Origin of the sequence: Sphingobium sp. DC-2, from assembly GCF_000722555.1 — a bacterium.
Lineage (GTDB): Bacteria > Pseudomonadota > Alphaproteobacteria > Sphingomonadales > Sphingomonadaceae > Sphingobium > Sphingobium quisquiliarum.
This window is the reverse complement of the sequence record NZ_JNAC01000009.1, coordinates 1-52,439: the sequence shown is the minus strand read 5'-3', so window position 1 is coordinate 52,439 and position 52,439 is coordinate 1. Positions and strand designations below refer to the sequence as shown.

General features: G+C 61.3%; 73 protein-coding genes (1 of these 73 running past the window's edge). 31 read left to right on the top strand and 42 right to left on the bottom strand.

Annotation, left to right across the window (positions count from 1 at the left end):
* Both ET21_RS0102055 and ET21_RS0102050 read left to right on the top strand, forming a co-directional pair.
* A protein-coding gene (locus ET21_RS0102055; RefSeq protein ID WP_030538392.1) for a DEAD/DEAH box helicase crosses the window boundary here: on the top strand, positions 1–748 show its 3' portion. Its footprint begins 626 nt before the window's first position; only the last 748 of its 1,374 coding nucleotides appear in the window; its start codon lies beyond the left edge, outside the window; the stop codon is at positions 746–748.
* A gap of 91 nt (positions 749–839) precedes the next feature.
* Positions 840–3,737, top strand: coding sequence for a pitrilysin family protein (locus ET21_RS0102050; RefSeq protein ID WP_030538391.1), 2,898 nt, complete (start codon positions 840–842; stop codon positions 3,735–3,737).
* A 42-nt stretch (positions 3,738–3,779) separates the two neighbouring features.
* On the opposite strand, the gene ET21_RS0102045 is transcribed toward ET21_RS0102050, so the two are convergent.
* A complete protein-coding gene (locus ET21_RS0102045) occupies positions 3,780–4,367 on the bottom strand; it encodes a TetR/AcrR family transcriptional regulator (protein WP_030538390.1) in 588 nt (195 codons plus the stop codon).
* A gap of 113 nt (positions 4,368–4,480) precedes the next feature.
* Here ET21_RS0102045 and ET21_RS0102040 point away from each other — a divergent pair, with 113 nt between their 5' ends.
* The 4 genes from ET21_RS0102040 to ET21_RS0102025 all read left to right on the top strand — a co-directional run bounded on the left by ET21_RS0102040 (position 4,481) and on the right by ET21_RS0102025 (position 10,821).
* Positions 4,481–5,629, top strand: a complete 1,149-nt coding sequence (locus ET21_RS0102040) for an efflux RND transporter periplasmic adaptor subunit (protein ID WP_030538389.1) — start codon at positions 4,481–4,483, stop codon at positions 5,627–5,629.
* Positions 5,630–5,632: 3 nt separating this feature from the next.
* The gene (locus ET21_RS0102035) at positions 5,633–8,788 is read left to right on the top strand and encodes an efflux RND transporter permease subunit (RefSeq protein WP_030538388.1); all 3,156 of its coding nucleotides are present in this window, start codon (positions 5,633–5,635) and stop codon (positions 8,786–8,788) included.
* A 5-nt stretch (positions 8,789–8,793) separates the two neighbouring features.
* Positions 8,794–10,230 carry an efflux transporter outer membrane subunit gene (locus tag ET21_RS0102030; RefSeq protein ID WP_030538387.1) on the top strand — a complete coding sequence of 479 codons (1,437 nt, stop codon included), beginning with the start codon at positions 8,794–8,796 and terminating at the stop codon, positions 10,228–10,230.
* Between the two features lie 87 nt (positions 10,231–10,317).
* The gene (locus ET21_RS0102025; protein ID WP_030538386.1) at positions 10,318–10,821 is read left to right on the top strand and encodes a methylated-DNA--[protein]-cysteine S-methyltransferase; all 504 of its coding nucleotides are present in this window, start codon (positions 10,318–10,320) and stop codon (positions 10,819–10,821) included.
* On the opposite strand, the gene ET21_RS0102020 is transcribed toward ET21_RS0102025, so the two are convergent.
* A complete protein-coding gene (locus ET21_RS0102020) occupies positions 10,818–11,747 on the bottom strand; it encodes an AraC family transcriptional regulator (RefSeq protein WP_030538385.1) in 930 nt (309 codons plus the stop codon). The genes ET21_RS0102025 and ET21_RS0102020 overlap by 4 nt on opposite strands.
* A 110-nt stretch (positions 11,748–11,857) precedes the next feature.
* Here ET21_RS0102020 and ET21_RS0102015 point away from each other — a divergent pair, with 110 nt between their 5' ends.
* From ET21_RS0102015 to ET21_RS0101985, 6 genes are all read left to right on the top strand, one after another.
* Positions 11,858–12,931, top strand: coding sequence for an aromatic ring-hydroxylating dioxygenase subunit alpha (locus tag ET21_RS0102015; protein WP_030538384.1), 1,074 nt, complete (start codon positions 11,858–11,860; stop codon positions 12,929–12,931).
* 50 nt (positions 12,932–12,981) lie between these two features.
* On the top strand, positions 12,982–13,128 hold the full coding sequence (locus tag ET21_RS27540) for a hypothetical protein (RefSeq protein ID WP_156028994.1): 147 nt from the start codon (positions 12,982–12,984) through the stop codon (positions 13,126–13,128).
* A 151-nt stretch (positions 13,129–13,279) separates the two neighbouring features.
* Positions 13,280–13,732 (top strand): hypothetical protein, encoded by a 453-nt coding sequence (locus ET21_RS27535; protein WP_156028993.1) that lies wholly within the window; start codon positions 13,280–13,282, stop codon positions 13,730–13,732.
* A gap of 5 nt (positions 13,733–13,737) precedes the next feature.
* Positions 13,738–14,508, top strand: a complete 771-nt coding sequence (locus tag ET21_RS0101995; RefSeq protein WP_030538382.1) for a DUF5131 family protein — start codon at positions 13,738–13,740, stop codon at positions 14,506–14,508.
* Positions 14,501–14,710: a hypothetical protein gene (locus ET21_RS0101990; RefSeq protein WP_030538381.1), complete on the top strand. Its 210-nt coding sequence runs from the start codon at positions 14,501–14,503 to the stop codon at positions 14,708–14,710. Before ET21_RS0101995 ends, ET21_RS0101990 begins: the two co-directional genes overlap by 8 nt.
* A 150-nt stretch (positions 14,711–14,860) precedes the next feature.
* A complete protein-coding gene (locus ET21_RS0101985; protein ID WP_030538380.1) occupies positions 14,861–15,049 on the top strand; it encodes a hypothetical protein in 189 nt (62 codons plus the stop codon).
* Positions 15,050–15,218: 169 nt separating this feature from the next.
* On the opposite strand, the gene ET21_RS0101975 is transcribed toward ET21_RS0101985, so the two are convergent.
* The 8 genes from ET21_RS0101975 to ET21_RS0101940 form a co-directional block, all read right to left on the bottom strand.
* Positions 15,219–15,728, bottom strand: coding sequence for a hypothetical protein (locus ET21_RS0101975; RefSeq protein WP_030538379.1), 510 nt, complete (start codon positions 15,726–15,728; stop codon positions 15,219–15,221).
* Between the two features lie 52 nt (positions 15,729–15,780).
* Entirely contained in the window at positions 15,781–16,038 is a 258-nt protein-coding gene (locus ET21_RS0101970) for a hypothetical protein (protein ID WP_030538378.1), read from the bottom strand.
* Positions 16,035–16,598, bottom strand: coding sequence for a glycoside hydrolase family 19 protein (locus tag ET21_RS0101965; RefSeq protein ID WP_237751468.1), 564 nt, complete (start codon positions 16,596–16,598; stop codon positions 16,035–16,037). Before ET21_RS0101965 ends, ET21_RS0101970 begins: the two co-directional genes overlap by 4 nt.
* 14 nt (positions 16,599–16,612) lie before the next feature.
* Positions 16,613–16,930 (bottom strand): hypothetical protein, encoded by a 318-nt coding sequence (locus tag ET21_RS0101960; RefSeq protein ID WP_156028992.1) that lies wholly within the window; start codon positions 16,928–16,930, stop codon positions 16,613–16,615.
* Between the two features lie 80 nt (positions 16,931–17,010).
* Positions 17,011–17,172: a hypothetical protein gene (locus tag ET21_RS27530; RefSeq protein ID WP_156028991.1), complete on the bottom strand. Its 162-nt coding sequence runs from the start codon at positions 17,170–17,172 to the stop codon at positions 17,011–17,013.
* Entirely contained in the window at positions 17,156–17,374 is a 219-nt protein-coding gene (locus ET21_RS0101950) for a hypothetical protein (RefSeq protein ID WP_030538375.1), read from the bottom strand. Before ET21_RS0101950 ends, ET21_RS27530 begins: the two co-directional genes overlap by 17 nt.
* A complete protein-coding gene (locus ET21_RS26370; RefSeq protein WP_156028990.1) occupies positions 17,374–19,281 on the bottom strand; it encodes a hypothetical protein in 1,908 nt (635 codons plus the stop codon). The genes ET21_RS0101950 and ET21_RS26370 overlap by 1 nt, the downstream gene beginning before the upstream one ends.
* The gene (locus ET21_RS0101940) at positions 19,281–20,027 is read right to left on the bottom strand and encodes a phage tail protein (RefSeq protein WP_081856566.1); all 747 of its coding nucleotides are present in this window, start codon (positions 20,025–20,027) and stop codon (positions 19,281–19,283) included. Before ET21_RS0101940 ends, ET21_RS26370 begins: the two co-directional genes overlap by 1 nt.
* 237 nt (positions 20,028–20,264) lie before the next feature.
* Between ET21_RS0101940 and ET21_RS0101935 the strand changes: the two genes are divergently transcribed.
* Positions 20,265–20,474 (top strand): hypothetical protein, encoded by a 210-nt coding sequence (locus ET21_RS0101935; RefSeq protein ID WP_156028989.1) that lies wholly within the window; start codon positions 20,265–20,267, stop codon positions 20,472–20,474.
* Between the two features lie 461 nt (positions 20,475–20,935).
* Here the strand turns inward: ET21_RS0101935 and ET21_RS0101930 are convergent, their stop codons facing one another.
* From ET21_RS0101930 to ET21_RS0101765, 32 genes are all read right to left on the bottom strand, one after another.
* Complete coding sequence (locus ET21_RS0101930) at positions 20,936–23,446, bottom strand: hypothetical protein (protein ID WP_030538371.1); 2,511 nt, start codon at positions 23,444–23,446, stop codon at positions 20,936–20,938.
* A complete protein-coding gene (locus tag ET21_RS0101925) occupies positions 23,446–24,309 on the bottom strand; it encodes a hypothetical protein (protein ID WP_156028988.1) in 864 nt (287 codons plus the stop codon). The genes ET21_RS0101930 and ET21_RS0101925 overlap by 1 nt, the downstream gene beginning before the upstream one ends.
* Positions 24,309–25,118, bottom strand: a complete 810-nt coding sequence (locus ET21_RS25495) for a hypothetical protein (protein WP_051767915.1) — start codon at positions 25,116–25,118, stop codon at positions 24,309–24,311. Before ET21_RS25495 ends, ET21_RS0101925 begins: the two co-directional genes overlap by 1 nt.
* Before the next feature lies 1 nt (position 25,119).
* Complete coding sequence (locus ET21_RS0101915) at positions 25,120–25,578, bottom strand: hypothetical protein (RefSeq protein WP_030538368.1); 459 nt, start codon at positions 25,576–25,578, stop codon at positions 25,120–25,122.
* A 75-nt stretch (positions 25,579–25,653) separates the two neighbouring features.
* Complete coding sequence (locus ET21_RS0101910; RefSeq protein WP_030538367.1) at positions 25,654–27,570, bottom strand: hypothetical protein; 1,917 nt, start codon at positions 27,568–27,570, stop codon at positions 25,654–25,656.
* A complete protein-coding gene (locus tag ET21_RS0101905) occupies positions 27,567–28,259 on the bottom strand; it encodes a hypothetical protein (RefSeq protein WP_030538366.1) in 693 nt (230 codons plus the stop codon). Before ET21_RS0101905 ends, ET21_RS0101910 begins: the two co-directional genes overlap by 4 nt.
* Positions 28,260–28,994 carry a hypothetical protein gene (locus ET21_RS0101900; RefSeq protein WP_081856565.1) on the bottom strand — a complete coding sequence of 245 codons (735 nt, stop codon included), beginning with the start codon at positions 28,992–28,994 and terminating at the stop codon, positions 28,260–28,262.
* Positions 28,995–29,050: 56 nt separating this feature from the next.
* Entirely contained in the window at positions 29,051–29,380 is a 330-nt protein-coding gene (locus tag ET21_RS0101895) for a hypothetical protein (protein ID WP_030538364.1), read from the bottom strand.
* 12 nt (positions 29,381–29,392) lie between these two features.
* Positions 29,393–30,406, bottom strand: a complete 1,014-nt coding sequence (locus ET21_RS0101890) for a phage major capsid protein (RefSeq protein WP_030538363.1) — start codon at positions 30,404–30,406, stop codon at positions 29,393–29,395.
* Between the two features lie 17 nt (positions 30,407–30,423).
* Positions 30,424–31,644, bottom strand: coding sequence for a hypothetical protein (locus ET21_RS0101885; protein ID WP_051767913.1), 1,221 nt, complete (start codon positions 31,642–31,644; stop codon positions 30,424–30,426).
* A 3-nt stretch (positions 31,645–31,647) separates the two neighbouring features.
* A complete protein-coding gene (locus tag ET21_RS0101880) occupies positions 31,648–31,989 on the bottom strand; it encodes a hypothetical protein (protein ID WP_051767911.1) in 342 nt (113 codons plus the stop codon).
* A gap of 4 nt (positions 31,990–31,993) precedes the next feature.
* Positions 31,994–32,263 (bottom strand): hypothetical protein, encoded by a 270-nt coding sequence (locus ET21_RS0101875; protein ID WP_030538360.1) that lies wholly within the window; start codon positions 32,261–32,263, stop codon positions 31,994–31,996.
* Between the two features lie 11 nt (positions 32,264–32,274).
* Positions 32,275–32,523, bottom strand: a complete 249-nt coding sequence (locus ET21_RS0101870; protein WP_030538359.1) for a hypothetical protein — start codon at positions 32,521–32,523, stop codon at positions 32,275–32,277.
* Between the two features lie 4 nt (positions 32,524–32,527).
* Positions 32,528–32,695: a hypothetical protein gene (locus ET21_RS27525; protein WP_156028987.1), complete on the bottom strand. Its 168-nt coding sequence runs from the start codon at positions 32,693–32,695 to the stop codon at positions 32,528–32,530.
* Positions 32,692–35,079, bottom strand: coding sequence for a hypothetical protein (locus ET21_RS0101860; protein ID WP_030538358.1), 2,388 nt, complete (start codon positions 35,077–35,079; stop codon positions 32,692–32,694). Before ET21_RS0101860 ends, ET21_RS27525 begins: the two co-directional genes overlap by 4 nt.
* Complete coding sequence (locus tag ET21_RS0101855; RefSeq protein WP_051767909.1) at positions 35,076–36,458, bottom strand: hypothetical protein; 1,383 nt, start codon at positions 36,456–36,458, stop codon at positions 35,076–35,078. The genes ET21_RS0101860 and ET21_RS0101855 overlap by 4 nt, the downstream gene beginning before the upstream one ends.
* Positions 36,445–36,888 carry a hypothetical protein gene (locus ET21_RS0101850; protein ID WP_030538356.1) on the bottom strand — a complete coding sequence of 148 codons (444 nt, stop codon included), beginning with the start codon at positions 36,886–36,888 and terminating at the stop codon, positions 36,445–36,447. The genes ET21_RS0101855 and ET21_RS0101850 overlap by 14 nt, the downstream gene beginning before the upstream one ends.
* 46 nt (positions 36,889–36,934) lie before the next feature.
* The gene (locus tag ET21_RS26880; protein ID WP_030538355.1) at positions 36,935–37,483 is read right to left on the bottom strand and encodes an HNH endonuclease; all 549 of its coding nucleotides are present in this window, start codon (positions 37,481–37,483) and stop codon (positions 36,935–36,937) included.
* Positions 37,484–37,761: 278 nt separating this feature from the next.
* Entirely contained in the window at positions 37,762–38,286 is a 525-nt protein-coding gene (locus tag ET21_RS26875) for an HNH endonuclease (RefSeq protein ID WP_081856562.1), read from the bottom strand.
* Positions 38,276–38,485 (bottom strand): hypothetical protein, encoded by a 210-nt coding sequence (locus tag ET21_RS0101835; RefSeq protein ID WP_030538353.1) that lies wholly within the window; start codon positions 38,483–38,485, stop codon positions 38,276–38,278. The genes ET21_RS26875 and ET21_RS0101835 overlap by 11 nt, the downstream gene beginning before the upstream one ends.
* Positions 38,486–38,847: 362 nt before the next feature.
* The gene (locus tag ET21_RS0101825) at positions 38,848–39,624 is read right to left on the bottom strand and encodes a site-specific DNA-methyltransferase (protein ID WP_051767906.1); all 777 of its coding nucleotides are present in this window, start codon (positions 39,622–39,624) and stop codon (positions 38,848–38,850) included.
* On the bottom strand, positions 39,621–40,409 hold the full coding sequence (locus tag ET21_RS26365; protein ID WP_051767904.1) for a hypothetical protein: 789 nt from the start codon (positions 40,407–40,409) through the stop codon (positions 39,621–39,623). The genes ET21_RS0101825 and ET21_RS26365 overlap by 4 nt, the downstream gene beginning before the upstream one ends.
* Positions 40,409–41,794: a DnaB-like helicase C-terminal domain-containing protein gene (locus ET21_RS0101815; protein ID WP_030538350.1), complete on the bottom strand. Its 1,386-nt coding sequence runs from the start codon at positions 41,792–41,794 to the stop codon at positions 40,409–40,411. Before ET21_RS0101815 ends, ET21_RS26365 begins: the two co-directional genes overlap by 1 nt.
* Positions 41,791–41,976, bottom strand: coding sequence for a hypothetical protein (locus ET21_RS0101810; RefSeq protein WP_030538349.1), 186 nt, complete (start codon positions 41,974–41,976; stop codon positions 41,791–41,793). Before ET21_RS0101810 ends, ET21_RS0101815 begins: the two co-directional genes overlap by 4 nt.
* Positions 41,973–42,350: a DUF1064 domain-containing protein gene (locus ET21_RS0101805; protein WP_051767902.1), complete on the bottom strand. Its 378-nt coding sequence runs from the start codon at positions 42,348–42,350 to the stop codon at positions 41,973–41,975. Before ET21_RS0101805 ends, ET21_RS0101810 begins: the two co-directional genes overlap by 4 nt.
* Positions 42,350–42,604 (bottom strand): DUF2312 domain-containing protein, encoded by a 255-nt coding sequence (locus ET21_RS0101800; RefSeq protein ID WP_030538347.1) that lies wholly within the window; start codon positions 42,602–42,604, stop codon positions 42,350–42,352. Before ET21_RS0101800 ends, ET21_RS0101805 begins: the two co-directional genes overlap by 1 nt.
* Positions 42,605–42,728: 124 nt before the next feature.
* Positions 42,729–42,941 carry a hypothetical protein gene (locus ET21_RS0101795; protein WP_030538346.1) on the bottom strand — a complete coding sequence of 71 codons (213 nt, stop codon included), beginning with the start codon at positions 42,939–42,941 and terminating at the stop codon, positions 42,729–42,731.
* Positions 42,938–43,543, bottom strand: coding sequence for a hypothetical protein (locus tag ET21_RS0101790; protein ID WP_202807107.1), 606 nt, complete (start codon positions 43,541–43,543; stop codon positions 42,938–42,940). The genes ET21_RS0101795 and ET21_RS0101790 overlap by 4 nt, the downstream gene beginning before the upstream one ends.
* Positions 43,544–43,566: 23 nt before the next feature.
* Positions 43,567–44,040 carry a hypothetical protein gene (locus ET21_RS0101785; protein ID WP_030538344.1) on the bottom strand — a complete coding sequence of 158 codons (474 nt, stop codon included), beginning with the start codon at positions 44,038–44,040 and terminating at the stop codon, positions 43,567–43,569.
* Positions 44,040–44,276 carry a hypothetical protein gene (locus ET21_RS0101780; RefSeq protein ID WP_030538343.1) on the bottom strand — a complete coding sequence of 79 codons (237 nt, stop codon included), beginning with the start codon at positions 44,274–44,276 and terminating at the stop codon, positions 44,040–44,042. Before ET21_RS0101780 ends, ET21_RS0101785 begins: the two co-directional genes overlap by 1 nt.
* Before the next feature lie 3 nt (positions 44,277–44,279).
* A complete protein-coding gene (locus ET21_RS0101775) occupies positions 44,280–44,663 on the bottom strand; it encodes a hypothetical protein (protein ID WP_030538342.1) in 384 nt (127 codons plus the stop codon).
* A gap of 101 nt (positions 44,664–44,764) precedes the next feature.
* A complete protein-coding gene (locus ET21_RS0101765; protein WP_030538341.1) occupies positions 44,765–44,983 on the bottom strand; it encodes a hypothetical protein in 219 nt (72 codons plus the stop codon).
* A gap of 99 nt (positions 44,984–45,082) precedes the next feature.
* Between ET21_RS0101765 and ET21_RS0101760 the strand changes: the two genes are divergently transcribed.
* From ET21_RS0101760 to ET21_RS26360, 18 genes are all read left to right on the top strand, one after another.
* Positions 45,083–45,796, top strand: coding sequence for a LexA family transcriptional regulator (locus ET21_RS0101760; RefSeq protein WP_030538340.1), 714 nt, complete (start codon positions 45,083–45,085; stop codon positions 45,794–45,796).
* A 211-nt stretch (positions 45,797–46,007) separates the two neighbouring features.
* Positions 46,008–46,829, top strand: coding sequence for a hypothetical protein (locus ET21_RS28125; RefSeq protein ID WP_193378956.1), 822 nt, complete (start codon positions 46,008–46,010; stop codon positions 46,827–46,829).
* 69 nt (positions 46,830–46,898) lie between these two features.
* Positions 46,899–47,234, top strand: a complete 336-nt coding sequence (locus ET21_RS0101750) for a hypothetical protein (RefSeq protein ID WP_030538338.1) — start codon at positions 46,899–46,901, stop codon at positions 47,232–47,234.
* Complete coding sequence (locus tag ET21_RS0101745) at positions 47,231–47,434, top strand: hypothetical protein (protein ID WP_030538337.1); 204 nt, start codon at positions 47,231–47,233, stop codon at positions 47,432–47,434. The genes ET21_RS0101750 and ET21_RS0101745 overlap by 4 nt, the downstream gene beginning before the upstream one ends.
* A complete protein-coding gene (locus ET21_RS27515) occupies positions 47,434–47,610 on the top strand; it encodes a hypothetical protein (protein WP_156028986.1) in 177 nt (58 codons plus the stop codon). Before ET21_RS0101745 ends, ET21_RS27515 begins: the two co-directional genes overlap by 1 nt.
* The gene (locus ET21_RS0101735) at positions 47,607–47,825 is read left to right on the top strand and encodes a hypothetical protein (RefSeq protein WP_030538336.1); all 219 of its coding nucleotides are present in this window, start codon (positions 47,607–47,609) and stop codon (positions 47,823–47,825) included. The genes ET21_RS27515 and ET21_RS0101735 overlap by 4 nt, the downstream gene beginning before the upstream one ends.
* Entirely contained in the window at positions 47,822–48,007 is a 186-nt protein-coding gene (locus tag ET21_RS0101730) for a hypothetical protein (RefSeq protein ID WP_030538335.1), read from the top strand. The genes ET21_RS0101735 and ET21_RS0101730 overlap by 4 nt, the downstream gene beginning before the upstream one ends.
* Positions 48,004–48,180 carry a hypothetical protein gene (locus ET21_RS27510; RefSeq protein WP_156028985.1) on the top strand — a complete coding sequence of 59 codons (177 nt, stop codon included), beginning with the start codon at positions 48,004–48,006 and terminating at the stop codon, positions 48,178–48,180. The genes ET21_RS0101730 and ET21_RS27510 overlap by 4 nt, the downstream gene beginning before the upstream one ends.
* Complete coding sequence (locus tag ET21_RS27505) at positions 48,173–48,313, top strand: hypothetical protein (RefSeq protein WP_156028984.1); 141 nt, start codon at positions 48,173–48,175, stop codon at positions 48,311–48,313. The genes ET21_RS27510 and ET21_RS27505 overlap by 8 nt, the downstream gene beginning before the upstream one ends.
* On the top strand, positions 48,310–48,468 hold the full coding sequence (locus ET21_RS27500; protein ID WP_156028983.1) for a hypothetical protein: 159 nt from the start codon (positions 48,310–48,312) through the stop codon (positions 48,466–48,468). The genes ET21_RS27505 and ET21_RS27500 overlap by 4 nt, the downstream gene beginning before the upstream one ends.
* The gene (locus ET21_RS0101715) at positions 48,468–48,707 is read left to right on the top strand and encodes a hypothetical protein (RefSeq protein WP_030538334.1); all 240 of its coding nucleotides are present in this window, start codon (positions 48,468–48,470) and stop codon (positions 48,705–48,707) included. The genes ET21_RS27500 and ET21_RS0101715 overlap by 1 nt, the downstream gene beginning before the upstream one ends.
* A 55-nt stretch (positions 48,708–48,762) precedes the next feature.
* On the top strand, positions 48,763–49,392 hold the full coding sequence (locus ET21_RS25475) for an ERF family protein (protein WP_051767898.1): 630 nt from the start codon (positions 48,763–48,765) through the stop codon (positions 49,390–49,392).
* Positions 49,392–50,012 (top strand): lambda exonuclease family protein, encoded by a 621-nt coding sequence (locus tag ET21_RS0101705; RefSeq protein ID WP_030538332.1) that lies wholly within the window; start codon positions 49,392–49,394, stop codon positions 50,010–50,012. The genes ET21_RS25475 and ET21_RS0101705 overlap by 1 nt, the downstream gene beginning before the upstream one ends.
* Positions 50,012–50,464, top strand: coding sequence for a single-stranded DNA-binding protein (gene ssb, locus ET21_RS0101700; RefSeq protein WP_030538331.1), 453 nt, complete (start codon positions 50,012–50,014; stop codon positions 50,462–50,464). Before ET21_RS0101705 ends, ssb begins: the two co-directional genes overlap by 1 nt.
* 77 nt (positions 50,465–50,541) lie before the next feature.
* Positions 50,542–50,835, top strand: a complete 294-nt coding sequence (locus ET21_RS0101695) for a hypothetical protein (RefSeq protein ID WP_156028982.1) — start codon at positions 50,542–50,544, stop codon at positions 50,833–50,835.
* Positions 50,828–51,274, top strand: a complete 447-nt coding sequence (locus ET21_RS0101690) for a hypothetical protein (RefSeq protein ID WP_051767896.1) — start codon at positions 50,828–50,830, stop codon at positions 51,272–51,274. Before ET21_RS0101695 ends, ET21_RS0101690 begins: the two co-directional genes overlap by 8 nt.
* 12 nt (positions 51,275–51,286) lie before the next feature.
* Positions 51,287–51,523 (top strand): hypothetical protein, encoded by a 237-nt coding sequence (locus tag ET21_RS0101685; RefSeq protein ID WP_030538328.1) that lies wholly within the window; start codon positions 51,287–51,289, stop codon positions 51,521–51,523.
* A gap of 146 nt (positions 51,524–51,669) precedes the next feature.
* On the top strand, positions 51,670–52,329 hold the full coding sequence (locus tag ET21_RS26360) for a hypothetical protein (protein WP_162180678.1): 660 nt from the start codon (positions 51,670–51,672) through the stop codon (positions 52,327–52,329).
* Positions 52,330–52,439: the final 110 nt, after the last annotated feature.

Here is a 52,439-nt window from a genome sequence, read left to right as displayed (position 1 = left end):
CGCGCCGCAGTCCACCACGGCCGAGCGGGTGCGCCAGCAGGCGACCTTCGTCAATCAGGCGGAAAAGCAGGCGCTCCTGACCCTTACCGTCAGGAACGAGCCGATCGATCGCGCGCTGATCTTCACCCGCACCAAGCATGGCGCGGATCGCGTCGTACGTTTCCTGGAAGGCGCGGGCATTCAGGCGGTCGCGATCCATGGCAACAAGAGCCAGGCCCAGCGCACCACTGCCTTGCAGGCGTTTCGCCATGGCCATGTGAAGCTGCTGGTCGCCACCGACATCGCGGCGCGCGGCATCGACGTGTCGGGCGTCAGCCATGTCATCAACTTCGAACTGCCCAACGTTCCCGAACAATATGTCCATCGCATCGGCCGTACCGCGCGCGCCGGGGCGGAGGGCGTCGCGATCAGTTTCGTGGCGGATGATGAACGTCCTTATCTGAAAGCGATCGAGCGCACGACCCGCGTGAAGCTGGACGTCGTGCCTCTGCCTGAAAACTTCGTCGAAGCGGTCCGCAACCTGCCCAAGGCAGCGCCGCAGCGGAAGGGGCGGGAGCAGACGCCGGAACAGAAGGCGAAGCGGGCCGAGGGGCAGCGCCGCTATCAGGATCAGCAGCAGCGGCAGCAGCGCGGCGGTGCTGAACGGGCCCATCGCCCTGACGGCGAAACCCCCGCCAAAAAGCCGTTCCGCCGCCGTCGCAGCGGGGTTGGCGCGCATAAGGCCGCTGTTCAGCGGACTGCCCGCTGACGCCCTCAAGCAAGCCGATCCGCTCCAAGGACGGGGTGTGAAACAGAATCGTCAGTAGCCATTCAGGAATTTGGATCTAGGCTGTCGCGCCATGAGCCTTTCCTTCCGGCGTTCTGCCGTTTCGCTGACAGTTCTTGGCCTGCTGATTTCGGGTTCGCCCGTCCCGCTCTCCGCGCGGACGCAGCCGGTCATTGCTTCTTCCCCTGCCGTCCCCAAGACGGCCGAGCCGCAGGTGCGGCCATGGCTGTACGAAAATAGCGACGTTCCCATCGATGCGGCGTGGCGCTTCGGCCAATTGTCCAATGGCCTGCGCTATGCGATCCGCCGCAATGGCGTGCCGCCCGGTCAGGTCTCCGTCCGCCTGCGCATCGACGCCGGATCGCTGATGGAGCAGCCGGACGAGCTTGGCTACGCGCATTTCATGGAGCATCTGACCTTCCGCGGTTCGCGCCATGTGCCCGATGGCGAATCCAAGCGCATCTGGCAGCGGCTGGGCGTCACCTTCGGCAGTGACAGCAATGCGCAAACGACGCCCACCGGCACGACCTACGCGCTGGACCTGCCTCAGGCGAGCCAGGCCAGCCTGGGCGAGAGCCTGAAAATATTGGCGGGGATGATGGCGGACCCGAATATCATCGACAGCGCCGTCAATGCGGAACGGGCCGTGGTGCTGGCGGAACGGCGTGAGGGCGAAGGCCCGCAGATGCGCATTTCGGACGCCACCCGGCAACATTTCTTCGCGGGCCAGTTGCTCGCCGAACGCAGCCCGATCGGCACTGTGGCGACGCTGAACGCCGTCACCGCCGCGCGGATGGAGGCGTTCCACAAGCGCTGGTATCGCCCGGAAAATGCCGTCATCGCCATTTCGGGCGACATGGACCCGGCTATGGCCGAACAGCTGGTCAAGGATCAATTTGCGAGTTGGTCCGTGCCGGGCAAGGGGGCGGCGCAGCCCGACTTTGGCGAGCCTGATCCCAAGGCGCCTGCGACCAGGGTGACGGTGGAGCCCGGCGCGCCGACCGGATTGACCATGGCATGGCTGCGCCCATGGAAGCCGCGCGCGGACACGATCGTCTATAATCAGGACAAGCTGACCGACATGCTGGCGCTCCAGATCGTCAGCCGCCGTCTTGAGCAGGCGGCGCGCAGCGGCGGGAGTTTCCTGCAAGCCAGTGCTGACCAGCAGGACATCAGCCGGTCGGCGGACGGCACTTTCGTCACCATCCTGCCTGCGGGTGACAATTGGGAAAAGTCGCTGGCGGACGTTCGCGCCATCATTGAGGATGCGAAGGCCAGCCCGCCCAGCCAGCAGGAAATCGACCGCGAATATGCCCAGCTGGACACGGCGCTGGCCATTCAGGTCGAAAATGCCGACACCGAAGCTGGCGCAAAGCAGGCGAGCGATCTCGTGAGCGCGGTCGATATCCGGGAAACGACCGTCAGCCCGCAGGCCGCACTGGACATTTTCCGTTCCGGCAAAGCGTCCATGACTCCGCAGAAGATATTGGATTCGACGCGGCGGCTTTTTTCGGCGGGCGTGTTCCGCGCCATGCTGGTGACTGGAAAGGTCCAGCCGGGATTGGACCCAAAGCTGGCGGCAGCCGTGGCTGCTCCGGTCAAGGCGGCGACCAATGCGCGCCTGTCAGCCAAGCCGGTGACGATGGCCGACCTGCCCAAGATCGGCGCGCCGGGCAAGGTCGTGTCCCGTGCGTCCGTTGGCCTGCCGGGCATGGAGAGCATCACCTATGCCAATGGCGTGAAGCTGACCCTCTTCGCCAATGATGCGGAAACAGAGAAGGTCAGGATCAACGTCCGCTTCGGCCATGGACAGCAGGCGTTTTCGCCGTCCAAACCCGTGGCGGGCTGGGCCGCCAATTATGCGCTGGTGGCGAGCGGCATCGGCAAGCTGGGGCAGCGCGAACTGGACGAACTGACCAACGGCCGCCGCATGGGCATGGATTTTTCGATCGATGACGATGCGTTCGAGTTTCAGGCGGTCACACGTCCGGCCGATTATAAGGATCAGCTCCAGCTGTTCGCGGCCAAGCTGTTCGCCCCCGGATGGGACCCGGCGCCGATCGCCCGCGTGAAGACGGGAGCAGCGCTGGCCTATGACGCCATGGCGCGCGCGCCCGATTCGGTCCTCGCGCGCGACCTCAACTGGCTGCTCCATGACAAGGATGTGCGCTTCCGCACCCCTTCGCGCGCGGAGATCGAGGGGCTGACGCCGGAGGCGTTCCGGGCCACATGGGAACCGCTGCTCGCCTCCGGGCCGATCGAGGTGCAGATATTCGGGCAGGTGAAGCCGGACGACGCCATCCAGGCGGTGGCCGCCACCTTCGGCGCGCTGCCCCCGCGTTCCGAACAGCCGGTGCCAGCGGCGAACAAGGTGATGCGCTTCCCGGCTCCGGTGTCCAAGCCCGTCGTCCTGCGCCACACGGGCAGCAAGGATCAGGCGGCCGCCGTCATGGCATGGCCTACGGCGGGCGGCTTCGCGCTCCAGACGGAGGCGCGGCAGCTGGAAATATTGACGCAGATCTTCAACGACCGCCTGTTCGACAAGCTGCGGTCGACGGAGGGCGCGGCTTATTCGCCCAGCGTGCAGAATAGCTGGCCCTTCTCCTACGAAAATGGCGGCTATATTTTGGTGACCAGCCAGGTGCGCCCCGACCGCATCAACTATTTCTACGGCGTCGTGAAGGATACCGCCGCTGACCTCGCCAAAAATCCGGTGAGCGATGACGAATTGCAGCGCGCGGTGGCGCCGATGCGGCAATTGCTGATGCGGGCGGGGACCGGCAACGCCTTCTGGATGAACCAGATGGAAGGGGCCGCGCACGACCCGCGCTATGTCCAGGCGATGCAGACCATGGCCAAGGACATGCTGGACGTGACGCCCGCACAGATTCAGGCGCTGGCGGTCAAATATCTAAAGCCGGGCAGAAGCTGGTCCGCAGTGGTTCTGCCGCAGGGGGTGGAGGCGCGATGAACGCCCCCTTGAGAAAAGCGTCAGGATGCTGGTGAACGGGGCTTAGCCGATCCCGCGAAGGGCGGCGATGATCATCCGCGCCGCGCCTCTGGCAGTTGTTGCAGCGCTCAGTTCCGGGCGCGAGAGGCTGCGGTGGCCGAAACCAAACATGCACGCCATGATCATCTCCTTGGCTTGAAGAAGGCTGGCTTCGTCCAGATTTGGATTGGCCGCGCAGGCGAAATCGTGCAGGCATTGGCGCAGGTCGCCGCACAGCATCGCGATCGTCTCGCCGACCCGGCCGTTGCGGAACGCTTCGGCCAATATGTCGAAGGACAAGGCTTCCTCATGATCGCTCAGCGCCGTCAGGAAAAGCTGTTCAAAAGCATCCTCGATATCGATTTCACCGTTGTGCAGACTGTTTTGCAGCGCGACAATTTCGCTCCGCCGCTCAGTCGCATCGACCTCCACAATGGCGCTGATAATATCTTCCTTGCTCTTGAACAGCCGGTAAATCTGGCCCACAGATACCTGCGCACTGCTTGCAAGTTCGGCCATGGAGCTTTGGTGAAAGCCATGAAGATTGAACAGGTCGCGCGCGGCGCCAAGGATGCGCTCCTTGCTCCCCGGTTCGTGTTGCGCTGCAACCAAAATTTTCCTCCTGATCTTTTTTACCCTTGATCTCTCCTTGCCACTTTCCTACCTGACCGGCAAGCGGAATGAACGTTCACTCCTTGAATTGTAACAAAGCGGAGCATCGGCTGGTGCCAAAGGGATTGATTGTCGGATTGTTGGCCTGTGTGTTCAGCCTGGCCTTGAGCGGGTGCGGCAAGGAGGCGCCTGCCGCGCCGCCGCCCCCGTCCGTGGGCGTCGTATCGCTCAAGGTCGAGTCGGCTCCGCTGATCAGCGAGCTTCCGGGGCGCATTGCCGCCGCCGAAACGGCCGAGGTGCGCCCGCAGATCAGCGGCATCATCCGCCGCCGCCTCTTCACCGAAGGCGCTTATGTGAAGGCGGGGCAGCTTCTGTACGATATTGAGGATGCGCCTTATCGCGCCGCATTGGCGCAGGCACGCGGCAATCTGGCCCGCGCCCAGGCGACGATCAACGCCACGGCGCTACAGGCGCGGCGTTATCGGGAATTGGTGGGCATCAACGCGGTCAGCCGTCAGGAAGCCGACAATGCCATAGCCAGCGCGCAGCAGGCGAGGGCAGATGTCGCGGCGCAGAGGGCGGCGGTTGAGGCGGCTCAGGTGAACCAGAATTTCACCAAGATTCGCGCTCCCATTTCCGGGCGCATCGGACGGTCGCTGTTCACGCCGGGCGCATTGGTGCAGGCGGGGCAGGCCGATCCGCTCGCGACCATCCAACGCATCGACAAGGTCTATGTCGACGTCACGCAGTCGGCCGCCCAGATCATCGATTTCCGCCAGGCCCTGCGCGCCGGCGGCGTGAGCGATGCCGATGGTGCGCGGGTTCAGCTGCTTCTGCCCAACGGCAGCACCTATGGGGTCGAGGGACGCCTGCAATTTTCCGAAGTGACGGTCGATCCGAGTTCGGGCGCCGTGACCATGCGCGCGACATTCCCCAATCCCGACGGGCTGCTGCTGCCGGGCATGTATGTCCGGGCGAGGGTGGTTGCGGGGCAGCAGACCAATGCGATCATCGCGCCGCAGCAGGGCATCAGCAGGGACGCGCGGGGCCGTGCGACCGCCATGGTCGTCAACGCGCAGAACAAGGTCGAAGTGCGCCTGGTGGACGCGAAAGAGACATTGGGCAAGAACTGGATCGTGACCAAGGGGCTGAAGGCTGGCGACCGGCTGATTGTCGAAGCACCGCAGAATTTGAAGCCGGGCACCGTGGTCAAGCCGCGCCCGCCTCAGCAGATCAAGCCCGGAACCGGCGAGGCGCAATAAGCCATGGCGCGTTATTTTATCGACCGGCCCATCTTCGCATGGGTCATCGCGATCGTCATCATGCTCGCCGGGCTGTTGGCGCTCCGGCAGCTGCCGGTGGCGCAGTTCCCCGAAATCGCGCCGCCCACGGTGACGATCAACACTGTCTATCCCGGCGCGAACGCGCAGACGCTGGAAAATACGACGACCCAGATCATCGAGCAGCAGCTCAAGGGTATTGACCACCTGCGCTATTTCTCGTCGAGCAGCGATTCGGCGGGCGCTTTGACCATCACCCTGACGTTCGAGCAGGGCACCGACGCCGACATCGCGCAGGTGCAGGTGCAGAACAAGCTGGCGCAGGCGACGCCCCTGCTTCCCCAGGAAGTGCAGCAGCAGGGTCTGCGCGTCACCAAGTCGACATCGTCCTTCCTGATGGTGATGGCGGTCTATGCCGATGACGGCATCCATGACCAATCAGACGCGGGCGACTTCGTTGCATCCACGCTTCAGGACCCGATCAGCCGCTTGAACGGCGTCGGCGATACGCAGTTGCTGGGCGCGTCCTATGCCATGCGCGTGTGGCTCGACCCCTATAAGATGGCGAACCTCAGCGTCACGACGGGTGACGTCAAGGCGGCGATCCGCGCGCAGAATGCGCAGGTGTCGGCGGGGCAGATCGGCGGCACACCTTCGCCCAAGGGGCAGGCGCTTAATGCCACGGTCACGGCGCAATCGCGTCTCCGCACGCCCGAACAGTTCCGCAAGATCATCCTGCGCAGCAATCCGGACGGTTCGACCGTGCTCTTGCAGGACGTCGCCCGTGTCGAGCTTGGCGCCGACAGCTACGGTTTCAGCGCCCGCTTCAATGGCCATCCCGCCGCCGGTTTCGGCATCAAGCTGGCGCCGGGCGCGAACGCGCTGGACACGGTGGAGGGCGTCAAGGCGCGCATCAAGGAACTGTCGGGCAGCTTCCCGTCCTGGGTGAAATATGACTTCCCGGTCGACAATTCGACCTATGTAAAGCTGTCGGTCGAACAGGTCATCCATACGCTGTTCGAAGCAGTGTTGCTCGTCTTCGTGGTGATGTTCCTGTTCCTTCAGAACTGGCGCGCGACCCTTATCCCCACCATTGCGGTGCCCGTGGTGCTGCTTGGATCGCTGGCGATCCTGCATGCGGCGGGCTTCACCATCAACACGCTGACCTTGTTCGGCATGGTGCTGGCCATCGGCCTGCTGGTCGACGACGCGATCGTGGTGGTCGAAAATGTGGAGCGCATCATCCAGGAGGAGGGGCTTTCGCCCAAGGAAGCGGCGAAGAAGTCGATGGACGAAATCAGCGGCGCGCTGATCGGCATCGGCCTCGTTCTGTCGGCCGTGTTCCTTCCCATGGCTTTCTTCCCCGGCTCTACGGGCGTGATTTTCCGCCAGTTTTCCATCACCATAGTGTCGTCGATGATCCTGTCGGTGCTTGTCGCCCTGATCCTGACGCCTGCGCTGTGTGCGACGATCCTGAAGCCCCAGCGCCATGATCATGCGCATCAGAAGGGCTTCTTCGGCTGGTTCAACCGGATGTTCGACCGGAATGTGACCCGCTACGGCATCGCGTTGAAGAAGCTGGAGAAGAGCCGCGGCAGGACCATGCTCGTCTACGGGCTGATCGCCGTCGGCATGGCCGTCATCTTCCTGCGCCTGCCGGGCGGGTTCCTGCCGGAAGAAGACCAGGGCAGGCTGATCAACCAGGTTTCGCTGCCCGCCGGATCGGGCATTGACGAGACGGAAAAGACGCTCGAACGGCTGCGCAACTATTATATGACGGAAGAGAAGGACAATGTGGCGGCCGTCTTCACCATCGCGGGCTTCGGTTTCGTGGGGCAGGGGCAGAATGTTGGCATCGCCTTCGCCCGTATGAAGGACTGGTCCGAACGCAAGGGATCGGAAAATAATGTGGAGGCGATCGCCCAGCGCGCCAACGGGGCCTTCCGCCAGTTCCCCGTGGGGACGGTGATCGCCATCGTTCCGCCAGCCGTTCAGGAACTGGGCAATGCGTCGGGCTTCGACTTCCAGCTCGTGGACCGCGGCAATCTGGGCCATGACCAGTTGCTGGCCGCGCGCAACCAGTTGCTTGGCATGGCAGCGGCGGACAACAGGCTGGCGCAGGTGCGGCCCAACGGCCTTGAAGATACTGCGCAACTGAAATTGAACGTGGATCAGGCCGCTGCCGGAGCCTTCGGCGTCGCGCAGGCCGACATCAACGATACGATCGCGACGGCGATGGGCGGCTCCTACGTCAACGACTTCATCGATCGCGACAGGGTTAAGCGCGTCTATGTCCAGGCCGACGCGCCGTTCCGATCCTCGCCCGATTCCATCGGCGCGCTGCATGTGCGCGGATCGTCCGGGGCGATGGCGCCGATCTCATCCTTCGCCAACACCGAATGGATGCAGGGCCCTGCCAAGCTGGAGCGTTTCAACGGCGTCCCCTCGATGCAGATCATGGGTTCGCCCGCGCCCGGCGTGAGCACGGGCGAGGCGATGAAGGCGATGGAGGAGCATGCGGCGAAGCTGCCCAAGGGCTTCGGCTTCGAATGGAACGGCATCTCTTATGAGGAGAGGACATCGGGCGGCCAGGCTCCGGCGGTCTATGCGCTGTCGATGCTGATCGTCTTCCTCTGCCTTGCCGCGCTGTATGAAAGCTGGTCGGTGCCGATCGCGGTCATGCTGGTCGTGCCGCTGGGCGTGCTGGGCGCGGTGATCGCCGCGGCTCTGGTGGGCCTCAACAACGACATCTACCTCCAGGTCGGCCTGATCACCACCATCGGCGTGTCGGCAAAGAACGCCATCCTGATCGTGGAGTTCGCCGAGGAAAAGATGCGTACGGGCTTGTCACCTGCACGAGCAGCGCTGGAGGCGGGCAAGCTGCGCCTGCGGCCCATCCTGATGACCAGCTTCGCCTTCATCTTCGGCGTCCTGCCGCTGGCGCTGGCGAAGGGTGCGGGGGCTGGGGGGCAGCGCGCGATCGGGTCCGCGGTTGTCGGCGGCATGCTGTCGGCCACCGTGCTCGCCATCTTCTTCGTCCCGGTATTCTTCACCGTCGTCAAACGCCTTTTCCGCCAGCATGGCCACGCGGAGCAGGAGTCCAACCGGCGCGAGCCGCCCGCCGCGCCGCAGGAAGCATGAGGCAAATGCACAGGAACAGGATCTTTACAGCCACCGCTTTGGCTCTGGCATTGAACGCCTGCGACATGGCGCCCAAATATGTGACCCCGGCGCTTCCGGTCCCGGCCGGAAGCCCGTCCGGTCCGGCCTATCCAGAGGCTGCGCCGGGGCAGACCGCGATCCAGCCAGCCGATACGGCATGGCGCGACTTCTTCACCGACCAGCGTCTGGTGCGCGTGATCGAAATGGCGCTGGCCAACAACCGCGACCTGCGCGTGGCCATGGCCAATGTGGAGCAGGCGCGCGCGCAATACCGGGTCCAGCGCGCGGACCTGCTGCCGACGATCGCGGGGCGGGGCAGCGCGACCTATCAGGACATGCCGTTCGCTCAACAGCAGCAGCCGGGCGCGGGAGCCGCCGCTGGCGCATCGGGACGGACCGATATATATTCGGCTTCAGTCGGTATTTCCGCGTGGGAAATCGATCTGTTCGGCCGTATTCGCAACCTCAGCAAGGCGGCGCTGGAGCAATATTTCGCAAGCGTCGAAACGCGCAACGCGGCACAGGTCGCCCTGATCGCCGAAACGGCGACGGCCTGGCTTTCCATGGCGGCCGATCAGGAAAGACTGCGCATCTCCCAGGATCTGGCGTCCGCATTCGGCAAGACGCTGGAACTGACGCGAGCGCGCTTTGCCAAGGGCATCGCCTCCGAACTGGATGTGCGTCAGGCGCAGACCAGCTATGATCAGGCGCGATCCGACATTGCGGAAGCGACCACGCTGGTCGCTCAGGATCAAAATGCCCTGAACCTGCTCGCGGGATCGACCGTGCCTGCGGAGGATTTGCCATCCGCCATGCCGCAGGGCGATGTCACCTTGACCAACCTGCCCGCTGACCTGCCATCGACGCTTCTGCTGCGCCGCCCTGACATCATGTCGGCGGAGCATCAACTGCGCGCCGCCAACGCCAATATCGGCGCGGCGAGAGCGGCCTTCTTCCCTAACATCTCGCTGACGGCAGCATTTGGAACGTTGAGCGCCGGTCTTTCCAACCTCTTCGCGGCGGGCAGCGATTATTGGTCGGCTGCGCCTTCGGCCAGCCTGCCTATCTTCGATTTCGGCAGGAACCAGGGCAATCTGCGCTATAGCCGCGCGACCTATGACGCGATGCTTGCCACTTATGAGGGAAGCGTCCAGACGGGCTTCCGCGAAGTCGCCGACGCGCTTGCGCGCCGCGGAACCATGACCGCTCAGGTGGAGGCGCAGACTTCGCTGAGGGAAGCCGCGCTGGCGGGGTATCGCTTGTCCGAGGCGCGTTTCCGGGCGGGGGTCGATCCTTTCCTCACAACGCTGGACGCGCAGCGGACGTTGTACAATGCTGAGCGGAGCCTGCTCGCCACCCGGCTTGCCCGCGCCGCCAATATGATCGAACTCTACCGGGCGATGGGTGGCGGGTTGAAATAGCGTCCGGGCTGCCTTTGAAAGCAAGCAGCGGGAAGCGGCCGCCATTCCGATGGTCTACTTCTTGCCGGATAGAAGAAGGATCAGTCCATGGCATGCGCGTTCGGCACCTTTTCGTCTCCCGTCGGCCAGTTGACCATGGTCGCGAGCGAGCAGGGCCTGACCGCACTGCTGTGGGAGGATGACGCGCCAAACCGCGTCCGGTGGGAACGTGGCGTGGAGGATTCCGGCCTGCCGCTTTTCACGGAGGCATCTCGCCAACTCAGCCAATATTTCGATGGGCAACGCACATCATTCGATCTCCCGCTCGATTTTCGCGGGACGGATTTTCAGAAGGCCGTCTGGTCAGCGCTGCTCCAGATTCCTTTCGGCGAGACGCGGACCTATGCGCAGATCGCGCACGCGACAGGCCGCCCGTCCGCGTGCCGCGCAGTAGGCGCTTCCAACGGTCGCAATCCTCTGTCGATCATCGCGCCCTGCCATCGCGTTATCGGCTCCGGCGGTGCATTGACGGGATTTGCGGGAGGACTGGACGTCAAACGCCAGTTGCTCGATCATGAGCGCAAGGTCGCACTGTCGAAATCGCTGGTTTAACGCCGCCGGAATTCCGCAGGCGTGCAGCCGTTGGTCGCACGGAAGGCGCGGCTGAAACTAAGCGCACTGCGATAACCCAGTTCGGATGCGAGTTGGGCCACCGAAACGCGGGTGTCGAGCAGTTGCTGTGTCGCCAGATGCATGCGCCAGCGCCTCAGATAATCGAAAGGGGTTTCGCCCAGCATCTGGAGAAAGGTCTCTGAAAAGACCGACTTGGACATGCCCGCCCGCAGCGCCAGGTCCGCCAGCGTCCAGCGTCTGCCGGGATCTGAATGCATGGCGTTCAGCGCGCGCGCCAACCGCTCATCATGCACCGCTCGCAGCCAGCCTGCCTCATGCTCCGCAAAAGCCGCCCAGTCGCGCAAGGCCACGGAAACGAGCATTTCGACGGCGCGCGATGCGATGGCGACGAAGCCGGGAGCGGCAGGGCGCTCGCCTTCTCCGACAAGCGCCATCGCTGCTTGAGTCCACGGCCTCAACCGGTTCGCGGCGTCCGGCAGCAAAACGATATCAGGCAGCGCGCGGCCAAGACCGGCCAGGCTCATCGCATCGAACACAGCGATGCCGGACAAGAGGCGCGCCGTATAAGGCTCCGGCCCCACAACCACTCGCAGCGCGCCGTCGAGCGCTTCAAAGGATGGCTGCAAATTGGGAGCGTCGGCTAAATCCTTCAGCCTCAGCCGCATGGCGCCGGTTCCGTTCGCAATCTCATAGGTGGTCCATCGCGGCATCAACAGAAAATCGCCAGGTTGCAGCTCTCGCGTTTCGCCGCCGCGCGTGAGTGTCACGCGGCCTTCCACCACATAGTGGAAAGGAGCCCCTAGAAATGCATCGATGATGCAGCAGCTATCTCTGCCGATGCACAGTTCCGACAGCAGGGGCGAAGACACCCGGACCGTGGTGATCAACTGGGAGAGCAGATCCATCGCCGCCGGGCGTAAAGTATCAAAAATCAGATTTCCAGTGCCTTGTCATACGGGGCGGCACGATCAAAAATATGGAAAACAACGGCGATGCGCCTGGAGAGGAAAGAGCAATGTTTCTGAAAAACGCCTGGTACATGGCCGGCTGGAGCGAAACGCTGACCGAAAAGCCGCAAGGCATCCGAATGCTCGGAGAAAAGATCGCGCTGTTCCGGCTGGAAAATGGCGAGGTCGCGGCGATCGGCGACAGATGCCCGCATCGTTTCGCTTCGCTATCCGGCGGCGTGCTGGTGCAGAACACGCTGCAATGTCCCTATCATGGCCTGCGGTTCGATCGCTCCGGGGCCTGCGTCCACAATCCCCACCATGGCGGCATCATTCCTCCAGGCGCGGTGACACGCAGCTATCCGGTGGAGGAACGTCATCATGGAATCTGGGTGTGGATGGGTGCGCCGGAAGCCGCCGATCCCGCGCTCATTCCCGATCTTTCAATGCTCGATGCGCCCGAACTTGTGGGGACCAGGGGCTACCTCCATGTCCCGGCCGACTACCGGCTGGTGATCGACAACCTCATGGATCTGACACACGTCAATTATCTGCACCCTTTGCTGGGTATAGAAGATGCGGCCGCAAACACGCGGGTAAGCGTCGAGCAGGAGGGGCGCGATGTCTGGTCCTATATGTGGACCGACGGTAGCGAGTTGCCGCTCCTCTTCCAGATGTTATGGCGCGGGCCAAAGGGTAACGCGAAAATGCGCGGCCATATGCGCTGGACTGCCCCGGCGGCGCTGCTATTGGATTCAGGTGCAACGGAGATTGGCGGCGATCCCGGCGCCAGCATCTTCCTGCCCACCGCGCATCTCCTGACGCCTGAAACCGAAACCTCGACCCATTATTTCTGGACGCAGTATCGCGACGTCCTGACCGATGATGCCGAGTTGACCCAGCAAATTCACGCCGGAGTCGCTCACACCTTCGCGACTGAGGACGAGCCGATGATCGCGCAGGTCGCCGCGAACATGGATGGGCAGGATTTCTGGGACCTGCGCCCGGCCATTCTCAACACGGATGCGGGCGCGGTGCGCGCCCGGCGCTTGCTCGCCAAGCTGATCCGGGAGGAAGAAGCCGCAGCGGCTAAGGAGCCGGAGGGCGCGGGGCGGCCTGTCGAATCCGCCCTGCCCGCCTGAGGACTGGCAAATCCGCTGTTCCCGGCATCACTCCTCATGAGTGATGTATCATGTTCCGCAAGAATGTTTGCGTGGCTGGTGAACATGGCGAAACCGGCTTTGTCAGCAACTTTGCGAAATTCCAAAGCCGTTTGTTGCTGCCAACCGTCAGCGATCACGACACGGGCCTTGTAATGGCGCACCCAAGAGGCGTGTAATTATGAGACACGCCAAGGGGTTGGTTTGTCTAACGCGGCATAAATCGCGACGGAAATCTCAAGAAAACCCGACCTTCGTGGCTAACCCAAAACGGGCCGGAAAAGCTGTTAGCGCAGCCCCCGGCCCTAACCACACGATGGAGGGCATCGCATGGCTGAGTTCAGCAAAATAGAATGGACCGATCAGAAGGCAAGGCGCTACGGGCCTGCGCCCAAGCCCGCCCGTGACGGCGACCGGAAACAGGCGCGCCAACGTATCAATGTCGAGGTCCGCACGGGCCGACGCCCCCACCCAAACACTTTGCCATGTGCAGACTGCGGTCACTTGTGGTCCGAAGGTGGTCCGCGCCACGAATATGACCACCATCTAGGCTACGCCGCCGAACATCATCTGCACGTCGAAGCGGTCTGCGTTCCGTGCCATGCAAAGCGCGATAGCGTCAAAGCGCGCCAGACGCACTGCAAGCACGGGCATGAGTTCACCAGCGAGAACACGATCATCAAATCCAACGGCATGAGGCAATGCCGGGAGTGTAGGCGTGATTACGATAGGCGGCGCAGAGACGCATCCTATTGGCGGCAATACCGCGCAGAGAAGGGGTAACTGCCATGGGCGATACGACGAAAATCGAATGGGCTGATATGACTTTTAACGCATGGGTCGGCTGCACGAAAGTCAGCCCGGCTTGTGATAACTGCTACGCCGAGAACCTGATGGACACCCGCTATGGGCAAGTCCGGTGGGGTGCTGGTGAGCCTCGGCGGCGCACGTCCGCGAGCAATTGGAAGCACCCTCGCAGATGGCAGCGCCAAGCCGAGGCGGATGGCTCGCGCCCCTTCGTGTTCTGCTCGTCTCTGGCTGACGTGTTCGATAATGAGGTTGATGAGGAATGGCGCAGCGATCTGTTCAAGCTGATCGAGGAAACGCCTAACCTCGTCTGGCTGCTGCTGACCAAGCGCATAGGCAACGTCATGAAGATGACAGGCGGCGTCCTGCCCATCAATGCAGCGATCGGCGCAACCATGCCCAACCAGTATGAATATGACCGCGACCGGATGAAGCTATGGGAGGTGAAGCAAGAGGCGCGCCCGTTGTTCACATTTGGCAGCTTCGAACCGCTGCTAGGCCCGGTCATCCTCGACAAGTATGCGCCAGATTGGATCATCGTCGGCGGCGAAAGCGGGCAGAATGCGCGGCGCATGGATCTGGATTGGGCACGGTCGCTCAAGCGCCAGAGCGAAGAGTTGGGCCGCGTGTTCAACTTCAAGCAGGTAGGCGGCAAGGTATCTGACAAGGGCGGTCATGAATTGGACGGTCAGACCTATTTTGATCGGCCCTTTGTCGCCCGCCTTAACGGGAGTGAGGCAGCCCATGGATAAGCAAGAACTGATCGCGCGGGCTGATGCCGCGATTGCCAAGGATGACGATCACCTGACGGCACCTGATGAGCAGGATATGGCATGGCTGATAGCGCAGTTGGCTTGTTGGCCTACGCGGGTTGATCCAGACTGCACGACCAATATCCGGTTTCTCATGGTTAGCGCAGCAGCTTCCCTCCGCGCCTCACAGGAAGGGAAGTGATGGGCAAACCGATCATAGCGGCCATTGCCCATGCCACGCGCTGGGATACGCATTGCCCTGCCGAGTTGCCGCGACTGAGCCAGTGCGACAAGGTGCCATGCCCGATGCGGAAGCGATGCATCGAGGACCGCGAGAAAAGGAACCCCGCTAATGGCTGAGAAGGTGGATCAGAACCCGTTTCACTCGCGCTGGTGGCGTTGCTGGGAGGTGGCTGCATGGCCGCTCCGATACATCGGCATTATCCCCGTGCTGGTCCGTTGCCGCTGGACGCGCAGCAATGCCCGCATTGGCTTGGCATATATTGGCATCACCGCCCTTATGGAAGGAGAGGGGAGGTGACCGATAAGTGCGCCATGTGCTACGGCGATCGGCGGGGGGAATGTATCAGGCGCGGACGCTGTGTTTTCGAGTCCCGCAAGCTATCCGGCCCCACGCAATTCCTCGTCGGCGGCCTTATCGTTCTGGCTGTGTTGACGGTGGCGTTCGTTGGCTATGTGGCGAGTTAGGGCTACTCCACCTTATCCAGCGACAACGCCCAATCCCTCGCCGCTTGTAGCCTGGCGGTATTATCCGCACAGATCAGAGCGTCAGCCTGCGGGATCATCAGTTGCCCGACAGGAAGGACGGAAGGTCCACCGAGTCGGTCAACGCTTTCGGCGGCTTCGGCGGAGACGGGCAAATGGCTTCCGCCGGTCTCACGTTGAGCGGCTTGGTAGCGCAGGACGGCAGCGCGATACTGCTTGCCAAGGTCAGCAGCAGCAAGGTCCGCTTTCTCGCGTTCGGCTTCATATTCGGCTTCCTTCTTGATCTTCGCGGCATAGGCTTTGGCCGTCGCCTCCATCTGTGCACGCTCGTATTCCTTTCGGTCAGCCATGCGACCTGCCTTTTCCGCAGACAGGGACGATTTCAGCCCCGTGACGCGCAATTGCTGGACGCCGATGACCGCGAGTAGCAGGGCGAGGGCTATCAGCTTCCAGTGGGCGCGCAGGAGGCCAAGGGAGAATGGCAACAGGTTCATTCGTCACTCTCCCATGTGCAACCGTAGAAGATCAGGAGAGGGAGCAGGAAGATCATTCCCCCGTCCTCTCGATAACCTTGGCCCGCGCAATTTGCCGGTCCTTCAGAGCGATCGCCCCAGCGGTTGCGCCGATGCAGGCAGCGATACCCGCAGGGTAGGCAAGGCAGAAGCTATCGAAGGACGCTGTGATCTTGCCCGCCCATACCAGCGCGGGAGCCGACACGATGAACACGACCGAGCCGAACGCACCAATGATGCGCTGGATTTCGTAACTGCCGTTGATGCCTTTGAGGGCGTCGAGAATGGTCATGCCAGCAGCCCCTTCATCTTGCCGAGATACTGCTTGCGATCAGCCAGCCCATTAACTCCGCCATTCACCTTGCGCGTGATCGCTTCCAGATTGTCGGCATCGGCCAGCGCGTTCAGCCCCTTGCGCTTCCAATATTCACAGGCGATATGCAGGCCGATGGAAGGGATGGCGGCGATCTCTGGATGCTCTTCCAGATAGATCCCGATGGCCTGCCCATATTCCCGATAGTTGGCCCGGCCCGTTAGCTGAATCGGCCCGCGCCCTTTGTATCTCTTGCCGTCGCCGGGCTGCGTGTTACCGAGGTCGCGCCGGTTCTCGTAGGCGGCGCCGGAAGCGATTTCCTCCATGTAGCGGAAGCCGCCGCTTTCGTGGGATAGCTGGGCCATGAAGTGCGCGAGCCTGTTCTTGCTGTCCATGATCCCATAGGCCGGGAAGTGGACGTTGGCTGACAGCGCCAGTTCAACCGCTCGCCCCGTGTCGGCTCCGAGACGTTGAAACAGAGCGCGGAAGGTGTTGCGCCCGGGTATGCCATCGGCTGTGACGCCGAGATTGGCTTGCATGGGTTTCCAGTCTGTCATAGCCCCACCACCTTTGCCATCACCGCGAACCCGGCTCCGAGAGACGCAAGGGGAACGACACGCAGCGCCCACTCCGCCAGTTTGACACCGCCCCGCCGCTCGCTTTCCTTCGTTTCCAACGCCGACACCCGCACATCGAGCGCGGCTATCCTCGCCTTGTTTTCCGCTATTTGCTGGGGCAGATGAGATGACGCATCCACGGCTTTTGCCACGTCCTCGAACTTCTGCGCGAGATTGTTGAATTGGTGGACCAGTTCCCGAAGTTGCCCGCGCATTTCGCCTATCATCAAAGGTAAGGATTGATCTTCAGGCATGGGTATCATCCCCGCCCATCCATCGCCTTGATGCAGATTCAGTCTTGCAACCCATATTTTCCGACCCCGCTGTTGTTGCGCTATTCATCGCGGGTTGCCCCGACCCTTGGCGTTTTCGCCGTGTCCCGATCCAGCCAGAGCCAGAATAGCGGGTCCGACAGATGCGCTTCCCACTGCGCAGCCGCCATCTGCCCCGACAGGCGGCAGGCGAGGATCAGGCGATAATCATGTGCGGTCGTCATGGATGCCCCCGCGAAGCCGCCTGCGGAACCCTGCCACCTCTTCATCACCGGGGCAGATGCCTTCCGGCGCGGGCTTGGCGAACTCGCTCAACTGCCGCTTCTGGAAATAGGCCGCGAACTTTGGATCGCTCATCGCCTGCTGGATTTCAGGCTCGGACAGTTCGCGGGCGATGATTTTCTTGTATGTCTGCGCGTGCGTCATCAGCCAGCCCTCCAGTTGGCGCTATCGCTGAACACAGGTGTTCCCGACCCACCCCCGCCAGTCAGGGTGCCAAGGAAAGACGGGCTGCTGGCATCGCTGACGATCGCACGCTTGTGCGGCCAGAGCGAGGCAGAGGGGAGGCTTGCTACAGCGACGGCAACCCCGTTGACGAGGTTGTTGGTTCCCAGATTGTTCACCCGCAGCGAGTAATTCTTGTAGACGTTCGTGTCCGCGACTTCGCACAGCGCCGATCCAGAGAACATCTGAATAGGGAAGTCGATATAGGAGAAATAATTCCCCTGGATCAGCGTGTCGGTCGAAGCGCTGTTCGCCCCATTGATGCTGATACCGGTTTGCGACGGCGCTGTCTCGGTAGCCCCAAAGAAGCGGTTTAGCGCGACTATGTTGGTGGAAGGGAAGGTGAACGCCGCGTCGGAATTGTAGATTTCCAGCGCATTGAAGAACGCCTCGGACGGCGATGCGGCCGCATTGTAAAGCGTGTTCCCAACCACATGCACGTTATGCACGTTGTTGAAAATCAGGTCTTTCTTGTAGCAGTTGAGGTTGCTGTTCGTGACTGCAACCACATCGTGCACGGTGTCGAAATTCGCGACGATGCCATAGTTGCTGAAGATGCCAAGGAAGCCGTCAATGAACAGCCCTTCCATCCCCAAGCCAACACCGCCAGCCAGCGCGTTCAGACAGGTGTCGAAGAACTGCGCGCCGCAGTTGCGAACAAACATATCAATCGGCTGCTCGTCGCCGTCGATGATGAACGCCTTGGAGCCGCTGACGATCGGGCGTTTGTTCGCTGCCTTCACCCCGTCCAGCAGCATATTGGTGCAGTTGGTCAGATGGAAGGCTGTCATGAAGCCCTTGGTGTCGCTGGACCCGCGAGCCTGCACGTTGCGCATGTAGAGCGTGCGGAACTCGCCGCTGATATAGTCCCGGCCTGAATAATCCACCGCCAGCAGCGGGCCGGTGTGCAGCGTGTCGTCCGTTACCAGCAGCAGGTCTTGAAGCGATGCCTGGTTGTTGGGATAGGATACCGAGCCGCCGTTGATCTGTATCTGGGCGTTGCTGTTGAGGTGGATGCGGCTGCTTCCCGATCCATGCCCGCGCATTGCAATGCCGCCCGTGCGGGTCACGGTAGCATCGATCCCGACAGGACAGGCGGGCATCTGGATTGCCCCGTTCGTCGGCATCTCATCAAGCATGTTGCCGACAAGATCGGTCACATCTCCACCACTGGCGACGCTCGCCTTCAGTTCCTTGCCATCCTTGGCCGCAACGATACTTTGAGGGGTGGGGAAGTAGAAGGTGGAGCCGCTAAACTCAGGATCGGTGATCGGGGCCTTTTCCTCAATCGCCGCCTCACTCTCCTGGAACCACTGCTTGGCCGTTCCATTGTCGGAGAGGATGGTGCCGGGGGTGGTGCCCATGTTGGCGTCGGTGGCGGGGATGCCGACTGCTGTGGCGTTGACCTTGGTGGCTGCGCTGGGAATGGAGTCTAGAGCCGCCTGCACGGCAGTGCTGACCGGCTTGTCCATATCCGCGGTGTTGTTGACGTTCCCAAGACCGATGACCGCCTTGTCCAGCGTCTGGAATGTCTTGTCGCCGCGATAATATTGCGCAGAGGTGCCGGGGGTAACAAGCGGCTCCTTGCCAGCAATCGCGCTATCAAAGCCGCGTGCGTCGATTGCCTGCTTAACGCGCAAGGCTGTCACGCGCTTGGTGTTGTCGGTCCCGGCTTCAGCATCGGCCTGAGACGCTAACGGGATTGCGGCATCCACAACCTGGATAGGCGTTGCCTTGTCCACCGTGACGCCATTATCCACCATGATCGAGGCGCTGGTCGGGACAGACGGAGCAGCAGGGAGGTCTTTGGGGCGAATTGGGTCAGCCATTACGCGGCCCTCGCTTTGATGATCTTGTTGAAGATGATGGTGGGCTGCACGTTATTGTGCGCGGCCCCGGAGCCTTGAGCGGCGATGCTGTGGGTATGGTCGCCTACCGTAGAGGTCAGGCCCATATCTGCGGGCACGGTGTTGCCGCGCAGCGTGTATTCGCTGTCACCCGAAGCCGGGCCGTTATAAGCGATTGTCTGGCCGCCTGTTAGATTGGTGCCAGAGGTGGTGCTGTTGACCGCGTTGTGCTGGTGACTCCCTGCGCCACCAGTGCTGCCTCCATGGTTGTGGCTGGGCATCTCATTGGTGGAGAGAGTATGCGTTTCCGCGCCGCCCGATGCGCCAAGCGTGTCGCCATTCAACGGAACAGTCAGGCGATTGGCGGAAGTGCCGCCCATGTCATCCTTGCCTGCCGATACGCGGCCACGACAGTCAGGCACGTTGAAGGTGGTTGAGCCGTTGCCGATGCCGTAGGCGGTGCCGATCGCTGCGAAGAGGGTGGCATATTCGGTGCGCGAAACAGCCTGACCGTAGCAGAGCAGGAAGCCGTCAGGGGCTACGGTGCCCGCGAAGTCGATCAAGCACCCGACAGGAAGCCCCGCCTGACCAACCGTCGCAACATCGGTGGGAAGGGTGCCGGGAGACACATTCTGGATCGGATAGCCGCCCATTTCGAGGGGCGCACGCATTCCTCCCGCGCCGTTCCGGTCAAGAGAGTTGCCGAGCGTTGCGGCAATGTCCTGCATGGCAGGATTGTGCTGGCTTGGCAGGATCGTATCGCCGGAATTGACCAGCGTCCCCGGAGGGAGGTTGTAGCTGCCATCAGTAGAACGAGGAATGGCCCGGCTCCTTGCATCAGGAGCGCGAAAGTTGGGCCAGTCACGCGGTGGAATTTGAGGGGGATATTAGCAGGTGCGAATCGGGTAGGCAACTGGCATACGCCCTCAGCTTGTGGCGATTCGTCAAGTGCTTAGGGGGCGAGATTGGCTGATCCGAAGATCATGGCCGCCAACGAGCGGGCTAAGGCGATTTGCTCGTTGGTGATGAATTTAGCTGGCGTACTGATTGCATACACCATTGGCGAGGCTGCCTTGAAAGAGCCCAAGCCAATTATGATTTTGTGGCTGCTCGTAAGTGTTGCTATGATCCTAGCGGCGCTGAAGACGCTCGACCTTATACAGGCGGAGAATTGACGTGGACGACTTTGCAGGGCTCATACCCGCAATTGCCGGTTTGACCATCGCCGCAGCGGGCTATGGGATGGCTTGGCTGTCCGCCACACGCGCGCGCCAAGATAAGGAGGCGAGGCAGTCGGCTGCAAAGCCTGCGCCAAAGGCATCCCCGCCGAAGACGCACGCCTTCGATATTACGGGACAGGTCTTCGCCACCATGACTGGCCCACGACCTGCGCGACCGAGCAAGGTTAAGCCGAGCGCCGCAGTTCTTGCTCGCAGGCAAGCCAGAGCGATGCAGAGCGGTCGGCGCTACAGCAAGTCCCAAGGCCGCGCTTCCCTGCCTGATTGAGTCTTATCTCTCAATAGGGTAGGGAAGGGGGATGACCTCATTCCAAGGGACAATGCTGTCGCTCTTCCTGGCGGCCTTGATTCGTCCGGTCATCAAGCATCATTGGCGCAGGTGGAAGGAACGCAGAGCCTTATTGCGTTCCATAGCCGAGCAGCAGAGCCGCCCCAACGTCCCCGCCAATAGCCCTGCTGTCATAGATCTTGTTCCCGATGGAGCGGGCGGCTTCCGACCGGCTGAGTAGGAACTTCTCCAGCGCAGTCCTTCCCGTCTTGGTTGAGGACGCGCCGAGCAGAGCCATAGGCACCGCCAATTCCGTTGGGATGTAATCGGTCGCCTCGCCTGCTGCCGCCGTGCCACCAAGCGCAGCGGGGAGAACCCACGTGGCCAGCGCGCGATCGGTCGTTCCGCTGTTGGGGACTGTGGAAGGTAGCACCGCCTGCGCATTCTCCTGCAACTCTGCGAAGGGCATATCCCCGCGAGCAGCCGCACGCTTTCCTGCATACTTCTTGGTGTTTGCGCGCGATGCCTGCCCAAGCTGCGCCGGAGTGAACACGCCTGGCCCGTCGCTGCCGTTCAGTGCTTTCAGAACGGCATCCTCTAGAACAGAGAGGTTGCCGTAGGCCTTGTTGCCAGCGGTCAACGCATCCGTGACGCCGGGAGCCTGCTCCCGCGCTAATCCGGTCAGAGCCTCTTCGACAGAGCGCAGAGATGCAGCGGCATCATTTCCACGCAGCCCGTCCTTGCGGATCAGGCCCTTGGCATCTTTCCGAAGCCCGCTGATCGCAGTCTGGAACCCACGCCCGGTCATAGCCCCATCCTCGCCAAAGTTGGCAAGCGCCTGGGCGACGGAATAGCCAACATCTTCGCCCATGTTTGGAACCCGCTGCCCTGCGGCCAAGGCGGCGGCCACGCTCTCATCTAGCGCTGGCGTTCTCGCGAGGCGAACTCCGGACAGGGAGTCATCATAATACTGGCTGATAAGGTCTTGGGCTTGTTCGATAGCGTCACCGCCGATCGTGCCCTGCACTTGGGCATTGATCGGCTCCAGAGCTTCGCGAAAAGCTGCTTGGTTGAATGCCTCATACCCCTCCTGCCGACGCTGCCGAATGGCATCACCAAGCAGCGGCACGGACTCCATCTTGTCTTCAATGCCTTTGATGGCACGACCCGCCAAGCCACCTTGGCTCAGCATCTGCCCGCCTGTTAGAGGAATGCCTGACTCCTGAAGGGCGCGAACCACTGGATCGGACACACCGCGAACAGCGCGGCCCGCGCCGCCAACGAGCGCGCTCCCGACCACATTGCCTGCGCCCGCCAGACCCGCGCCCATGAGTGCCCCCGCAACGCGATTTCCGTCCTCAGCCTCCCCAGCCCCTGTTGCAGCACCGAAAGCAAGGTCGGGGATAATCCCGCCCCCCACTTTGGCCGCCCTGGCAAGCATGGGAATGCTTCCCATCAGGCCGCCCGTCAGTTCCGTTCCGACTGCCGCGCCTGTGATGCCTCCCAGCGCAGATGCGACGGGATGATCCTGCCAGGCTAGATCCTTCGCAGCCTGCACCCGGCTTGCGTCACCACCGAAGAAATCCACAATCTCATCAAGGCCGCCAGCCGTCGCCCCATTTATAGCTGCGCCGCCATAAGCCCCGAAGGGTGACGCTGCCACGCCACTCCAAATGCTACCTTCGCCTTGCGGGCTGTTGACCGCAACGTCCTGCTGGCCACCCTGAGTATAATAATCGACCGCCGCCTGAATTTCGCTGTCAGGGATACTCAGGCCGCGCGCCGCCACGTAATCGCGGATTCCCTGTGCGCCGAGCGTCCGCGCATTCTTCGAAAGGAACGCGCGGTCTGCGGGCGAAAGGAGGGGCTGGCCTCCATTGGGGTCAATGACCGGTGCAGAAGGCCCGCTGCCACCACCGCCACCAGCGGCGGGCAGCGCGCCAGCAACGGCATTGACCGTGCCAACTGTCGCAGAACCCTGTTGGCCAGAAATCTCTGCGTCCAAGCGGCGGCGGATATTGCCCAGCTTCTCCTCGATCTGAAGATCGCTATCAGTCGAAAGCGGGCGGTTGGCCTCTACAAACGCGCGCAGTTCCGCGTCAGACTGCGAACCGACACCTGGCACGCGGAACGCGCCAAGCGCCTGTTCAGCAAGCCCAGCGCCAGACGTATCAAACTGCCCCAATTTCTCATTGAGGAAGCCCGGAACGAACCTGTTCAACTGGTTCGGAGCGCCACCCTTCAGATTGGTGGAGTAGAGGCTTTCCACGCGGTCAAGCTGTCCGCGCAGGGCCTGTAGGCGCCTCATGCGGTCAGACTGCTCTTGTGCAGCCTTACGGGCCCCGTCGGCCATCGCGGGGTCCGCAGGACCGCCAGGAATGAACGACATTGTGCCGTCAGGATTGCGCTGAAAGCCAGCGGGTGGCTTGTTCATCTGCTCGCGCTGCCGGGCCTCAGCTTCAGCGGCTAGAGCGGCCTGCTGTTGAGCGATCCAGAGGCGCTGGCGCTCAATCTGCTGGTCCTCTTCCTTCCGCGCCTCCTCCTTGGCCTTCCACGGGTTGCGGATAACCACAGCCCCACCCGAGCGTGGCGCTGGCTGCGATGCCCCAGAAGTCGCGCTATCAAACCAGTCCTGCGCCATTATTTCTTCACTCCGCGCCGCCCGTCAGGGCTGATAACCATCGTTCCTACGGGAACACGCGCCATCTCCTCAGCCGATGTGACGAGGACAGGCGTTCCTTCGCGCTTCTGCCATTGCGGGAACATTGAGCCGAATGCGCCCATCTGATCGACCGTGAGGTGCGGCACGCCAGGGCCTGCCGAAGCCGGGGGCGGACTTCCAACCGGCCCCGGCGACGGTGAGATAGTCTGATCACCTCCTCCCCTTAGATAATCCCCAAAAGCCGATTGCCGACCAGCGAAGAAGTCACCCGTGGGCAAGGTTGCTGTCACAAAGGGATCATTCTTCGCCGTGATCATGTTGCGCACCTGCGCCTGGTACTCGGGTGTCCCCGGCTGATACCCTCCCGCTTCAAGCATCTGCTCGAACTCGAACGGATTGCGCGGCTTCGGATTGCGGCGCTCCATGATGTCACCAGCCAGAGAGGCAAGTATCCTGTCACCGCTCGACACCGCGCCCGCCAAGTCTGCATTCTCAGGGCCAAGCATCTGGGCGATCATTGCGGCCCGATCAGCGTTTGCGGCTTCCTCACGCTTGTCGGCTCGTCGCTCCCGCAGGCCGCCCATCAGGCCATTCATCGCTCGCGCGAGACCTTGCGTCCAATGGCCTACGGGTGATGTATCAGAGCCTGATGCCAATAGCGCCGCTGCAACATCATGTTCGCGCGCGATCTGGTCTGGCGTGAGCCTCGCTCCACCTTGCCCCCACACAAAGGCACCGGCAGGCTGGTTCTGTGGCAACCCGTCACCAATGCCCGGCGTGCCGTAGCTGCCGGGCTTAATGTCGAATGGGCTACCTGGAAGAGAGAAAGAGCGCAGCATCATCAGAACAGCTTCCCGAAGCCACCGGCAGCGCCCGCCGCGCCAAGCAGGCCACCCGCCAAGCCAAAGATGCCGCCCATCCCAGCCTGATAATTTGCCATATCCGCCTGATATTTCTGGTTGACCAATCCTGTGTAATCAACACCAGCAACCTGCGAAGACGGGGTGCCGACATACCCAGCAGAGGGGCTTTGAATTTGCGAGCCAGAAAGTAGCGCGCTGATTTCATTGATCGGCTGCGCCCGCGTGGCCATCGCCTCGTTGAACGCCTGACCGCGCCCTTGAAGCATAAGCTGGTTCATCTGGTCGCTCTGGTTCTGGCCGATGCGTGTCATTTCGCGCTCATAAGCCGCCGTGCCAGGACGCAAGCCGCTATTGATCAGTTGGGATCGCAGCCCTTCCGTAGCCTGCTGCTGCTGGGGCAGGATGCGAGACGATGCCAGATCATAGGCCCAATCCGCCGCATCCTGGTTGTTGAACTCGAACGGCTTGGCCAGATAATCTTTCATGAAGTCGGACTGCTGCACCGCCAAGTCAGCAAGGTTCGTCTGCGCCTCGGTTGTGCGGTCAAAAATACCCTGCTGTTCAGGGGAATAGCTGGTCGTTTGGGTGTAGGTGGGGATCGTGTGCGTTTTGCCGAATGCATCGGTGAACTGCGTCGATCCGGTGGGTGAATAGGTCGTACTCCCCCACGGCCCAACCTGATTGACCATATTGATCATCTGCTGGGCTTGGGCCGTACTGATGTTCGAAGCCGTCTGCATCGCGGCGGTCTTCTTCGGATCTGGTGCTGACGGCGCGCTCTTGCCCACTTCAATGCCTCATATATGGCGAGGCTTTCCAGGCCTCTTCGGTCAGGATGGAAACAACTTCAGCAGGCGCGTTGCGACCACGAAGACGGGGGATCACATATTCAACCGCTCCTACCGCCTTCCACATGCGGCGGAGATCGCAGCGATCTTCCGCATGACGCGCGATAACAGCCTGACACCCAAGCTGGTCGAAAGCGATGCTATACATTTCCCGAAGCACCGGGCGGGCAAGCCATCGCTTCGAGACAGCGCCTGCCGACATTTCGACCACACCGGCTTGCGGATCGTAGTTATGGTAAACCACCCCGGCGATCAGGCCCTCATTCTGAAACACGCCCAGCGTGCAATAGCGATCGAAGCGGCCAGGCTCGCCCCAAATGCGCGACGATGCGAAGTCGGCAACTGCCGCGTTCGCTTCCGGCTCTACGCTATTGGAAAAAAGGGCGGTCTGAAGGGTCAATGTGCTTCCTCATTAGGGAAGCGCAGAGATGGGCCAACCGCGCCAAAGATTGATGGAAAACTAGCATAGCGGATTCTACGTTACAAGTTCCGCTGTATTATACAGCAGTTCAAGCCGCACGATTTCGTCATCCAGCGGCATGATAGACCCGCTCGACACCTGATAGCCCAGCGACAGGGCATATCCCATGCCGCCCACGCTCTCCCATTCCTGATTGATCTTCTGCGGCGTCGTCGCGCCCCATACCGATTGCCCCCAGACGCCGGTGCCCCAGCTATTCTCGCTCGTCAGGATGGTGGCGTTCGGAGCCGCGCCGGTATCCTCGTCATAATCGGACTGAAGTGTGAGCTTGCCCTGTGTCGCCCCATTGGCGCGGGTCACGGCGCGCCCCACCGTGCCGATCTTGGCCGATGAGGGCGAACCAAGATCCGTGAACAGCGGCACGACCTTGCCAGTGAACACCTCTCCCGCATCCGTCCCCGATGTGTTGGCGATGAACACCTTCCCATCATCACCGCCGAAATAGAGAACACCCTGAAACGCCTCCATGGCGCTGGCCTGCCACCCGGTGAACCGCGCCCACGCGCCGGTTTCCGTGTTGGAGACGAACATCACAGGGTCAGCGCCACCCTCCAGCTTCGGCGGGGCAATGATGGCCATCTTCTGCTCTGACCAGATCTCGCACTGCCATTCGGACATGCCGCGCAGGGTAGTGGCGTCCGACCAGGCGTCAGCGATGCGATAGGAGACCGTAGCAACCGCCAGAGAGGTAACATCAAGGTTCACAGCCTTGGAGAGCGGGACCAGGCCCACGCTGGTGGCAATCGCTATGTCGCCGCCACCCCGGAAATGGGCACGCGGGCCGAGCGGCTTGCCGATGCGATAGGTGCCGACCTTGGCCCAGTCATTCGCTTCAGACGGATTGCCGCCCTGATAGACAGCAACTTCACCTTCAGATGAGACGAAGATGCACTGTTCCGATAGCCCCGCATCCGCCGTCCCGTCCAGCGACCAGGCCGAGCCGAACAGCAGTGAACCGCCGCGCCCGAACACGCCGGCCAACGGAAAGAAATCGGTTGCGCCGCCTACCGCGTCGACGTCCTGCATGTAATGGGCCGTCATGCTGTTCTTGCGCACGAAAAACAGGCGGTTCTTATAGGCCCAGACATAGGACATGTCGGCGCTGGTGTAGGTGCCGAAGTCAGGACCGGGAACGATCAGCGTTGCCGCACCGTCGATCTGGCCTTCGCCGCCGAGCGAGCCGGTCAGAGGCTCATTGTCAGTGAATGGGCCGCTGATGTCGATCAGTTGCAGCGTGGCCGTCCCGCCGCCGCCTGCGATGACACGGGAGACCTTGGCTGTCGCCCCAGAGGTGCCGCCCGTGACGATCTCGCCATCCTGAAAGGCATCTGTCACGCCATCGATGTGTTGAGACGACACACCGCCCTTGACCAGCGGAAAGAAGTCGTCGCCATCAAAGATGAAGCCGGTATCGGAGCCATTGACGCCGATCAGGTAGACATCGCCGCTGGTGGCGAACTGCACCACGCTCCACTTGCCGCTGGTGAAGCCCTGCGCAATGTCGAGGCCTTCAGTCCCCTGTACGCCGAACCAGTCGCCGTTTTCCGTGACGATCAGAGCCTCTTCATCGGTGATCATGTCCCACGAATAGGGGAACGTCACAGAGGTTATGTGATAGATCTTGTCAGCCGTCGCCGCGAACAGCTTCTGGTTGTCGCCATTCATGTAGGAGAACAGCGAAAGGCAGGGGCTGGAGCCGTCGCCCAAGGTGCAATAGAGTTGCTTGCCCCGACGCAGCTTCACGCTGGAAGATTTGGGAAAGAAGTTGTCGAGGACCGCAGCGCCAGGCCCTTCGACCGATCCCGGCTCAGACAGGTTTCGATTTGCCACCCAGCCCGCGACAGGGGCGGGGAATTTGAAGCTCTGCGACTTGCGGGGCTTGGGTCGCGTCTGCCGCCGCGCGTATGTCACCGGGCAATCCCGCTATAGGCTAGAGAGGTATTGGGAATGCGCCGTGTACCGCCGAAGCGCTGGATCTGTGAACCCTTGTCCTTGGCCGCATATTCGTCCAGCGCCTTGATGAAAGCTTCTTGGTCTCCAGTGGCATCTAAGCCTTTGTTCTCGCGCCACCGCCAGACGATGCCCAGCGTCAACAGCCGCTCAGGCAGCACGAAGCTATCCGTGTCGCTCGTGAAGGCCGATTTAGGCGATGTGTCAGCCGCCGTGGCTATCTGGTTGCTGATATAGGGGAACGTAGCCCCACTGGCCTGCGGAGCGGGCGAGAAGCGCAACTGATTGCCGTAAATGATCCATCCGCCAGGGTAGGGGGTGAATCCACGCGCCTGGTCGAACAAAAAGCTGTTGATGTCGGTAAAGCCGGAATAGCCCCATGCCCAATTCTGCAAGTCCTGAAGGCTCGCATTCTGGAGCATCCGGTCGTAGTCGGGCGGCAACGGGAACTCGGTCGTTGAACCGTCCCCCGTCACCGTCCACACCCGCTGCAATGCCTGCCAGTCCTGATATTTGGCAATATCCTGCGCCACCTCATTGGCCCAATCGCAAACCTCCGCCTCAAAATTCCCGGCAGCGCCGAAGAACACAGTAGGCTTACGACCGATCAGGCGAAGGGCGGCGCTTTGCAAGGCTGGCAGGATCGCCATTTATGCCGCCATCAACTCTTCAAGGCTGCGGATCAGGGTATCGCGCGACGGATTACCCTTGGGCTTCGAACCCGCGATCTTGGCGATTTCCTCTTTCAACTGGTCGTCGGTCATATCCTCATAACCGTTGGGCAGTTCCGGTTCAGCCGCCTGCATGACGTTCGACAACGGCGCATCCTGCTTGCCCTGAAGTTCCGCCAACTGGCGCTTGAGTTCGTTAATCTCGCTCTGCTGCTGCGAACCATCCCGGCGCGCATCCATGAAGCGCTGCGCCATGGGCTTCAGATCATTGGCGTGGATGCCCAGACGCTTCACAGCGGGGCCTTCGAGATGGACAAGCTGCTCAATCGAATAGATCGACAGAGCGCGGCAGATCGAAAGCTGGGCCTGACTGATGCCATAGGGCAGCAATTCTTCCAGAGGGGTTCCTTCAGCCTGCTGCTCAGCGCCCGCGACGAACGCGGCATACTGGTTCTTATAGCGCTCGGCCCAGGTGATGACCCGGCCCGTATCCTCATCGACGGTGCATTGCTCATCGACGCCGAATACCGGCTTGTATTGCGGGTTGGCGGGAAAGCGGATTTCGACCACAGGCTTTAGCTCATAAACAGGCTTTCCCTGGAGCTTGCTCTGCGGCTCGTTGAAGACGTTGAGATATTTGAAATAAGGCGTCCCCGGAGCGTAGCGCTCGCCAGGAATTTTCATCTCTTCGCGGGGAATCTCATTCCATTGCATCGGTCTGGTCCTTCATTGAGGAAATGGCGGGACACCATGCCCCGCCATCCTTTTCCTTAGAGAGCGCCCTTACGTGCCCAGAAGAAGGCTCCAGAGGGGACGCCGCTCGGTGCGACCGTGCTGTTGGGGGCATAGAAGCCACCTGCGCCCGACGCCGCCGTGAAGGCGGGTTCGGTGATCGTCACCTGCGTGCCTGGTGCAGAAGCCGCAGCGATCGACGCCGAAGCCTGCACCAGCACATAGTCATGCCCATCGGAGCCGACGCACTTGGAGCCAAGGCGCGGACTGATGAGCGCACCAGCGCCGGGAACATCGAACCATACCTGCCCCGAAGGGATGACGGTTTCGATGCCGGGGCCGAGCGAAGGAGTGATACGGAAAGCCATGTCTCGTTCTCCTTATGCCGTGGTCCGCAGACGCCACGTGAAGCGCGGGTTCTTCAGGACCATTTCACCGTTCCAGACGAGGAACTGCGCGATGGCGTCCTGATTGATCGGCTGTGCGCCGTCGCCGGGGAACAGCGGGACCATGTTGCGCGACGGATGGTAGTAGATATTCAGACCATCCAGATCGACGCCGTAGATCGTGCCAGTGGGCATGACCGAGCCGACGCCAGTTGCCGCGAACAGTTCGATGTTGCCAGCGGGGGTCGCCACCTCAAGGCCGTTGAAGCCAAGGGTTGCAGTGCCGCCGTCTGCGCGAGCGATGCGCTGATGCGCAACCATCGAAGCCGAAACCGCCTGATAAGAGGCGAGATCAGCGATGGCGATCGACGCATAGCGGCGACCCTTCGAACGCAGGCCGACAATCCGCTCCAGCACCGGACGCGCCGTGGTGGCGTCGAACGTGGTGCCGATGTCGGGGAAGTCGGTGGACATCGTATAGGTGGTGGGACGCCAGATGGCGTTGGTGGCGCGATCGATGCCGCCATAGGTGCCCGTGGTCGGATTGATGGGGATAGCCCCGCCAAAGCCGATCATGGAGCGCCCAGCGTCGGCGGTGCCGTCCGAATGAAGGGCCTGCTCCCACAGGTCCATCATGGAGTTTTCGGCAGTCTCCATATATTCATCGATCAGGTTGTAGACCCGCGTGCGGCCTTCGTTCGCCAGCAGTTCCGTGCCGGTCAGCGAGAAGCCGACAGCCAGGTTCTTGGGCGTGAACACCGCATCGTTGATGAGTTCCTTGGGTTGTGCGTCGAGGAAGTCATACCCGGTGAACCACTGCCCGCCCAGCTTGTCGATCTGGAGCGAGACGCGGATTTCCGGGCCGCTATAGGTCTTGAATGCGCCGCGCTGCTTGAGCAGAGCGGACACGGGGTTGCTGTTGAAAACCAGATCCTGGATTTCCCGCGTGCGATAGGCGAGCGAGGTAGACAGAAGCTGGCGGTAGTTACGATCACTCGTTACCGGCATTGCCTAATTCCCTGTTTTCAGGAGATGCCAAGTTCGGCCATGGCGGCCTCTATGGCTTCCCCACGTGACATGTTGCGCTTGCGCCGGGTGGGCGTATCCACGCCGGACGAGGGTGCGCCTCGGACGGATTTGCTGCCGCTGAGGTCTGTCGCAACGCGGCTCGGCTGTGGGGCAAGGCCATCATCGCGGGCGGAAGGTTCGGAGACATTGGAGGCGGGATTGATCCGCGCAGCCATGTCGTAAGCCACTTCCAGCCGCTCATTAAGGCTCAGGCTTTGGGGGATTCTGCCAGATTGCAGAAAAAATGCAATGTCCCGTTCCAGTTCAGCATAGCGCGGATGACTGGCCGCGAACGGTTCAATGACAGTGGTTCTGAGGGTGTTTGCGCGCTCCTGTGCAAGCTGTTCCTGCAACTGGCCGACACGCGGATCTTCGGGCTTCTGCTGGGGCTGGCGCGGGGCCTGCGCCATGTAGGCGTGGGGCTGCTGCGCCATATGCTCAGCAAGCTGCTGCGGGTTGACGTTAAAAGCGCGCAGGATCTGGGCAATCGCCTCCTGCGGTTGCATTTCCATGTTTTCCAGCAACGCTCTGAAGCCATGCGCTGGGTCCTGCCGCAACGCCTGTTCCATCTTCACGTAGCGATCCAGCGCTTGGTCTAGCGTCGTACCCGACTGCTGCGCCATCTGGTGGTATTTCACCAGCGGGGCGATGAACTCCCGCGCGCCCTGGATTTCGCTCTCATGCTCCTTGAGGACGCGGGCAATCTCACCCTTCACCTCGCCAGGCACGTTGCGCCAGACATCCTTTGCGGACGGAATGAACTTGTCGGGAGCCTGGATCTGGCTCTGCTCATAGCGGCGGCGCTGTTCGGGCGTCATGCGCTCGATCGCAGCCTTACGCTCTTCCTCGGACATGTCCTTGAAGGGCTTCTGCTTCGGCTCCGGCTTCTCGTCAGTCGCGGGCTTCTGCTCGGCCTGATCGTTGCCTTCTTCCTTGGGCTGCTCCTTCGCTTCGGGCTTTTCCTCGGCAGGCTTCTCTTCCGCCTTGGGCTGGGCCTTCTCCAGATCCTCAGCCGCACGCTTGATCGCGTCCATGCGGCTCTCAGGCTTCTTCTCGCCTTCGTCCGGCGCGGGCTTGGCCTGTGACGTTTCGGACGGACGCCCTTCGTCAAGCTGGGTGGAAACCTCAGGGGCTTCCGGTTCGCTCAGGTCGAGGCTGCTGCTGTCAAAGTCGGTCATGGCTCAAAGGTCTCCCAGCGCCCGTTTGATTGCGGAGATTGCGGCGGCCTTGTCGCGAGTGGGCCGCTTGAAATCGGTGATGTTCTCATTGCCAACGCATTCGTAGGCGATGCCCTGCGGGTTCCCGTCAGCGCGATAAGTGCGGTAGAGGGCCGACTTGCTGTCATAGGTCTTGCCGTCAGCCTGAGACTGCACCGGGTCGATGTAATCCGACATGATGACCGGCCCACGGTTGCCCTCCGCAGGCCGATCGATCTTGCGCAGGCATTGACGCCCGTCGTCGAAAATGAACCAAGCCTCATCATCACGGAACAATGACGGCTCTGTGCGGATGAGGTTGGCCATGGCGTCAGCCTTCGATCAGCTTTTCGCGAGCCGCCTTGACCTTTTCCTCGGCCTTGGGATCGCGATAGGCGGCGTTGCTGCCGACAGGGTTGTTGAGCAGGAGCGAAGCCTTTACCTCTGCTGAGGTCAGATCTTCGGCCAGGTCGTTCAGCCGCTCATTGGTTGCAGCCGGACCTTCCTCAAAGGCGGGGTCTTTTTCCGCCATGATCTTCAGGGCTTCTTCCTGATTTTCGCGGAATGCCTTGGCGTCCGCAGTGTCTTTCTTCGTCACCATATCGTGTCCTTTCAGCTTGCGATCTGGGCCGCGAACTCGTTTGCGACCACAGGGATGACCCCCGACTCCACGAGTTTCTTCTTGTCCACGGAATGGCTGACGACGCTGGCCGCCATCATGTCTGCAGCGCGGGGCGTGACACCCAATTCCTTCAGACGGCGAGCGTTACCGACCGATGCCGTGATCTGCGCCGCCAGTTCCTTGGAGAGCGGGACAGCAAGCCCGCGTTCGATGAATTTCTTTGCGTTACCCGTTGCCATGTCGTCAAACCTCCGGTTCGTAGCCCTCGACGATGAACGGGGTGCCATCGTCGGTGATAGTGATGGGAGCGCCGAACCCGTTGGTTGCGACGGTGAGCGTCGGGGCGTCGGCTTCCACCGGCTTGACCGGGATACCGCCATTTGTAGTGACGACGACTGGCTGGCCGCTCATGGCTGCTGCTCCATTGACTGACGTTCGCTGAAATTCTGCTGCCGATCGGCCCGCTGCTCGCCACGCTCACGGAACTCTGCGTCACGCTGCTGGCCTTCTGCGGCCATGGCTTGGTCGCCTTGGCGCAGTTCGATGTCGGATACGGATTTGAACTCGTCCATCACCTGGCGCTGGTTGGCGAGCTTGATGTTGTTGAGGATTTCGAGCGTCTGCGCGCGCGTCTTATCCATCTCCGCTTGCAGCTTTTCATAGTTCTGCTGCTGCTGGGCGAGTTGGAGCGACAGTTTGCCGTTCTCCTGCTCATATTTCGCCTCGGCATCGCGGGCGCGGAGCATCAGGTCATTCATCTTGGCCTGCATGTCGGCCTGGTCCTTCGCGGACTTGGCCTTGACGCCTTCCATTGCTGCCTGGGCCTTCATCTGCTCGGCCTCGGCCAGCTTGTTATTCGCAGCCGCCAGTTCCTCGCTCTCACCGCCACCAGACTGTGCAGCCATGCGAGCGGCTATCTCAGGGGCCTGCTCGACAAGCTCATCCAACTGCGCCTGGATCTGCCGATTGCCCTGCGTGTAGGGCTGCAGCGTGAACTCCAGCATGGTCATGGCCAGCTTCACGCCAGCGTCACCGATCTGGAACAGCGGCATGAGCGCACTGATCGCACCGGAGAAGGCGGTCAGAAGCTCGGTGCGCATCTGCTTTTCCGCCATCTCATCGGTCAGGACCGTGCTGTCCGTCTCAATATCGATGATCAGCGTGCGAGCGCGCTTGTCCTTGATGACCGCCATCACATCTTCGATCACGACCGTGGACTGAAGCTGCTGCAACTGCTCGGCATACTTCTGCGCAAGCTGCTGCTGAGCCTGCTCGAACATCTGCTGGGCTTGGGCCGGGTCGATCTGCTGTCCGCTCGCCTGCGCCTGCTGTGCCGCTTCCGTGGCTTTGGCGGTCAGGGCTTCCATTTCGGCCTTGGCGGCCTTCTTCACGCCGTCAATGTCCTCATCGACATCGCGGCGGGTGGGGATGTCCATCTGGCTGACTTCAAGCAGCGTATCGCGGTCGAAGTTGTCGCAGATGATCTCCACGGCGATGCGGGCGGTGTCGCGGGCCACGCGGACAATCTCGTCCACCTTGTCGCGCACACGGACAGAGCCGTACTGCGACTTGAGCCGCTGCGCCCCAAGCGTCTCCTGCGCCTCAGTTTCGCCGCGCATGATGTCCGAAATACCAGACAGGCGGTCGAAGTCGGCAAATAGCTGGTTGCGCGCTTCGATCAGACCCTGAATGGCCTGGGCAATCTCAGCGATCGGCAGAAACTGGATGAAGTTGCCAGAACCATTGGCGAGCAATGCCGCGCCAGGCACCGGGATAAACATCGCGGTCGTGCTTTCCGCAATCGCCGTCTCCAGCGCATTGCCCACATCGCCACCAGCAGGCAGCAAGCCGACGACGCGCACCCGCTCCAGCAGGGTGTAAATCTTGTCGGTGCAGAGGTTGATCTGCTCCAGATGCTTCTCATAGCGCCGATAGTCGGGGATCGGCACCAGCGTGCGGCGCTTCACCGTGCCATAGGCAGGGCGCGGGCTGCTGAAGAAGTCATTGGTGGCAATGAACGGCTCGCTTTCATCAAGCAGCACATCCACGCCTTCAGTGACCCAATAGACCTTGCCGTCTGTCTTGCTCCAGACTTCCCAGACGGGGGCCTTCATCACCTCGTCACGGTTGCCCTCGTCATCGTTCGGGCTGCGCGATACAAAGGCGGCCTGCTTGTAAGCGCCATTGCTGGACTTTCCGAACCGCTTCTCCATTTCCGGTTCGGTCATCCACGCGCAGAAGGCCTCCCAGCCCAATTCACGCCAGTAGCGCACCGGATCATGGCGGTAGTCGTGGCGGTCCACATGATCGACGCAGACGCGCTTCTCGCCGTCTTTCGCCTCATAGGACACGCGCAGGACACCGCGATTGAGCAGCGCCAGGTCGTCGCGCACTTCCTTAAGGTGAAGGTCGATGTTGCCGCGCTCGAACTCGCTGTTCACCACGCGCTCAATCATCTCAGCCGCGATCTTGTCAGCAGGCGTGGCGTCGGAGAAACGGGGCTTGGCAATGACACGCGGTGTGCGGGCGTAGATGGCTGGCTTCAGCACCTCCATGGACGCCCAGAAGGTATCATAGCTGTTGTCGGTCATGCCCAGATCGTTGATCCGGCCATCCAGCACCAGCTTGGCGGAATAGAGCGCGTCGATCCGGTTGCACTCATCCTGATAGGAGCGAAACGCCTTCTCGGACTGCAACAGCGCGTCGAGAACAGGACGCGAGGATTTCTTGTCCGCGCTGTCGATCAGCGAGGCACCGCGCGCATCATGGCGGGCAGAGGCGGGGAGGTCGCTCATCGGGCGGCGGCCAGTGCAGGAACAGCCAAACGGGCAAGGTTGGGATAACCCTTGGGCTGCTCCACCTTGGGCTTCTCAGGCTTCACCCATGCCTTCCGCCAGGACATGGCGAGATAGCGGAAGGCGTCGGAAAGGTGCGAGGACCAGTTGTGCAACGGGTTCTGCTTGAACATCTTTTTGTCGTCGTCCCATTCGCGCTGGTACATTTCGAGGGCGGCGATCCCGACTTCCTCACAGCGCTCATGAAAGACGCATAGGGGCAGGGTGCGGCGAACAGCGTTGATGCCGTCAAGCAGGCTAGCTTGCGGCACCACTTCCGGCTTGAGGCTGAGGGACTGCATCGTCTCGACGCGGGTGCGGCCAGTGCCCCACTCTTTCACGCGGGCATCATGCGGCACATAGTCGGTGCCGTGCTTCCAACCGCGCTCCGCATAGAGGTTTTCGATATATCCAGCGTAGTGATCTACGCCCACGCCGCTGGCAGTGTAGCAGTCCAGAATGAATAGCTGACTGCCCACGACCTGGAAGAACCAGATGGATGTATCGTCGCGAACGCCGATGTCCCACGCCCGGTGGACTTCCTGGCCTTCGATCGCGTCCAGTTCTGCGGTTATGCGGCCTTCAGCCCTGACCGCCTGCATTTCGCGGCCATAGAACGCGCCAAGGATGGCAGCGTTGAAGCTGCACAAATATTCCTGCTCGAACTGAGCGCGCCCCATATCCTCGCCATACAGCGCGATATATTCGGCCAGGCTTTCATCAATCTGCTCAGGCGATAGCGCGCCGGTCTGGTGGACAGACGAGATTTCAGCGAACCAGCGCCCGCCGTTGTCCATGTCCTTCTTGGCCATGTCGTAAAGCGCTTTGGCGTGATTGCGTCCGCGCGGCGTGGTGATGAACGTGGCCCAGCCATCGTTCTCTTCCAGCATCGGGCGGATATAACCCCACGCCGAAGGGTTGGCTAAGGCGAACTCAGAGAAGGTGACGCCTGCCACGCCAGCGCCAACCAGGCTGTCATAGCGATCAGAGCCGACAAGCTGCCATGTTGCCCCACTCTTGAAGCGGATGAACATCTCCTGCTCATTCGTGCCTTCGCGCAGATCGTGCGGAAACGCCTCATCAATGCGCCGCTTGCCAGTGTGCGGGTTCACTGCTGCCCAGATAGCCTTGCGGGCCTGCGCATATTCGGGGAGCATGTGCCAATAGCTTGCAGGGCGCTCATGCGCAGCAATGGCCGTGCGGTGCAGGATCAGGTCATCCTTGCCCCAGCGGCGATGAGCGATCTCGATCGCGCGCTTGCCGCCGCGCTCAAGATAGTTCCAGAGCGGACGCTGATAGGCGCGAGGCCGCCATTTGTTGGGAAGGCTAATCGTCGGCATCGGCCAGCCTGACGATGTTCACCTGAAGCGCGCCGCCGTCGCTGGTCAGGTCTATCTTGTCCCCATACTTCTTGGGCCGCAGCTTGCCCGCCATCCACTTGCGGGTGTCGATCCGAAGGCGCGAGCGCTGAACAGCATCGCCATTGTACTTCGTGCCTTCTTCCGCGTCCTTGTCGGCCATCCAGTCATTCGAACCATCGTCCGCAATGTCCTGGCATTCATCAAACAGGGTGTCGGCCTGTAATTCTCTCGCGCGCGTGTATTGCTCTACGAAATCAGCCTTAGCCGGGTCCAGCAGCCACTTATAAACCGTGGACTGTGCGGGCATGTCATCAGCGAGGCAGATTTTGCGCAGGCTTTCACCACCCGCGATCCGTTCGCAGATGGTGTTGGCAATCTCATCGGAATATTCGATTGGATGCCCGTTCATGGGCAATCCATGATTCATAATCACCCGTCAAAAAACGGGGTATAAATCATCTTCTTCCGTGATTTTTATGATAGTCGTGGGCTACTTCAGCCGCTCGCCGAACAGATGCAGCCTCCTGCAAGGTTGAGAACAGCCCTAACTTATGCTGCGCGCCATTGAACGAAATATAGGCAGACCACATTTTCCTTCGCGCATTGTAGCAGACGCCGGTTACGCCGCTGGTGTTCCTAACCGATCGTTTCATATTCCGCTGGTTATCAACAGCCGTCACTGACCTAAGATTGCCAATTCGATTATCGTGCCGGATGCCGTTGATATGGTCGATCTGAATAGGCGGCCTTTCAGCATAGTGGACAGCCCACGCCACCCTATGCGCCAAGTATCGTTTTGCGAATATTTTGACCAGCAAATAGCCCGTCTTGCCCGTCGCTGAAGATACTCGATTTCCTGCATTGCGGCCATTCCACCACGCCCATGCCCTTTTGTCAGGGAAGAAGTTCAACCCCCTCTCAATCCAGAAAAGTTCGCCTGTTTCTGGATTGTAGCGCAGCAACTGGCGCAAGACATCGTGGTTTGGTAATTGGCTTTCAGCCATGACGAAGATTCCTTTCGCTTTGGTTAGGGCTGGAGCGAGGTAGCCGCCTCGTTTCCGGCCCGACTTATATATCATCTTATTGAGTTAATGGCAATTTAGCCGAGGCCTTCCAGCCCTTGGCTGAAACTCTGGGACATGAACGCGGAGCATCCGTTGCACATGCTTCCTGTCAGCCCCCGTTGCCCGCACGATCTGCATGATCGAGCAAGGTCCATGCTTGTGCCAATATTTCATGACCCGCGCTCGTGTTGTTGCAGGGCGACCCTTCCCCATCCCCTTCAGCGCTCCCTCTTGGTGTTAACCGACTGTAATTCCACGCTATTCTTGCCGATGCCCTTCAGGCCCGCGCTCTCGCCTTCGGTCGAGCGTCTCCGTCTCTGGCGCTCGTTCTTGCACTCCCTGCAAACCCTTCGCCCACGTTCAATTAGAAGGTTGTATCCCTCATAGGGGTGTCCGACCGGGCAACGGGTCTTTAGCGAATTTATGTGTGCAGGAGCGTCCGAGTTTTCATGGACATTGGTCTTGCGATCGACCGTCCTGAGATGGGCTGGATTTACGCACGAGCGATTGCGGCAGATATGGTCGATCACCGCGTTGGTGGGAACTGCGTAGCCGTCCACTTTGACTGCCACCCGGTGGGCTTGGTACATTTTACCCTGCAGATAGAAAGCTCCGTAACCTTCGCGAGTTTTCGCGGCATTCCATGTCCAGCAAGCCTCCGCTGTCGCCTTGGAACGCTTTTCCTCGAACCTGGGCAGGTCGTCAGGACTCAACGCTGGGATAGCTAAAGCTTTAGCTGTCATGCGCGCCTCCCTCGACGGCTTCGCCGCTTCGATCGCTATCGGTGCGTGGGTCCGTCTCGCTCACTTGGGTGTAGAGGCACATGCCCCGCTTCCAGACCCATTGCAGCCAGATGACGCGTTTGTTCGGCCCATCGCTCAGAAAGATCGGGAACAGCGCGAACCGCTTGCGCCAGCCATCATCGTGCCACTTGATGATCATGCCGCGATCCAGTTTTCGCGGTTGCAGACCGGGCATGTGATGACGAGCGCATTGCCGTCTCGCTGATCTGACACATGACGAGCCTCGCTACGCTTGAACCGCAATTCACTGAGGCATCTGGGGCAGGTGGTTTCCCTAACCTCTTCACCTTTCGGATTTCCACGCTTCACAACTTCCACCATCACTCCCCTCCCACATTCATGCTAAATTCCCCCATTGAGTGCTGGCGTTTGCAGGACCAGCAGCGTCGGCGTCCGGGTTGATAGGGTTCACGGGCGCCGCAGATGCACGAAGATTCAGGCACGCGGGGCTTGCTCCAGTTGAAGCGGATGGGTTGGGCAGGGGGCTTGTCGCGGGCCATGTCATGCGGCTGCTCCGAATAGCGGGCCAGCATCTTCGCCGCTCACCACGCGCAGCCGCCCGCAAGCAATCTCGAAATAGCTCTCCTCGCGCTCTATGCCGATGAAGTCGCGACCCTCGAGTAGACACGCCACTCCGGTGGTCCCAGAACCCATGGTGAAATCCAGGACCGTTTGGCCGGGGAGGGTGTATGTCCTGATCAGGTAGCGCACCAGATCGACCGGCTTTTGCGTCGGATGAAGGCTACTGTTCTGTGTGTCGGACGAAAAGGTCAGGACTGTGCCCGGATACCGTTCGGTGCTGTCATAGTGATAATCACCTGACATTTGCCCGTACACGTCCGTCTGCAGGTGGGCGGCGCGGAATGTGGTCTTGCGCTCGTGTCCGCTCGTCTTCTGCGGGTAGTATGGTGTCGGGCCGTCACAAAAAATGCTGATCAGCTCGTGTTTGCGGAGCGGCTGCTTCTTCGCGTTGAGGAAGCCTGTTCCCTTGGGCTTATTCCAGACCCAATCATATTTGAAATGGCGTGACCGGGACAGGCGAAGCGCAGATGAGAATGGCTCGGTGCCAAACAGGGCCACGGGCACGTTTGACGCGATGACATGATCCAGCGCGGCCCACATATCATCGAGCGGAATGACAGCATCCCAAGCACATTGTGTCGTGCCATATGGTGGGTCCGTGATAACCGCGTCCACCTTGGGCAGCGTCGGCAGAATGTCGCGGCAGTCGCCCAAATACAGCTTCGCCTTTCCGATGGTAACGGGGGTGGGGGTCATGCGGCGTCCCTTTTTCTCAAAATACCCTCAGCCATGCGGAGAGCGGCGGCGGCTTCCGGGCTGGTCGAGGCGGTTTGCTTGACGGCGATTGCCTCACGCACCGGATTGTCGAAGAAGGCCAGCGACCGCGGCACCGTGCGTAGAGTGGCGCGGCGGGCGGTCACGGTTTCACGGATCAGTTGCTGGTTAGCGCCAGCCTTGATCCAAGCCTCTACTGTTTGCCTATTGCGTTCAGCGGTGCCGTGATCGGGGAGCGGCACCCCGACATCGCGGCATAGGTCGGCGGAAAATTCTACCAGGCTGAAGTCTCCCCCGCTCGCACGCGGAGAAGCGTTAGCTTCTATCTGGCCTCTGGCCTCTGGCTTCTGGGCTTTAACCCCACCCTTATCCTGTAGGTTATCCGACGCCGATTTTCCCGTTTTATTTCCGAGGCTTGGGTTGCCTCCCTTTTTGCCGTTTTTACGGGCATTTTCGGCCTTGCGATGATCGCGGGTCATTCGTCGCGAGTAGATAGCGCCGCTGGCTGTGCGTGAGAAAACGCCCGCGTCTTCAAGCTCCCGCACCAAGGCGGAAACTTCGTCAGGGAGCGCTCCTGCTTGCACAGCGAGTTGCGCGTCAGTCGGGACGCGTCCGCCGATCAGGAGTTGGCCATAGCGCTCGGACCGGTGCATGATCGCGAGCATTTCCATCCACAGGCCGCGGGCGGCGAGGCTGCACATACGCAGTTTCTCATCCGCCCGCCAATCCTGCGGGTAGAACTTCATCCAAGGGGCCGCGGCGGCCATCAGGCAGCATCCCTCACGCACTGGAACCGACCATGGAAGCGGGCGTGCGCGGTGCCTTCGACCCCATTGCGGCGCTTGGCGACAATCAGATCTATCTGGCCCTGCACGACCTCCAGGGCCGCAGCGAGGGTCGCATAGTTCGGGTCCGTCTCATCCGGCAGCGCCTTGCGCAGATAATATTCCTTGCGGAACAGGAACACGACCGCATCTGCGTCCTGCTCGATCTGTCCGCTGTCGCGAAGGTCCGACAGAATCGGGCGCTTGTCCTCGCGCTTTTCCACTTCGCGGGAAAGCTGGGCCAGCGCCATCACGCCAACGTCATAGGTCTTGGCAATGGCCTTCAGCCCGCGGGAGACTTCCGAAACAGCCTCATAGGGGCTGCACCGATGGTCAGGGCGGAGAAGCTGGAGGTAGTCAACCACGACCAGTTCAAGTTTCTGGCCCGCGGCCTCCATGCGCCGCTTGAACCGGCGCACGATCATGTTGAGGCGACTGATCGTCAGCGATCCGGCATCCACGATATGGAAGGGGAGGCCCTTGAAGAATTGCGCAGCCTCGCGAACCTGGGCGCGGTCATCAGCGCCGCGGAACCTGCCGTCGCGGATCACATCGTAAGGGATGCCCCAATGTCCATCAAAACAGACATCCGCGGTGGCGCGCTGCATCAGTTCGCCGCGTGCCATTTCCAGGCTGACAAACAGCACGCCATGACCATTCGCCGCGGCACCGATCGAATAGGATAGGGCGAAGGCTGTCTTGCCCATGCCTGGGCGTCCGCCTGCAATGACAAGATGATGCTTGCGGATGGGGCCTAGCTGCTCATCAATGCAGGAGATGCGCCCGCAGGTGACGCCACTGGTCGGCTCATCGTAGGCGGCGAGCATTTCGTCAAAGGCCTTGCCCGCAGAGATTTGCACGACGCCATCGTCATGATCGCCCATGTCGGCAAGGGCAGCATCCGCGGCGCTGACAACCTCCTCGTTGCTTGCTTCCAGGGTGGAGGCCAGCATTGCGGCGTTAGTGAGCCCATCGATCAGACGGCGGCGCTTCGCCATAGTGGCGACCTGCTCGATCGCGCCCGCCGCGGTCAGCAGAATGCCGCTGTCGCCAGTGAGCTTGAGCAGATAGCCCATGCCACCCAATTCGATCAGCGCTGGGTCATCATGAAAATATGGCTTGAGCGTTACCGCAGTCACGGTGCGGCCGGTCGCGGCTTCCTTCATCAAAGCGGCAAAGATGCGCCCATGCAGAGCTTCGAAGAAATCATCCGGCGTCAGCTTGTCCGCAACGCGGTCGATCCATCGATTATCGATCAGCATGGAGCCAATCAGCGCGGCCTCCGCCTCGACGTTACGGACGGCTTCAATCTTCTGCCCCTCAATCAACGCCCGTTCTCCATTGCGAGGAAGGCGCGCTGGAACCGGCTCATGGCGCGGGCAGTGGCCTGAATGTGTTGGCGATCGGTCAGCCGCGGTGAGCCCGGCACAAGCTCACGGGCGAGGGCCGCATATTCATCCCACAGGCGCTCGACTTCAGTGCGCGAATGGAGGCGAACGACATTGCTCATACCTTGCGCACCTCGCGCAGTTCGATGCCTGGGTAGAAATAGGCGAACATTGCCTTGCGCAGCGGCCAGTCGCGGCTGTCAGCTTTTTTGCTGCCGCCCTTCACGTCTTCGACCACGGGCTTGCCGTCTTCGGTATATCCGAAATCGAGCGTGACCCCGGCGCGGTGGCCGTTCGCCATCTTCGCGGTGCCGAAGGCGTAAAAGGGCTGGCTCACGATGTCAGAGATGGCCCCGCCCTTGGCGAGCATGTGTAACTGGTCGCAGCGCTTTGCCTCACGCTTGCTGTCATGCTCATGGCCGTTCGCGCAGGACGACTTCACAGCAACGCTATGCTTCGTCTTGCCTGTGGCCTGCCAAGGGCGGAAACCGGACATCAGAAGTCGAAGCCTGTCTGCATTCCGAGCGCGTTCATATAGGTGGCCAGCATCGCTTCAGCCTCTTGGCGGGCGGCGGTGTCCATTTTGCGCAGGGCGATGATCTTGCGGAGCGTCTTGACGCAGTAGCCATTGGCCTTAGCCTCCAGCAGCACGTCCTTCTTGTCTTCGGCCAGCCCCTTGGATTCCTCGTCCAAACGTTCGTAGCGTTCCACGAAAAGCCTTAATTGGTCGGCGGCAACATTGATGGTCATGCGATTTTCCTCTTTACGAACCGTCCCCACTGATCGCGCCGGGGTGCGGCGGCCATGCGGGCGATGTTGGCTTTGCGGTGCTGGGCAAGGCGACGGCGCGCGGCCCATTGGCGGATGAGGCGGATCACCGGCCACTCTCCCGCAGCACCTTGCGAACGGTCTTGGGATGCAGGCTCAATTCCAGCGCGATCTCTGCATCATCGCAGCCGTTGGCGTTCATCACCCGGATGGCGTTGTCGCGGCGGCGGGCATATTCCTCGCCGCTGGTGCCGTGCAGATAGACGTTGCCGCGCTCCTTCCGCGCAGCTGTGGCAAGGGCGTCCTGCATGGTCTTCATGCGGCGGCTCCTGCATAGTCTGAGGCGCGCTCCAGGCGCTTCCGGCACGGAGCGATCCAGTTCAGCCGCGTGGATTGGGAATCGCCCATCCAGACCAGCCAAGCATATGCGGTGGCGGTCGAACCTTCCGGCGCGAGCCTTCCTTTGTGCATGACCACGCGCTCGGTGAATTGCAGCACATGCGAGGGAGGATTCGCAGCGAACAGTCGCTCATACCGGCCCTGGCCTTCAAGGAACGCGGCGCGCACGATGACAGCGCAACCTTCGCGGCTCGTGGCCTGCATCCGCTCGATAAACTGCTCAGCAAGGCGAAACGGCGGGTTTGTGATTGTCCAATCGACAGAGGCGGGGGCAGGGCCAAACAGATAGTCGGCCTGCGGGAATCCTGCTCCGTAATCGAAGATGTCCGAACCCTCGACGCTGGCGAAATATTCACGCAGCGGCTTGACCATATGCCCGCGATTGGCCGCAGGCTCGCGGCAGGATAGAGTTTCCAGTCGGCGCATCTGGCGACCTGACAGCCATTCGCACAGCGCGCGGGTCGCCCATGGCGGCGTCGGAAAGTCGTCGAGGGAATCGTGCGCCTCGACGCGGCGCTGCATGACTGCGGTGGAGCGGTTCTGGCTCATGCGCGCTCTCCCATAAGGATCAGACGGTCCAGCGTTGCGCGGGCCTCGCGAAGCTGCTGCATAATCGGCGCGACTTCCTCACTGAGTGTGCGCGGGCCACCGGGGCTGTTCTCATGCTGCGTGGCGATTATGGCTGTCAGTGCCTGAGACAGCGGCAGGGCGGGGTTGAAGTCGCTATCGCAATGCGCGCCTTTAGGAACAGCGCGGGAGCCACCAAGCTCCATGACGGGGTCGATCGCGCCGGAGCCGAACTCATATTCAGCATTCAGCAACGTCACGCCGTCGAGATTGCCAGCTTCATTGCGGGCATTCTTCACCGTGCCAGCAGAGCAGCCAAGGCGCTCGGCCAGTTCACCGTCCGTCAAGTCGTGCTGAGCCTGCAAATTGAGGACGATCCGCTTTACCGCAGCGCGGTAGGACTTTGTGGTGGGCCTGTTACGGCGGGATAAGACATTGGCTTCACGGAACATTATTGGACCTCTCGATGAATACGGAAAATCTTCACCCTCTCAGGTTTAAGCTGGAGGATGCGACCATCGGGGAAGGGGAAAGCGCCTTCGCCGATCACGTCGAAGAGGGCGCGGATCTTTGCGGAAACCTGACCGGGGCTAACGTGCGACCCGGCTTCGGTCAGGCAACCTTGGCGTGGGCCAGTCGGTTGGCTGGCCCCGTCTTTTTGCGGCAGGCGATTGCGAGCGTTCTGCATGGGTTACTCTCCGTCCCGGTCGAGCCAGAGGGCGCTTTCAAATTGGCTTGGTGCACAGATGATGGGGAACTGGCTCATCAAAGCCCTGACGCGCTCGGTTTTGCCCTGCGCGACCGCTACATCGACGAAATCCCAATCATCGCCTTCAAGCAGGCAGTCGCAGACGAGTTTGGCCTGTTCCAAATCACCTTTTACGCCGCGAACAATGAAGCCGGTGGGGAGGTGGGTTATGACCCAACCCTTTTGCATCGCCTCCAGATTGTCATCGAAATAGAGGCGTGGATCGATTGCGAACGGCTCGCGGACCCAACCGCCGAGCGTCCTGCGCTGCGGGCCAGAAGTTGTCTGCACAAGGCAGTGGAACAGCTCGAGTTGCCAGTCAGCCATCCCTTACCCTTCCAGAACAGCGATAGAGCCACGGATGGCGAGGAGGAGGATTGCCCAGCTTATGAGGGCGAGAGCGGTTATGGTGAGGAGGCGGGCGGGCGTCATGCTGCGCGCGCTTTCGCAACGGGCCGATAGGTCGCCATGAAATGACGCAGCTTAGCTTCGGTCTCAGGCCACAGGCGACGGGGGCGGCGACCATTGCGGCCTCGCAGCTCTTCAATCAGTCGCCAGTCGCCCAAGGCTTCGCGCCCGAAGGTGCTTTCGGCCATACCGTGTGCGGCGATGAAAGCTTCGATTTCCGAAAGGATGTTCGTCTGCATACCCACATTGATATAGGGGTAGCTACCCGCATGCAATACTTTTGTGCGGGTAGCGCCCCGATATTGAGGGGTGTATCGTCTTGCGCAACAACGCCCCGCATGACGGAAGGACGAAAGATCGACGTTGCAGCGCTCAAGCGCGCAATCTTGGAGAACACCGGCCCCGGCAAGAGGTTCTCTCGCCGCGCTCTGTCCCTTGCCGCGTCGGAGGGTAAAAACCCTGACTTGGTTCGTGACATCATGTCACGCGGCCAGGACAAGAAAGTCACGATCGAAACAGCGGCAGGAATCGCTGTTGCCCTAGGGTTACCCCCGACAATTTTCTTGGTCGATAGCTTGCCTTCACCCGCTGTAAATCGCATGCGCGTTATTGGGGTCGTTGCCGCTGGCGTGTGGCGCGAGGCTAATGAATGGGGCAGTGATGAACAGTACGAGGTCGAGGTGCAGCCACCGCTAATACCCGAGGTCGAGCGATTCGGTCTCGAGGTGGCGGGGCTGTCGATGGATCGAATTTTTCCTCACGGGTCCGTTCTTGAGTGCGTGCGCACCTACAATGGCGCGGGTATACGCCCCGTGCCGGGTGATCTTGTTATCGTCCAGCGCAATCAGGGCACCTTACATGAGACGACATGCAAGCGCCTCGTCCTGCGCGAAGATGGGAACTACGAGCTGCATGCGGAATCCACGCAGGATGAATTTGCGGAGCCCATTTTCCTTGGCAAGCCCGATGAAAACCACTTTGGAGACGGGCAGGTTGAGGTGATCGGGATCGTTCTGCGCTCATACCAGGACCATTTCAGACGGCGGCGATAACCGCTCAACCAAGGCTGAATTAAGCACCCCGCCCAGCACGACTGCGGCGGGGATTTTTTGCGCATAAATATTTTTTGTCAAAACAGCGGGTAGCTACCCACATTAATCGTTGACGCGGGTATCTACCCGCATTACAACACCTCCATCAGCCGGTGAGCGAAACGCAGACCCGGCAGTCGCCGGTTCACCCGGCACACCGATGGAGAAGCAAGTGACAGCAGCACCGACGATCGATGAAACGAAACTCGCCCTCGTGATGGAGCGTGGCCTGTCCGGTGGCGCGCATGACGAAGCCAGCGGCCAGATGTGCGCGATGGAAGCGGTCGCCTACATCACTGGCGAGCCGTGGTCCTATCATCCGAAGTGCGCCTGCCCGGTCATCACCGCTTTCATGGTTTCATGGAACGACACGCTGAACGACGAAGATCGCAACCGCCTCGTACTGCCGCTCATCACCAAAACGGTAGGCACTCGCTCCACCAAGGAAGTCGCGCAGCGCCGCGCCATCATGGCAACGGACTGGTTGATCCGCGTTCACACTCCGGCTTGGCTGCGATTGGCTGGCCTCACTTCGCAAGCTGACGTTCTTGCTGGCCTGCCTGAAATCACTGACGTTGCTGGCTTCGCGCCGATCATGGAGCCGCTCAAGGCTATCAGGAAAGATGCGGACGCCGCATGGGCCGCCGCAGGGGCCGCCGCAGGGAACGCCGCATGGGCCGCCGCACGGGCCGCCGCAGGGAACGCCGCATGGGACGCCGCACGGGACGCCGCAGGGGACGCCGCATGGGACGCCGCAGGGAACGCCGCAGGGGCCGCCGCATGGGCCGCCGCACGGGCCGCCGCAGGGAACGCCGCATGGGCCGCCGCACGGGACGCCGCATGGGACGCCGCATGGGCCGCCGCACGGGACGCCGCACGGAACGCCGCATGGGACGCCGCACGGGACGCCGCATGGGCCGCCCTAAAACCAACCGTCGCTGAATTGCAGGCATCCGCAAGCGACCTGATCGAACGGATGTGCGCCCTTCGCTGACTTCTGCTCTGTCCCGGTCCCGCACCGGGCCAGCCATGAAGATCAGATATTCCGTAAGGAGTGAAACAGATGTCTAAGGCATCGCATACGCCGACAACAGAAGGCGCTTGGGTTTTTGAGCCGCACGGCGCGTTCGGAACAGACTTCCTCGGGGAAGATTGGCCGCTTGGCTATATCAGCCGGGAAGTACCGCGCACTCCGATATTCGCGCTTGGGCCGGTCCTTGAACTGCCGACCGACGAGTTGCTGGCTAGTGCCCGTATAATGGCGGCGGGAAAGGAAATGCTCGCTGCGCTGGTCGAGTTAGAGCGCGTCTACGAAACGGGCGACTTTGAAACAGAATTTCGCCCTGCGCTGGATCGCGCCCGCGCTGCCATCGCCAAAGCCACCGGAGAAGCAGCATGACCCGCTCTCTCCGACAGGCTCGCCACACCAATGAAGCGCCGCAAGCATGGATCAACGCCTATTCATGGGCTGACGAATGCGACCGCCGCGAGGCAGAGCGCGACAAGCCGCATCCGGTGATTACGCCATGCCTACTGGCAGTGTTCGCGCTGTCAGTGTTCGCGGTCAATCTCGCTGTGTTTGGCAAGGGGGCCTGGTGATGGCTGAAACACCAAACCTCCGTTGGTTCGAGGCTTACTCGACCTGTCGCATGTGCAGCAAGCGCGCCGATGGAATCCTGCGTGGATTGCAGAACGAAAGCTACGGCCCGCACTGCAAGAAGCATGCGGAGCAGCGACTTAAAGCCTCGCAGAAGGTGCGGGAGGGCGCGGCATGAAGCACCAGCCCATCCCCACCGCCAGCTTCGATCCCCGTCTTGGCACCAAGGACGCATGGAAAGCCATCGCCCCTGAGGCGGACAAGCTGAACGCCATAGAGGCCCGCCACGGCCACATGAGCCGCCAGTACGCCCGCCAGCTTGGCGTGGTGAACGCGCTTAGGACCGAGAACTACCGCCGCAATTTCTTCCGCATGTTGGGAGTGAAACCATGACTCGCCACAGCGAAATCTTTGAGGTCGATCCTATCCCGACCCTTCGCCGCTACTGGGACGACGAGGCATTCCGCGCTCAAGTGGATGCAGATGCTGATCGCCGCCAGCTTGAAATCAACCGTGGAATGGATGCCGCCATAGAGCGAGCCAACCCCCGCAAGCATTGGGAGGATGAGGCATGAGCGACATGATCCCGGAACGCGCAGCCTACGAGGGCGATGGCGGATGGAAGGATGGCCGGTTCGGTCAAGCATATGACCTGATTGCCGAGGCGCTGAAAGAGCGCGGCGTCACGGAATTGCGCGGCCACAAGCTGCTGATCGCCATCGAACTGGAGGATGGCAACCATGAGTGACCTTTGGTTCGCATGGCATCCTGTTCGCCTCACAAGCGGCAAATGGGCGTGGCTCCGCAATGTCCACCGCACTCGTCGCGGCACGTTCCGCCTCAATCCAGACGACAAGACATGGTGGGAGTATTGGGCGTGACGATGCGTCAGGATCACATCGAACTGCTTGAGGACAAGCTCAGGCTTTGGCGCGAAGCCGCGACCAGCGGAAATATGGAACTCCGCGATTACAACCGCCGCTGCGCCGAGGCACTGGAAGAGTGCCTTCACCATGCAATCGAAGGGAGGTCTTGATGCACTACCTCAACGGATTCACGCCTGAGAACGAATGCCCGGATTGCGACGGCTACGGCGTCCTGTCGCTTGCCCATAGTGACTGCGAGGCATGTGAAGGCACTGGCTGGCGCGCAATGACCGATGACGAACTGGCCGACGCTGCCGAACGCCAAGCCGAGGACGCTGCCAGCGAACCGCCCGTCACCCTTGCCGAGCAGCACCGCGCCGCATGGTTGCAGAAGGAGGCCCTGTCATGAGCCTGCATCAGCAGATTGCCGGGGGAGAGGCCGTTTTTCTCGAAAGGAGCGCCAAATGAGCGTCTATAAGGCCATCGCCTGCATTCAGGGCGAGCTTGCCAAGGAAGGCATCGGCAAGAACCGCAAAAATCAGACCCCCGGTGCCAGCTACATGTTTCGCGGCATCGATGATGTTTACAATGCCCTGTCGCCGCTACTCGCCAAGCATGGCCTGTGCATCCTCCCTCGAATGCTGAGCCGTGAAGTGGTGGAGCGCAAGTCCGCCAAGGGCAACGCTATCTTCTATGTGACGGTCGAAGCCGAATTTGATTTCGTCTCGGCCGAAGATGGCAGCAAGCACACGGTCCGCACCTTTGGCGAGGCGATGGACAGCGGCGACAAGGCGACCAACAAAGCCATGTCGGCAGCATACAAGTACGCCGCTTTTCAGGCGTTCGCCATCCCAACTGAGGGTGACAATGACGCAGACGCGACGACGCATGAGGTTGTATCTGCCCATGTCTCGCCGGAGCAGCTTGCCGACCTTCGCAAAGAGGTAGAGCGGACTGGCGCTGATCTTGAGGTGCTGTGCAAGTTCTACAAGATCGACGCGCTCCCGGAGCTTCCGGCAAGCCGCTTTGAGCACGCCCTAAAGGCGCTGAAGGCCAAGCCTACCCTTGCCGCACCTGTGCAGGAGGCCGCGTGATGGAGCAGCGTAGCGCAGATTGGTTCGCGGCCCGCTTGGGCAAGGTCACTGCATCGCGCATCGCTGATGTGTGCGCCAAGACCAAGACGGGCTGGGGAGCGGGCAGGGCGAACTACCGCGCCCAGCTTGTGGCAGAACGACTCACGGGTCAGCAGCAGGACAGCTTCACCAATGCCGCCATGCAGTGGGGCATTGATACCGAGGAGCAGGCGCGCACCGCCTACGCCTTCCTGCACGGCCAGAAAGTGGTCGAGGAAGCCTTTGTGATCCACCCCCGGATCGACATGGGCGGCGCGTCACCTGACGGTCTGGTTGGCGATGACGGCTTGGTCGAGATCAAGTGTCCGAACACCGCCACCCACATCGACACGCTGAAGGGGCAGGCGATCCCGGCCAAGTATATCGGCCAGATGGATTGGCAAATGGCCTGCACCGGCCGCCAGTGGTGCGACTTCGTGTCGTTCGATCCTCGGATGCCTGAAGAACTGCAATTGTTCGTCAAGCGCCACCATCGCGACGACGCCCGCATCGCTGAACTGGAGGCGATGGTCACTGAATTTCTCGCGGAGGTCGATGCCGATGTGGCCGCCCTGACCGCGCTCTACCGGAAGGCAGCATAATGCTCAATCAGTGCCAATTCATCGGACACCTTGGGGCAGACCCTGAGTTTCGTTCCACACAGGCCGGAAAGAAGATCGGCAACCTTCGCTTGGCCGTCACGGAGAAATGGCGGGATCAGCAAGGTGAACGCCGCGAAAAGACCGAGTGGGTCAGCGTCGTGATCTTCTCGGAGGGGCTTGCCGGGGTAGCCGAGAGGTTCCTCCGCAAGGGCTCCAAGGTATTTGTGTCTGGCAAGATGGCCACTCGCAAATGGCAAGATCAATCGGGCAATGACCGCTATTCCACCGAGATCATCTTGCAGGGCTTCGATGCCAAGCTGGTGATGCTCGATGGTGCGAGCGGCCAACAGCAGGACGATAGGCTGACGCATCGCAATCAGGACGGCTTCGGTCGCCGGGAAAGCCCGCGCAATCAGTCCCCCGCCGATCTCGATGACGAAGTGCCGTTCTGATGCTGATGCGGCGCTCCCCTCTTCCTAAAAAGCGGAAGGAACCCCGCAGGAACGAGGGGCGCGTCCAGCACGGGCGGGTGAAGGCGAAGGGCCGGTTTCCTGACAGGCTCGTCAAGGATTACTGGAGCAGTTTGGAGCGCCGATGTGTGGTCTGTGGGGCAGGGGATACGGTGATCCACCACATCCTTGCCCGCCTCCCGCAAAAGACCCGGCAGCGCGATCATCGCTACGTCGCGGTCCTTTGCGCCAGCCACCATAACATGGGCGACGCCAGCGTCCATCTGCTCGGCAGCGAAGCGAAGTTTCAGGAAGCAACCGGCGTGGATTTGATCGCCATCGCAGTGAAGAGTTGGGAGAATTGGAATGGCTGATGACAATCCGCCTCTCTTGTTCAAGCGCGTGTTTGGCTCGCTGCGGCCTGCCAACCGGGCAGCAGAGGAAGCGATGGCGAACGTGGGTGACAAACCTGTCCGCGTCCGCATCACGGCGGTTGGTGGCAACGTGCGCCGGAATGGCCTCTATTGGGCCGTGCTGGGCATGGTGACGCCGATGCTGAGCGAGCGGATTGAGGGCGACGCCCTGACCACCGGCCTCCTGCACAAGATTTTGAAGGATCGCTACGGCCTCGTCCCGGTCGTCACCCTGCCGAGCGGTGACAAGGTGAAGGACTACGACGCCGCATCGACCGCCTTCCACCGCATGACCGAACCAGAGCGGGCGGAATACGTCACCTGGGCGCTGGCCACCCTATCGAAGTGGCTTGGCGTCGATGTCGAGGATTTGCGCCGGGAAGGCGCGGAAGCAGCTTAAAGGGGATCACCCATGAACCTATTCAAACGCAAGCCGAAGGAAGAGACGGTCAGCAGGGCGGAATATGCCGCTGCATCGCGTGCCTATCAGGCGACTATTCAGAGGCTAACAGAAGAACGCGACAGCTACCGCGCCCTCCTGACCGAGAAGGAAGCGAAGCTGGCGAAGATCATGGCCCCGCTGGTGGCCGCGAACGCTCGCCGCAAAGCACAAGCCCGCGACAAGCAGCAGGCGGAGGTGCGGGCGTGAGCGCACCGTTCGAAACATATGGCCGCGAGCCAAAGATGCCGTTGTGGGCCAAGTTACTCGGCGCGACCTATTGGGCTGGTGACGGCTCTGTCCGCACGAAGGTTGGCGAGATTGGCTATCGCTACAAGACTGTGGCCTGCAAGGCTGTGTTCTATGGCGACATGATTGATGACGATAGGCCGTCCCTGATGCTGGGCTTCGGCTTCTTCACCTGGTTCGCGCCGCTGCCGCTTTGGACGCGCCGCTTCTTCCGGGGCGGTGACTACGGAATGGATCGCTCGCAATATGGCTTTAGCAGTTCGGAAGAAGGCCTGCACCTGCATTGGGGCAAGCGGTCCAAGATGCTGTGGTGGCCTTGGGGGCTTGAGCATATCCGCACCGAATATCTCGGCACGGACCTGAACTGGCACGATGACCGCAGCCATCCGGAAAACACATGGTCGCGCCAGCATCCGAACCCGCTGCATCGCTATACCGGCCCCGTAGGCCCGGAGAAGTGGAGCGAAGTTCACCCCTACCGTTACATGCTTCAGTCTGGCGAGGTGCAAGAGGTGGAGGCGACTATCACCCGCCGCCGCGCCTTCCATGGCAGGCAGTGGTTCGGCCCTATTCGCTTCCGCCGCTTTCTCCGTTCCATCATGCCGAAGCGCGTCTTTGACAGCATCGACGTGCAGTTCAGCGGCGAAGTTGGCGAGCGGGCAGGCAGTTGGAAGGGCGGCTGCATCGGTTGCAGCTACGACATCAAGCCGGAGGAAAGCCCGCGCTCTGCCCTGATGCGAATGCAGAGAGAACGGCGCTTTCGATAACCCCTCCCACGGCCCGGCGTAACGCGCTTGCCTACCGGGCACTCACGGGCAGCGCAGAAAGGATTGAGTGATGAGCTACCAGCCAGACATAATCATCTATCACGACCATT

Excerpts from the sequence above, each read along its gene's own strand:
- ET21_RS0102050 (WP_030538391.1), top strand. The coding sequence starts at position 840 with ATGAGCCTTTCCTTCCGGCGTTCTGCCGTTTCGCTGACAGTTCTTGGC.
- ET21_RS0102035 (WP_030538388.1), top strand. The coding sequence starts at position 5,633 with ATGGCGCGTTATTTTATCGACCGGCCCATCTTCGCATGGGTCATCGCG.
- ET21_RS0102030 (WP_030538387.1), top strand. The coding sequence starts at position 8,794 with ATGCACAGGAACAGGATCTTTACAGCCACCGCTTTGGCTCTGGCATTG.
- ET21_RS0102025 (WP_030538386.1), top strand. The coding sequence starts at position 10,318 with ATGGCATGCGCGTTCGGCACCTTTTCGTCTCCCGTCGGCCAGTTGACC.
- ET21_RS0102020 (WP_030538385.1), bottom strand. The coding sequence starts at position 11,747 with ATGGATCTGCTCTCCCAGTTGATCACCACGGTCCGGGTGTCTTCGCCC.
- ET21_RS0102015 (WP_030538384.1), top strand. The coding sequence starts at position 11,858 with ATGTTTCTGAAAAACGCCTGGTACATGGCCGGCTGGAGCGAAACGCTG.
- ET21_RS27540 (WP_156028994.1), top strand. The coding sequence starts at position 12,982 with ATGTTCCGCAAGAATGTTTGCGTGGCTGGTGAACATGGCGAAACCGGC.
- ET21_RS27535 (WP_156028993.1), top strand. The coding sequence starts at position 13,280 with ATGGCTGAGTTCAGCAAAATAGAATGGACCGATCAGAAGGCAAGGCGC.
- ET21_RS0101995 (WP_030538382.1), top strand. The coding sequence starts at position 13,738 with ATGGGCGATACGACGAAAATCGAATGGGCTGATATGACTTTTAACGCA.
- ET21_RS0101990 (WP_030538381.1), top strand. The coding sequence starts at position 14,501 with ATGGATAAGCAAGAACTGATCGCGCGGGCTGATGCCGCGATTGCCAAG.
- ET21_RS0101985 (WP_030538380.1), top strand. The coding sequence starts at position 14,861 with ATGGCTGAGAAGGTGGATCAGAACCCGTTTCACTCGCGCTGGTGGCGT.
- ET21_RS0101975 (WP_030538379.1), bottom strand. The coding sequence starts at position 15,728 with ATGAACCTGTTGCCATTCTCCCTTGGCCTCCTGCGCGCCCACTGGAAG.
- ET21_RS0101970 (WP_030538378.1), bottom strand. The coding sequence starts at position 16,038 with ATGACCATTCTCGACGCCCTCAAAGGCATCAACGGCAGTTACGAAATC.
- ET21_RS0101965 (WP_237751468.1), bottom strand. The coding sequence starts at position 16,598 with ATGCAAGCCAATCTCGGCGTCACAGCCGATGGCATACCCGGGCGCAAC.
- ET21_RS0101960 (WP_156028992.1), bottom strand. The coding sequence starts at position 16,930 with ATGCCTGAAGATCAATCCTTACCTTTGATGATAGGCGAAATGCGCGGG.
- ET21_RS27530 (WP_156028991.1), bottom strand. The coding sequence starts at position 17,172 with ATGACGACCGCACATGATTATCGCCTGATCCTCGCCTGCCGCCTGTCG.
- ET21_RS0101950 (WP_030538375.1), bottom strand. The coding sequence starts at position 17,374 with ATGACGCACGCGCAGACATACAAGAAAATCATCGCCCGCGAACTGTCC.
- ET21_RS26370 (WP_156028990.1), bottom strand. The coding sequence starts at position 19,281 with ATGGCTGACCCAATTCGCCCCAAAGACCTCCCTGCTGCTCCGTCTGTC.
- ET21_RS0101940 (WP_081856566.1), bottom strand. The coding sequence starts at position 20,027 with ATGCAGGACATTGCCGCAACGCTCGGCAACTCTCTTGACCGGAACGGC.
- ET21_RS0101930 (WP_030538371.1), bottom strand. The coding sequence starts at position 23,446 with ATGGCGCAGGACTGGTTTGATAGCGCGACTTCTGGGGCATCGCAGCCA.
- ET21_RS0101925 (WP_156028988.1), bottom strand. The coding sequence starts at position 24,309 with ATGATGCTGCGCTCTTTCTCTCTTCCAGGTAGCCCATTCGACATTAAG.
- ET21_RS0101905 (WP_030538366.1), bottom strand. The coding sequence starts at position 28,259 with ATGGCGATCCTGCCAGCCTTGCAAAGCGCCGCCCTTCGCCTGATCGGT.
- ET21_RS0101900 (WP_081856565.1), bottom strand. The coding sequence starts at position 28,994 with ATGCAATGGAATGAGATTCCCCGCGAAGAGATGAAAATTCCTGGCGAG.
- ET21_RS0101895 (WP_030538364.1), bottom strand. The coding sequence starts at position 29,380 with ATGGCTTTCCGTATCACTCCTTCGCTCGGCCCCGGCATCGAAACCGTC.
- ET21_RS0101890 (WP_030538363.1), bottom strand. The coding sequence starts at position 30,406 with ATGCCGGTAACGAGTGATCGTAACTACCGCCAGCTTCTGTCTACCTCG.
- ET21_RS0101885 (WP_051767913.1), bottom strand. The coding sequence starts at position 31,644 with ATGACCGACTTTGACAGCAGCAGCCTCGACCTGAGCGAACCGGAAGCC.
- ET21_RS0101880 (WP_051767911.1), bottom strand. The coding sequence starts at position 31,989 with ATGGCCAACCTCATCCGCACAGAGCCGTCATTGTTCCGTGATGATGAG.
- ET21_RS0101875 (WP_030538360.1), bottom strand. The coding sequence starts at position 32,263 with ATGGTGACGAAGAAAGACACTGCGGACGCCAAGGCATTCCGCGAAAAT.
- ET21_RS0101870 (WP_030538359.1), bottom strand. The coding sequence starts at position 32,523 with ATGGCAACGGGTAACGCAAAGAAATTCATCGAACGCGGGCTTGCTGTC.
- ET21_RS27525 (WP_156028987.1), bottom strand. The coding sequence starts at position 32,695 with ATGAGCGGCCAGCCAGTCGTCGTCACTACAAATGGCGGTATCCCGGTC.
- ET21_RS0101860 (WP_030538358.1), bottom strand. The coding sequence starts at position 35,079 with ATGAGCGACCTCCCCGCCTCTGCCCGCCATGATGCGCGCGGTGCCTCG.
- ET21_RS0101855 (WP_051767909.1), bottom strand. The coding sequence starts at position 36,458 with ATGCCGACGATTAGCCTTCCCAACAAATGGCGGCCTCGCGCCTATCAG.
- ET21_RS0101850 (WP_030538356.1), bottom strand. The coding sequence starts at position 36,888 with ATGAACGGGCATCCAATCGAATATTCCGATGAGATTGCCAACACCATC.
- ET21_RS26880 (WP_030538355.1), bottom strand. The coding sequence starts at position 37,483 with ATGGCTGAAAGCCAATTACCAAACCACGATGTCTTGCGCCAGTTGCTG.
- ET21_RS26875 (WP_081856562.1), bottom strand. The coding sequence starts at position 38,286 with ATGACAGCTAAAGCTTTAGCTATCCCAGCGTTGAGTCCTGACGACCTG.
- ET21_RS0101835 (WP_030538353.1), bottom strand. The coding sequence starts at position 38,485 with ATGATCATCAAGTGGCACGATGATGGCTGGCGCAAGCGGTTCGCGCTG.
- ET21_RS0101825 (WP_051767906.1), bottom strand. The coding sequence starts at position 39,624 with ATGACCCCCACCCCCGTTACCATCGGAAAGGCGAAGCTGTATTTGGGC.
- ET21_RS26365 (WP_051767904.1), bottom strand. The coding sequence starts at position 40,409 with ATGGCCGCCGCGGCCCCTTGGATGAAGTTCTACCCGCAGGATTGGCGG.
- ET21_RS0101810 (WP_030538349.1), bottom strand. The coding sequence starts at position 41,976 with ATGAGCAATGTCGTTCGCCTCCATTCGCGCACTGAAGTCGAGCGCCTG.
- ET21_RS0101805 (WP_051767902.1), bottom strand. The coding sequence starts at position 42,350 with ATGTCCGGTTTCCGCCCTTGGCAGGCCACAGGCAAGACGAAGCATAGC.
- ET21_RS0101800 (WP_030538347.1), bottom strand. The coding sequence starts at position 42,604 with ATGACCATCAATGTTGCCGCCGACCAATTAAGGCTTTTCGTGGAACGC.
- ET21_RS0101795 (WP_030538346.1), bottom strand. The coding sequence starts at position 42,941 with ATGAAGACCATGCAGGACGCCCTTGCCACAGCTGCGCGGAAGGAGCGC.
- ET21_RS0101790 (WP_202807107.1), bottom strand. The coding sequence starts at position 43,543 with ATGCAGCGCCGCGTCGAGGCGCACGATTCCCTCGACGACTTTCCGACG.
- ET21_RS0101785 (WP_030538344.1), bottom strand. The coding sequence starts at position 44,040 with ATGTTCCGTGAAGCCAATGTCTTATCCCGCCGTAACAGGCCCACCACA.
- ET21_RS0101780 (WP_030538343.1), bottom strand. The coding sequence starts at position 44,276 with ATGCAGAACGCTCGCAATCGCCTGCCGCAAAAAGACGGGGCCAGCCAA.
- ET21_RS0101775 (WP_030538342.1), bottom strand. The coding sequence starts at position 44,663 with ATGGCTGACTGGCAACTCGAGCTGTTCCACTGCCTTGTGCAGACAACT.
- ET21_RS0101765 (WP_030538341.1), bottom strand. The coding sequence starts at position 44,983 with ATGCAGACGAACATCCTTTCGGAAATCGAAGCTTTCATCGCCGCACAC.
- ET21_RS0101760 (WP_030538340.1), top strand. The coding sequence starts at position 45,083 with ATGACGGAAGGACGAAAGATCGACGTTGCAGCGCTCAAGCGCGCAATC.
- ET21_RS0101750 (WP_030538338.1), top strand. The coding sequence starts at position 46,899 with ATGTCTAAGGCATCGCATACGCCGACAACAGAAGGCGCTTGGGTTTTT.
- ET21_RS0101745 (WP_030538337.1), top strand. The coding sequence starts at position 47,231 with ATGACCCGCTCTCTCCGACAGGCTCGCCACACCAATGAAGCGCCGCAA.
- ET21_RS27515 (WP_156028986.1), top strand. The coding sequence starts at position 47,434 with ATGGCTGAAACACCAAACCTCCGTTGGTTCGAGGCTTACTCGACCTGT.
- ET21_RS0101735 (WP_030538336.1), top strand. The coding sequence starts at position 47,607 with ATGAAGCACCAGCCCATCCCCACCGCCAGCTTCGATCCCCGTCTTGGC.
- ET21_RS0101730 (WP_030538335.1), top strand. The coding sequence starts at position 47,822 with ATGACTCGCCACAGCGAAATCTTTGAGGTCGATCCTATCCCGACCCTT.
- ET21_RS27510 (WP_156028985.1), top strand. The coding sequence starts at position 48,004 with ATGAGCGACATGATCCCGGAACGCGCAGCCTACGAGGGCGATGGCGGA.
- ET21_RS27505 (WP_156028984.1), top strand. The coding sequence starts at position 48,173 with ATGAGTGACCTTTGGTTCGCATGGCATCCTGTTCGCCTCACAAGCGGC.
- ET21_RS0101715 (WP_030538334.1), top strand. The coding sequence starts at position 48,468 with ATGCACTACCTCAACGGATTCACGCCTGAGAACGAATGCCCGGATTGC.
- ET21_RS25475 (WP_051767898.1), top strand. The coding sequence starts at position 48,763 with ATGAGCGTCTATAAGGCCATCGCCTGCATTCAGGGCGAGCTTGCCAAG.
- ET21_RS0101705 (WP_030538332.1), top strand. The coding sequence starts at position 49,392 with ATGGAGCAGCGTAGCGCAGATTGGTTCGCGGCCCGCTTGGGCAAGGTC.
- ssb (WP_030538331.1), top strand. The coding sequence starts at position 50,012 with ATGCTCAATCAGTGCCAATTCATCGGACACCTTGGGGCAGACCCTGAG.
- ET21_RS0101690 (WP_051767896.1), top strand. The coding sequence starts at position 50,828 with ATGGCTGATGACAATCCGCCTCTCTTGTTCAAGCGCGTGTTTGGCTCG.
- ET21_RS0101685 (WP_030538328.1), top strand. The coding sequence starts at position 51,287 with ATGAACCTATTCAAACGCAAGCCGAAGGAAGAGACGGTCAGCAGGGCG.